Source organism: Mycobacterium sp. 94-17 (genome assembly GCF_035617725.1).
Classification (GTDB): domain Bacteria; phylum Actinomycetota; class Actinomycetes; order Mycobacteriales; family Mycobacteriaceae; genus Mycobacterium.
Genome location: NZ_JAPIYN010000006.1, coordinates 169,244 through 226,914 on the forward strand (window position 1 = coordinate 169,244; position 57,671 = coordinate 226,914).

The window sequence follows — 57,671 nt, forward strand, 5'->3', positions numbered from 1 at the left end:
CGCCTCGTTGATGGAGCCGTGGGACGGCCCGGCGTCGATCACGTTCACCGACGGCACCATCATCGGCGCCGTGCTGGACCGTAATGGCCTGCGCCCCTCGCGAATCTGGGTCACCGAGGACGGCCTGGTGGTGATGGCCTCCGAAGCCGGCGTGCTGGAGCTTGACCCGGCCAAGGTGGTGCGCCGGATGCGGTTGCAGCCGGGACGCATGTTCCTGGTGGACACAGCACAGGGCCGCATCGTCTCCGACGAGGAGATCAAGGCGGAGCTGGCCGCCGAGCACCCCTACCAGGAATGGTTGGACAGGAACCTGGTCCCGCTCGATGACCTGCCGCAGGGCAACTACAAGCGGATGCCGCACGACCGGTTGGTCAAGCGCCAGCAGATATTCGGCTACACCTACGAGGAACTCAACCTGTTGGTCGCGCCGATGGTCCGCAGCGGTGCCGAGCCGATCGGGTCGATGGGCACCGACACCCCGGTCGCGGTGCTCTCGCAGCGGCCCCGGTTGCTCTACGACTACTTCCAGCAGCTTTTCGCGCAGGTGACCAACCCGCCGCTGGACGCTATCCGCGAGGAGGTGGTGACCAGTCTGCAGGGCACCACCGGCGGCGAGCGCGACCTGCTCACGCCGACCGAGCGCTCATGCCATCAGATCGCGCTGTCCCAGCCGATCCTGCGCAACCGTGACCTGGCGAAGCTGATCAACCTCGACCCGGACGCCGAGGTGAACGGCCGACCGCATGGCATGCGCTCCAAGGTGATTCGCTGTCTGTACCCGGTGGCCGAGGGCGGCGCCGGACTGGCCACCGCGCTCGAGGAGATACGCGCGCAGGCGTCGGCGGCGATCGCCGACGGCGCGCGGGTGATCATCCTGTCCGACCGGGAGTCCGACGAGGACATGGCGCCCATCCCGTCGCTGCTCGCGGTGGCGGGCGTGCACCACCACCTGGTGCGCGACCGGACTCGCACCCACGTCGGGCTGGTGGTGGAGACGGGTGACGCCCGCGAGGTTCACCACATGGCCACGCTGATCAGCTTCGGTGCCGCCGCGATCAACCCGTACATGGCGTTCGAGTCCATTGAGGACATGCTCGACAGGGGCATTTTCGACGGCGTCGACGGCGGCATCGACCGCAAGAAGGCGCTGAGCAACTACATCAAGGCCGCCGGCAAGGGCGTGCTGAAAGTCATGTCCAAGATGGGCATTTCGACGCTGGCGTCCTACACCGGTGCGCAGCTGTTCCAGGCGGTCGGCATTTCCGAGGACGTGCTGAGCGAATACTTCGCCGGGTTGAGCTGTCCCATCGGCGGTATCACCCTGGACGACATCGCGGCCGACGTCGCCGCCCGGCACGCGCTGGCCTACCTGGACCGCCCGGACGAACGCGCCCACCGCGTGCTCGAGGTGGGCGGCGAATACCAGTGGCGCCGCGAGGGCGAGTACCACCTGTTCAACCCCGAGACCGTCTTCAAGCTGCAGCACGCCACGCGCACCGGCCAGTACAAGGTGTTCAAGGACTACACCCGCCTGGTCGACGACCAAAGCGAGCGGATGGCGTCGCTGCGCGGCCTGCTCAAGTTCCGGGCCGGGATCAATCCCCCGATCCCCCTGGGCGAAGTCGAGCCCGCCAGCGAAATCGTCAAGCGCTTCTCGACCGGGGCGATGAGCTACGGCTCGATCTCCGCCGAGGCGCACGAGACGCTGGCCATCGCGATGAACCGGCTGGGCGGGCGGTCCAACAGCGGCGAGGGCGGCGAGGACGTCAAGCGCTTCGACCGCGACCCCAACGGCGATTGGCGGCGTAGCGCGATCAAACAGGTCGCCTCCGGGCGCTTCGGCGTCACGTCGCACTACCTGACCAACTGCACCGACATCCAGATCAAGATGGCGCAGGGCGCGAAACCCGGTGAGGGAGGGCAGCTTCCGGGGCACAAGGTGTACCCGTGGGTCGCCGAGGTCCGCCACTCCACCCCCGGTGTGGGCCTGATCTCGCCCCCGCCGCACCACGACATCTATTCGATCGAGGATCTGGCGCAGCTGATCCATGACCTCAAGAACGCCAACCCGTCCGCGCGGGTGCACGTGAAGCTGGTGTCCGAGAACGGCGTCGGCACGGTGGCCGCGGGCGTGTCCAAGGCCCACGCCGACGTGGTGCTGATCTCCGGGCACGACGGCGGCACCGGTGCCACACCGCTGACCTCGATGAAGCACGCCGGGGCTCCATGGGAGCTGGGGCTGGCCGAGACGCAGCAGACGTTGCTGCTGAACGGATTACGGGACCGGATCGTGGTTCAGGTCGACGGCCAGCTCAAGACGGGCCGCGACGTGATGATCGCGGCGCTGCTCGGCGGCGAGGAATTCGGCTTCGCCACCGCACCGCTGGTGGTCTCCGGCTGCATCATGATGCGGGTCTGCCACCTGGACACCTGCCCCGTCGGGGTGGCCACCCAGAACCCGGTGCTGCGCGAACGCTTCAATGGCAAGCCCGAATTCGTGGAGAACTTCTTCATGTTCATCGCCGAAGAGGTCCGCGAATACATGGCGCAGTTGGGATTCCGCACGCTCAACGAGGCCGTCGGCCAGGTGAAGTCGTTGGACATGACGCTGGCGCGGGCCCACTGGAAGGCGCACCGGCTGGACCTGGCACCGGTGCTGCACGAGCCGGAATCGGCGTTCATGAACCAGGACCTGTACTGCAGCTCGCGCCAGGACCACGGGCTGGACAAGGCTCTCGACCAGCAGTTGATCGTGATGAGCCGCGAGGCGCTGGACTCCGGGAAGCCGGTGCGGTTCTCCACGACCATCAGCAACGTGAACCGCACGGTGGGCACCATGCTCGGCCATGAGGTCACCAAAGCCTATGGTGGACAAGGGCTTCCGGATGGAACCATCGACATCACCTTCGACGGCTCGGCGGGCAACAGCTTCGGTGCCTTCGTGCCGCGGGGTATCACTCTGCGCGTCTACGGCGACGCCAACGACTACGTCGGCAAGGGCCTGTCCGGTGGCCGCATCGTGGTTCGCCCGTCGGACCACGCGCCGGCGGACTACGTCGCCGAGGACAACATCATCGGCGGCAACGTGATCCTGTTCGGTGCCACCAGCGGCGAGGCATACCTGCGCGGCGTCGTCGGCGAGCGGTTCGCGGTACGTAACTCCGGGGCGCACGCCGTCGTCGAGGGCGTCGGCGACCACGGCTGTGAATACATGACCGGCGGCAAGGTCGTCGTCCTCGGTCGCACCGGCCGCAACTTCGCGGCGGGCATGTCCGGCGGCGTGGCTTACGTTTACGATCCGCAGGGCGAATTCCCAGGCAATCTCAACGCGGAGATGGTCGAGCTCGAGAGCTTGGACGAAGATGACTACGAATGGTTGCACGGCATGATCCAGGCACACGTTGATGCCACCGATTCCGCTGTCGGCCAGCGCATTCTGGCGGACTGGCCGCAACAGCAGCGGCACTTCGCCAAGGTGATGCCGCGCGACTACAAGCGGGTGCTGCAGGCCATCGCCGAAGCGGAACGAGACGGCGTGGATGTCGACAAGGCGATCATGGCGGCCGCGCATGGCTGATCCGAGCGGCTTCCTGAAATACACGCATCGGGAACTGCCGAAGCGCAGGCCTGTCCCGCTGCGGCTGCGCGACTGGCGCGAGGTCTACGAGGAATTCGACAACGAGACATTGCGCGAACAGGCGACCCGCTGCATGGACTGCGGCATTCCGTTCTGTCACAACGGTTGTCCGCTGGGTAACCTGATTCCGGAATGGAACGACCTGGTGCGCAGGGACCGGTGGCGCGACGCCATCGAACGGCTGCACGCCACCAACAACTTTCCGGACTTCACCGGGCGGCTGTGCCCGGCGCCCTGCGAGCCGGCCTGCGTGCTCGGCATCAACCAGGATCCGGTGACGATCAAGCAGATCGAGCTGGAGATCATCGACAAGGCCTTCGACGAAGGCTGGGTGCGGCCGTTGCCGCCGGACGCCAAGACCGGGAAAACGGTCGCCGTGGTCGGTTCCGGGCCGGCCGGTTTGGCCGCCGCCCAACAGCTCACCCGCGCCGGCCACACGGTCACCGTCTTCGAGCGGGCGGATCGGATCGGCGGACTGCTGCGCTACGGCATCCCGGAATTCAAGATGGAAAAGCGCGTCCTCGACCGCCGGCTGGACCAAATGCGGGCCGAGGGAACCGAGTTCCGGGCCGGGGTCAATGTCGGAGTCGACATCACCGCCGAGCAGCTGCGAGCCGACTTCGATGCCGTGGTGCTGGCCGGCGGTGCCACCGCGGGGCGTGATCTGCCGATCCCCGGCCGGGAGCTGGACGGCATCCACCAGGCGATGGAATACCTGCCGTGGGGCAACCGCGTCCAAGAGGGTGACGACGTGCTGGGCCCCGACGGGGAGCCGCCGATCACCGCCAGGGACAAGAGCGTCGTCATCATCGGGGGTGGGGACACCGGTGCCGACTGCCTGGGCACCGCGCACCGGCAGGGCGCGAAGGTCATCCACCAGTTCGAGATCATGCCGCGACCGCCGGAGACGCGTGCGGCGTCCACCCCGTGGCCGACCTACCCGTTGATGTACCGGGTGTCCTCGGCGCATGAAGAGGGCGGCGAGCGGGTGTTCTCGGTCAACACCGAGGAATTCGCGGGCGAAGACGGTCGCGTGACGGCGCTCAAGGCGCACGAGGTGACCATGGAAGACGGCAAGTTCGTCAAGGTGGAGGGTTCCGAATTCGAGCTCGAGGTCGACCTGGTGTTGCTGGCGATGGGCTTCGTCGGCCCTGAGAAGGAGGGCCTGCTCACCGACCTCGGGGTGAAATTCACCGAGCGCGGCAACGTCGCCCGCGGCGCCGACTTCGACACGTCGGTTCCGGGTGTCTTCGTTGCCGGTGACATGGGCCGCGGCCAGTCGCTGATCGTCTGGGCGATAGCTGAGGGGAGGGCCGCCGCGGCCGCGGCGGACCGATTCCTGATGGGGTCGACCGCGCTGCCGGCGCCGGTCAAGCCCACCGCGGTTCCGCTGACGTAACCACATCAGTCACAGCTGAAACATTTGATATTTGTTCGGCGTGTCGTCAACTGTTTGCTAACTGATAAGGCGTCTAATAGCTGCCTGTGGGCCCCGTCACACATCGGGCACGTGGGGCCCGGCCAAGTTAGCCGATCGCAGGAGTGATCACCGTGCGTGTAAAGCCGATAACTCATTCACGGATGGGGCGAATTGCCAGGTCATGGCTGCGTCACCCGGTTCGAAGCCACGAGTTCCCCGCCAAGCAGGAACGCCTGATCACCGCCGAAGAACTGCTGCTGTTCGGAGTCTGAGGGTACGCACGGCGCGCCCGCCGGCGCCGAAGGTTTTGCTCTACGCCGCTCTGGATGTCGCTGAGCGTTCTCTGCTCACCGGCTCGAGCGCTTTCAGAAGGCGATTCTGAAGTTTCTGCATGACGCGCTTGAGTGCGCCGGTAGGCCTCAAATCCATAGGCCCGAGTCGCGAACCGCCTCGGCGAGCGGTTCGAGCACCGCCGGGTCGTGCGGCGGCGGCAGGTAGACGATGCCCAGATCCAAACCTTCGGCGGCCAGCGCGGCGGCGTCCTCGATGACCTTTCCGTAGTTCAGCTCCGGCTCCAGCCGCAGGTGCGCCGAGAGTGTGATCTCCTTGGGGTCGCGACCGATGTCGGCGCAGTGCGATGCCAGCACGTCACGCTTGCGTGCGAAGACGTCCGGCGGGCCGCCCACGAAGTTCCAGTGCTGGGCGTAGCGGGCGGTGATCCGCAGCGTGCGCTTCTCCCCGCTGCCCCCGATGCAGATCGGCGGGTGCGGCCGCTGCGGCCCCTTGGGCTCGTTGCGTGCGCTTTTCAACTGGTAGAACCTGCCGTCAAAGTCGGTGGATTCCTGGCTGAGCAGGCTGGTCAACACCTCGCACGCCTCCTCGAACCGGTCGAAGCGTTCCTTGATGCTGCCCAGCTCGATGCCGTAGGCGCCGGACTCCTCTTCATTCCAGCCGGCGCCGATGCCCAGCTCGAGGCGCCCGCCCGAAATGATGTCGAGCGCCGCCGCCATGTTGGCCAGCACCGCGGGGTGGCGGTAGTGGATCCCGGTCACCAGGGTGCCCACCCGCAGCCGCCGGGTGGCCTGCGCGAGGGCGGTCAGCGTCGTCCATCCCTCCAGGCAGGGCCCGCTGCTGTCGGAGAAGATCGGGTAGAAGTGGTCGAACGTCCAGCCGGACTCGAAGACGTCGATGTCGTCGGCCGCTTGCCAGACGGCCAGCATCTGCGCCCAGGTGGTGTTCTGCGGAGAAGTCTTGAACGCGAATCGCATAGCACCGACGTTAGCCGTTGATTATGAAGGGCAACTAAACTCAGGCGCGCGATGACTTGTGCAGCCCTCGGAATGGACACCAAGATCACCCTGCTGGCGGCGGGCCTGATCTTTCTTCTCGCGCTCATCTTGGGCGTGTGGAAGTACCGCGAGATGATGGCGTCGGAAAATCACCTCGCGCACCCCTACGTCGACATCGCGCACCGGGCCGCGCTGCTGTATTCGTTCGCGACGCTGCTGCTCGCGGTGTTCGTGCAACTGAGCGCCTGGCCCGCGTGGGTGAACCTGGCCGCGGCGGGAGTGGTGGTCTTCTTCTTCGTGGCCGCCATCGCCGCCTACATCAGCCACGGGGCCCGGCGCGACACCGTCAACCAATTCGCAAACGCCGACCGGAGCACCGCGGTCGCGATGGCGCTGCTGATCGCCGGGGAGATCGGCGGGTTCAGCGTGCTGCTGGCCGGGTTCGTCGTCGGCCAATTCGCCTGATCGGGGCAGGCACACTGGAGCCATGGATCCGGTAGCGGCGTTACGCCAGATCGCCTACTTCAAGGACCGCAGCCGCCACGACCCCCGGCGTGTGATGGCCTACCGCAACGCGGCCGACATCATCGAGGCCCTCGACGACGCGACCCGGGAGCGCCACGGCCAGGCCAACAGCTGGCAGACGCTGCCGGGGATCGGGCCCAAGACCGCCAAGGTCATCGACCAGGCCTGGTCCGGCCACGAGCCCGACCTGCTGGTCGAACTCCGTTCCACCGCGGAGGATCTCGGGGGCGGCGATATTCGTGCCGCGCTGCGCGGTGACCTGCACCTGCACTCCAACTGGTCTGACGGGTCGGCGGATATCGAGGAGATGATGGCCGCCGCAAAAGCGCTGGGTCACGAATACTGCGCGCTGACCGACCACTCGCCGCGGCTGACGATCGCCAACGGGCTGTCCCCCGAGCGGCTACGCGCGCAGCTCGACGTGATCGACCGGCTGCGGGATAAGTTCGCGCCGATGCGCATCCTCACCGGGATCGAGGTGGACATCCTCGACGACGGCAGCCTCGACCAGGAGCCCGAGCTGCTCGAGCGCCTCGACGTGGTGGTGGCGAGCGTGCACTCCAAGTTGTCGATGGATGCCGCCGCGATGACCCGGCGCATGCTGCGCGCGGCCGAAAATCCACACGCCGATGTGCTCGGTCATTGCACCGGCCGGCTGGTGTCCGGAAACCGCGGCATCCGGCCGGAATCCACGTTCGACGCCGAGGCGGTTTTCACCGCGTGCCGCGATCACGGCACCGCGGTGGAGATCAACTCGCGCCCCGAGCGGCGGGACCCGCCGACCCGGCTGCTGAACCTGGCGCTCGAGATCGGGTGCGTGTTCACCATCGACACCGACGCGCACGCGCCCGGCCAGCTCGATTTCCTCGGCTACGGTGCCCAGCGCGCGCTGGACGCGGGCGTACCCGTCGAGCGGATCGTCAACACCTGGCCGGCCGAGCGGCTGCTGGCGTGGGCGGGCTCCCATTGACCGTTAGTTGGACTCCGGGTGATCACGTTGTCTCGCAAGGACTTTTGCAAGCACCTGCCGTGAGACGGCGAGCCTCGCAAGGCTTCCGACCGCGCCCAGCGATCCACCGATATACGCCTTGACCGTGTCGCGCGCCGACACGGTAGCGCCGGCCGGGAGCGACTCCAGCCAAGCGACTGCATCGTCCCGTTCCTCGTTGCCATATACCCGTAGCGGGCGCGGCATCCACGCACCGATGCCCCGGGACGCCGCACGAATCCATTCGATGTCGCTGACGACGGCGCAACCATCGAGCAGCGGCAAGTATTCCATTCCGATTCGGCTGTCTGCCCACAACGCACCCGGCGTGATCCGCTCGAAGCCTGGGCCGAATTGGTAGAGCAGCCGTAGCCGACTGCCGGTTCGTCGCGCTCGGGCGACCAGTGGCGCAAACACCCGGTCGTAATCGCCCGCCGTCACCGTCCCAACCGCCTCCAGGACCTGAATGCCGGCGGCAACACCCGTGAGTTCGTTAAGCACCATGCCTCCCTTCGCTGCATCGACAGGTCAAAAAGGACGCGCAATGCGTGTCCTAGAGAAACTATTGCATAGAGCTATGATAGCCGCGGCCCGCTGGCGGGATAGCACTCAACCGCGTCGGATCAGTCCGGCAGGTGCGGCATTTCGAAGCCCGGGTCGCGGCCCAGCAGCACCGCCGGCGTCAGCGCCGACTTGCCGTAGCGGCGGCGCACCCGGTCGATCGCAGCGTCGATGTCCTCGGCGCGAGTGGGGTGCGTCGGCTCGCCGAACGGCAGCATCAGCTGCTGGGAGCCGCTGTGGTCGATGCCCGACACCGCGAACCCGACCAACGTCAGGCCGCGCTGGGCGATGAGCGGGGCCGCGGCCGCGACCAGCCGGCGCGCGGCGGCCAGCAAGGGCACCGTGGACGAGGTGGCCCACGGCAGGGTATGCGATCGGGTCACCCGGGTGAAGTCGCCGAGACGCAGCCGCAGCACCAGCGTGCGACCGGTGCGGCCGGCCGCGCGCATGCGGCCGACGATCCGGTCGATCAGGTTGACCACCACGGCGTCGATCTCGTTGGCGGACAGACGGTTTCCGGCGGACCCCAGCGCCCGCTGCGCGCCGACGGACCGACGGCGTACCCCGGTGCTCACCCGGCGACGGTCGACGTTGCGGGACAGCGCGTATAGCTGGCGGCCCATCGCCCGGCCCACCATGGAGCCCAGCGTGGACTCGCTGAGCTCGGCGACGTCGGCGACGGTCAGGATGCCGTGCGCGCGCAGCTTCTCGGCGGTCACCGCGCCCACGCCCCAGAGCCGGCGCACCGGCAGCGGCCGCAGGAAGGTCAGCTCCCGGTCGGGCGGCACCAGCAGCAGCCCGTCGGGCTTCGCCTCCTGGCTGGCGACCTTGGCGAGGAATTTGGTGCGGGCGACGCCGACGGTGATCGGCAGCCCGACGCGCTCGCGCACGTCCGCGCGCAGCCGCTCGGCGATGGCCACCGGCGTGCCACTCACCCGGCGCAGCCCGCCGACGTCGAGGAAGGCCTCGTCCACCGACAGCGCCTCGACGATCGGGGAGCAGTCCCGGAACACCTCGAAGACGGCGTCGCTGGCGCGCGAATAGGCGCTCATCCGCGGCGGCACCACGACGGCGGGTGGGCACAGCCGTCGCGCCTGCGCCCCGCCCATGGCGGTGCGCACCCCGTAGGCCTTGGCCTCGTAGCTCGCGGCCAGCACGACTCCGCCGCCCACGATCACCGGGCGACCGCGCAACGTCGGGTCGTCGCGCTGTTCGACGGACGCGTAGAAGGAGTCGAGGTCCGCGTGCAGGATGGACGCATCGCACCGCACGAACACATGTTCGCACGGGGTGCCGACAGGTCAGCAGGCGTCGCCGTACACGCTGCTGACCCAGACGTGCACCAGCGTGTCGAGCAATTGCTCGCTGGGCACCGACGGGCGCGCGTCGGCAAAGGAGCTGAGCATGACCTTCTCGTTGAGCAGGTTCAACGCCGCGGACAGGTGGGCCGCCGGCAGCGTTGCGGGCGCCGCGCCGCGGGCGCGTTCGGCTTCGATCACGGTGGTGGTGTGCTCGACCCACTTCTGCATGAAGCGCGACCACAGCTCGTCGACGTCCTTGTTGGTGCGCGCGGCGTCGGCGGCCAGCGACACCGCGCGATGCGCGCCGAAGGTCTCGACGAACACGTTGATCCCGATGCGCCACAGCCCTTTCAGGTCGGCGGGCGGGTTGGCGACCATGGTCTCGAGCGCGGAATCGGCCTCCATGATCACGCGTTCGAAGAGGGTGAGCAGCACCGCGTCCTTGGACGGGAAATAGAAGTAGAACGTCGGCCGGGACAGCCCGGCACCCTTGGCCAGGTCGTCGACGGAGATGTCGGCGAGCGGGCGTTCCCGCAGCAGCGTTTCGGCGGTGGACAGAATGGCCAGTTCGCGGTCGTCGCCGGACGGGCGCGCCGAACGCCTGCCCCGGTGGGCGCGGGTGGAACCGACGGCAGTCACGGCCGCCACTTTACACGCTGTTGAAAGTTTCAACACAGCGTTGACTACATCGACACGCTGTTGATAGCGTGGCGCCCATGACTGAGCACCTCGACGTCCTCATCGTGGGCGCCGGCATCTCCGGCGTCAGCGCCGCCTGGCACCTGCAGGAACGCTGCCCGACGAAGAGCTACGCCATCCTGGAGCGCCGCGCCGACCTGGGCGGAACCTGGGACCTGTTCAAGTACCCCGGCATCCGGTCCGACTCGGACATGTTCACCCTGGGCTTCCGGTTCAAGCCGTGGCGCTCGGCGAAGTCGATCGCCGACGGGGCCTCGATCAAGGCCTACATCAAGGAGGCGGCGGTCGAGAACCGGATCGAGCCGAACATCCGCTACCGCCACCGGGTGGTGGCCGCCGACTGGTCCGACACCGACAACCGCTGGACCGTGACGGTCGAGAGCGACGGCCGCCAGAGCGAGATGACGTGCTCGTTCCTGTTCGCGTGCACCGGCTACTACAACTACGACGAGGGGTTCTCGCCCGTCTTCCCGGGTTCGGAGGACTTCGGGGGCAGCATCATCCACCCGCAGCACTGGCCGGAGGACCTCGACTACGCGGGCAAGCGGATCATCGTCATCGGATCCGGCGCCACCGCGATCACCCTGATTCCCGCCCTGGTGAACTCGGGCGCGGGGCATGTGACGATGCTGCAGCGCTCGCCGACCTACATCGGCTCGCTGCCCGGGGTCGATCCCTTCGCCGAGCGGGCCAACCGGCTGCTGCCCGACCACCTCGCCCACATGGCCAATCGCTGGAAAGCCATCGCGTTCAGCACCTTTCAGTACCAGCTCTCCCGCAAAGCCCCGGGCTACATGCGCAAGACGTTGATGACGATGGTGCGGCGGCGCCTGCCGGAGGGCTACGACATCGAAAAGCACTTCGGCCCGCGCTACAACGTGTGGGACGAGCGGTTGTGCCTGGCGCCCGATGGCGACTTCTTCCGGACCATCCGGCACGGCAAAGCCGACGTCGTCACCGACACCATCGACCGGTTCACCACGACCGGCATCCGGCTCACGTCGGGTGAGGAGCTGGCGGCCGACATCATCGTCACCGCAACGGGATTGAACATGCAGCTGCTCGGCGGGGTGAAGCCGACCCGCAACGGCGAGGACATCGACCTCACCTCGTTGATGACCTACAAGGGTCTGATGTTCTCCGGCGTGCCGAATTTCGCCATCACCTTCGGATACACCAACGCGTCCTGGACGCTGAAGGCCGACCTGGTCTCGGAGTTCGTGTGCCGGTTGCTGAACTACATGGACGCCAAGGGCTTCGACTTCGTGGAGCCGCAACATCCGGGCAACGACATCGACGAGTTGCCGTTCATGGACTTCACCCCCGGCTACTTCCGGCGCTCCATGCACCTGCTGCCCAAGTCGGGGTCACGGGAACCGTGGCGGCTCAAGCAGAACTACTTCTTCGACATGCGCACGATCCGGCGCGGCAAGGTCGACGACGAATGCTTGAAGTTCACGAAAAAGCCTGCCCCGGTGGGGGTTTAGCGCATCACTCGGCTGCAGCGACGACGACGATCCCGTCGTCGTCGCTGTAGGCGATCTCACCGGGCACGAACGTCACCCCGCCCAGGGACACCTCGACATCGCGCTCGCCGGCGCCGGTCTTAGCGCTCTTGCGGGGATTCGTGCCCAGCGCCTTGATGCCGATGTCCATGCCCCGCAACGTGGCCGAGTCGCGCACCGCACCGTTGACGATGAGCCCGGCCCAGCCGTTGGAGCGGGCCAGCTCGGCGATGATGTCGCCGACCAGCGCGGTGTGCAGGGAGCCGTCGCCGTCGACGACCAACACCCCGCCGCCGCCCGGCTCCGAGAGCACCGACTTCAGCAGCGCGTTGTCCTGAAAACACCGCACGGTGCTGATCGGCCCGGCGAACTCGGCCCGACCGCCCATCTGACGGAATTGCACGTCGCAGCTGCGCACGCCGGGACCGATGCTGTCGACCAGGTCGGCCGTCGGCCGGAATAACACCGTCACGTCTGACACGCTAGACGTTCGCCTCAGCGGCGACGCAGCTGGCGGATGAGCAGGATGGCCAGCAGGCTGATGGCCAGGGCAGCGATCAGCGGCACCGGCGACTGGCCCGCCGCCGGGCCGGCGACCGCCGGCGAGACCGGGTTGTTGGCGGCCTCCACCGTGGACTTCGCCTGTGCGGCAGCATCTTTGGCGGCAGCGGTCAGGTCGCCGTTGCTTTCGGCCCGTCGCTGCGCGTCAAGCGGCGGCTCGGGCGGCTTCGGGGGGGAGGGCTCGGTGTTATTGGCCGGCACCTTCTTGGCGGGTGCCTTCTTGGCCGGGGCTTTCTTGGCGGGCGCTTTCTTGGCGGGCGCCTTCTTGGCCGGCGCTTTCGCGGCCTTCTTCGCCGCCGTCGCCGGCGGTTTCTTCTCCGGCGAGCTACCTGCGCCGTCGGGTGCGCTGTTGGTTGAATCCTGCGGGTCTGCCATGCGGCCGCTCCTCGAGCTTCCTCTGTTGTCGTTCGTTCCCCTGGCCCACCGGGTCAAACCCCCATCATGCCAGGACGCATCGCGGCGCCACGGTCACCCGTCGCCGGGCGGCGCTCGCCGCCGGCTCCGGGCCGCCCACCACGCGCCGACGGCAACTAGCGCCACCGCGACCGCCACGAATGGCCAGACCGGGAGCGCACCGCCGCCGGTCGGGGCCGCCGGGGGCGGGCCGGGCGTGCCGGTGCCGGGCACGGTGAGCCGAAACGACCAGGACCCGGAGACCACGTGCCCATCAGCGGAGGTGACGCGGTAATTCACGGTGTACGTCCCGGCGGGCCCGAGCGCGCGCAGGGCGATGCTGACCACCGCGCCCTGCACGGCGGGCTCGCCGGCCGACCACACGTTGCCGTCGGGCCCGATGACCGTCATGGCGGCGAACGTGGTTTGCAGCTGCTCGTTGAAGGTGGCGCTCACCCGCGCCGGCCCGGCCGCCAGCGCCGCATCGACCGCGGGCTCCGTGGACACGCGCGCGGCGTGCGCCGACGCGACGGGCGCGGCCAGCGTGGCGATCACGAACATAACGCCGACGCAGGCGCCCACCGCCAAACGCCTCATGGCCGCCGGCGGACCAGTGCGATCGCGACGCCCGCGGCGGCGACCACCAGGGCCGCACCGCTTAGCAGCCGGGCCGTGTTGTCGGCCGCGGCCGGCCGCGCGGCGCCGGGCGCCCCGGGGTGTTGGTGCGCGCCCGCCGGGCCTGCGGCCAGGGTCAGCATCGGGGCGGGGTGCTCCGGCTCGCCGCCGTCGGGCAGCGGCGGCTGATCCCACTTCACGACGGTCCCGTCGGCGTAGGTCTGCGTCGCGGGAAAGCTGACGGTATCGGCGTCGGGCAACTTCACCGACAACCGGAAGAGCCCGAACTGATCCGGTCCGATCCCGCCGTTGAGGGTGGCCGTCCACGTCACCGAGCGCACGGTGCCGGACGCGGCGTCGCGGTCGAGCCTGGCCGCCCAGCCCGGCAGGCTCTCGGTGCGCGCCGACGCGACGTTGGGCAGCGTGACGGTCAGCGCGGTGGTGAGCGCCCCGGTGTTCGACTCGTTGGGCACCTGGAACGTGACGGTCGCCATGGCCCCCCGCACCGGGTTGTCGCTGCTGGCGTGCACGTGCGCCCAGGCGGCGGGGGTCAAGGCCGCCGAGCCGAGATACAGCGCGACGGCCGCGGCGATCGTGGTCAGGCTGCGTGCGATCCACCTGCTGCGGACTGACGTGCCGGGGCGCCGCCGTCCGCGGGTGATCACAGCCCGAGGCGGGCCATCAGGTCCGCCTCGATGCCGTCGAGCTGGTTCGAGATCGCGGAGTGGGCCGATCGGCGTCGCGCGGCCGGCATGTTCTCCGCGGCGGTGATCGCGGCCGACAGATCGGTGAGCCGTTCGGTGATTGCTGAGACGAACTGCTTGGTCTCGGCATCCTTGGGCTTCTTGTCCTGCACCATCCGCAGCGACTTCTCCGCCCCGGCGATGCGCGCCGACAGCTGGGCGCCCTGACCGGAGAACTGGCCGATCTGGGCCAACGGGACGCCGAGCTGGTCCGCCCGGCGCTGATCGATCAGCGCGCGGGCCGCGACGGCCGCCCGGTAGATGACCGGGGTGAGGATCGGCGCGAGCAGCCGAGAGACCGTCAGCACCCGGCGGATTCGCGTTGGTGAGAAGATCTTGCCCTCCCGCACGGCTTTGAGTTCGGCCTCAGCGACTTTCAGTGCGTTGCGGTCGCTGTCGCGTTGCGCCTTGAGGTGCGCTCGCAGCGCCTTGGTTTCCGACCGTTGCGTGGCTTTGGCGCGGCGAATCTCGTTTTTGGCGGCCAGCTTTGCCTCGAGCTTCGCGCGGGCCTTGATCGCGCGGGCTTCGGCGCGGCGCGTCGCCCGGCTCTTTCGCTTGCGGAACAGGCCCATTCCCGGCCGCCTCCCGGTCGTCTCGTGGATTCGCGCTCACGGTCGCGCGATCCGCTGAGCCAACCCTAATGGGAATCGGCGGGCGGCAGCCCGCCAGGTCGGGCCCGTGGCGGGTGACCGGGCGTGGACGTCAGACGTCTAAGTGCTCGGCCCGGCGCAACTCGGTGACCCGCTCCATGACCTCGCGCTGTGCCTCGGGAGATAGCTCGGATGTACGCACCGCGATGCGGCGGACATTCTCGTCGCGCGTCATGGACAGCCATGACAATTCGGTCTCGAGCTTCTCGAAGTACTCGTCGTCGGTGAAGTAGGCCGGCTTGATCCGGAAGAAGTTGGCCAGGGCGGCCATGGTCGCCGTCGACGGGTTGGTGCGGTTGCCGGAACGCAGCTGGGAGAGGTAGGGAGCCGACATCGTGATGCCCTCCGACTTCAGGGCCGCGATCACTTCCGCGGAGGTATGCGGACCACGTCCGGGGGGATACACCGTGTCGAACAGGCGGTTCAGGCGAGCAGCGAACGTCGTGCTCATTGATATGACCTCCACTGGACTGTAGAAGCGAACTATTACCTAGGTGTATTTGCTGATCATGGTAGCGAGGCTGGGTCACCGTCACCAGGTGCAAACCCCGTCGGGAGCCCGGCAGGCGTAGCTGACGCCCGCCAACTCCCCGCCTTACGAGAGTCTAACTAATTCGCTGAGGTGTCCACTAAATCCATGAAACTCACAGGTTATCCGCAGAATTGGACGTCCGTGCCGAAGTGGCGGGCGGATGCTCGTCTGCCGGGCGCGATGATGTGCCGAGCGGTGCTGAGCGATCGCACCGCAACGGGTCGGCGATTCGGTATGCCTGAGCGCACCCTTTGCTGCCGAGTGCGAAAACGGCCCAGTTGAGCGCCGCGCCGCGCGGCAGGCGGCGCCCCCCTCCCGTGGTGGAGGCGCTGTTGACTTAGCCGGGGCGCGGCACCGCCGTAGCGTCTGTATCGCCGCAAACGCGGAAGGGCCATCACTGCGGCGCGGTCGGATCACAGTTCGCGCCGCTGCGACGCCGCGGGCGCGAGAAAGGCGAGAGCCGCCGGCGACGCCGTCGGGCAATGCGTTACGCGGCGAGCAGCATCGCCAGTATCGCCGTGTCGGGGTGGGTGATCGGGTCGACACCGACCCGGCTCACCATCGAGGTGATGGTGCCGTCGGCTTCGGCTTCCACCCACGCCGCCCGATGCTCGAGCCCGAGATAGGGCAATCCGGGCAGCAATACGCATCCCGAGGCCGCCCCGGTACATTCGGGCAGCGACGGCGTCGTCTCCGAGGGTGGATGCAACATCAGCAGAGCCGGGGGCTGATGGTCTGCGAAATAGCCTGGCTGGATGGCCGATTCACCGAACACCGTGCCCTCGGCCAGCACCAGGCCCACCGTGCCCGGCTCGGGCTCGTCGGGCAATTCCTCGCGGGCTCCGAAGACCGTTGTGGTGGAAAGCAATCCGGGCAGCGACGCGATCCTGACCGCGACCATGAGCAGCTGGGCCCATTCCTTCGTCGAATCGGGCCACCGCCCGGAGATCACGAACCCCTTCAAGGCGCCACGAGAATGGAACGGGGAAACCCCGATTGATCCTTCCGACCCCGTCTCCATCTCGACCTCCGCGCGACGCCTCCGTTTGGAATAACCACACTGGTAAGCCCGAATGATTAAGCATGCCTGCGCCTTAAGCGCCGTGCAACACGACACGGTGGGGTCGGACAAACGACGGGGCGCCGCGCAAAACGCGCGACGCCCCGCCGGTCAAAACGAGAGTCAGCCGAAAATCAGGCCCTTGGTCTTCGAGGTCGCGGCCTCGTACCGCTTCTGCACGTCCGCCCAGTTGACGACGTTCCAGAACGCCTTGACGTAGTCAGCCTTGACGTTCTTGTACTGCAGGTAGAAGGCGTGCTCCCACATGTCGACTTGCAACAGGGGGATGATGCCGAGCGGAACGTTGGCCTGCTGGTCGTACAGCTGGAACGTCAGCAGCCGGCCGCCGAGGGTGTCATAGCCCAGCACGGCCCAGCCCGAGCCCTGCAGGCCGTTGGCTGCGGCGCTGAACTGCGCGCGGAACCGGTCGAAGGAACCGAACGCGTCATCGATCGCGGCGGCGAGATCGCCCGTCGGCTTGTCGCCGCCGTCCGGCGACAGGTTCTTCCACCAGATCGAGTGGTTGACGTGGCCGCCCAGGTGGAAGGCGAGGTTCTTTTCGTTCAAGAAGATCGCGGCGTGGTCCTCGTTGGCGCGAGCCTCCTCGAGCTTGGACAGAGCGTCGTTCACGCCTTTGACGTACGTGGCGTGGTGCTTGGTGTGATGGATCTCGTTGATCTGCCCGGAGATGTGCGGTTCCAACGCTGCATAGTCCCAGTCCAAGTCGGGCAGAGTGTATTCAGCCACGGCATTCCTTTCTTCGATTATCGTCTCGACGCTCAGTCACGCGGGGCCGCCTGGCGGCCGCCGGCCGTTATCAACCCTGCTCCATGACCGCACGCTCCGCAAGAACGACCCCTTGAGCGCCGGAACGCGAATACCCGCTGCGGGACAATTCAAGACAAGACGATGAGCGCGAGGACCGCGAGCAGCGCCAGCGCGATCAACCCGGCGCGCAGCGCGGCGACGCTGTAACTCTGATTCCACGCAGGCGAGCCGCAGTACGACTTCGACGGGCCCGGGGATCCCGGACCAAACGAGTGCGTGGCCATCAATCGCCTTTCACTTCGCGGTCACCTCGCGTCAGTGAGGTGAGTCACAAACACCATTCGCGAACGCGATCATAGCGCTTTGCGGCGGCCTTGCGAAATGGCGGCCTGAACTGTGGGTTGACGGCAACTGCGGTGGCGGACAACGACATGCCCCGACGCGCGGGGGACGGGAATTTAGTAAGGCAACACATTTCGCTCGGCGGCCGAATTCACGCCGCCATACCGAACGTATGAAATCGCGGTGTTATCCACAACGACACCGCGCGCGCCTGCCAGAGGCTGTACCGATGCGTTCTATACCCGCCGCGGGTGTGTGGATAACCCTGTGGAAACTGTGGATAGCCCGCGGCGGCCCAGTCGGTTGCCGTGCCCGCCCGAACGGACGCCGACGCGGGTTGCGCGCACCCCCGGCCTTGTCCCTCGGCTCGCGCGGGGACGGCGCTAGTCTGGTCCGGTGATCCAGGTGTGCTCCCAGTGCGGCACCCGCTGGAACGTGCGCGACCGACAGCGCGAATGGTGTCCCCGCTGCCGCGGGGCCCTGCTGGCGCCGGCACCGGACGCCCCGCCGGCCGACCCGCGCTGGAGTGCGCCGGGCGCGCCGACGCCGGCGCGCCCGTCGGGGTTGCAGCGCACACCGCCGCGGCTGCCGCCCGGTTACCGCTGGATAGCGGTCCGGCCCGGTGCCGCGCCGCGGCCGCGGCGCGGCCGCCGTCCACTGGGGCCTACGCCGCGCTACCCCGTCATGCCGCGCTGGAGTCTGGCCGACCGCGTCGAGCAGACGTCCGAGTCGGTCGCGGCCAACGCGCAGCCAGGGCCGTCGCCGCAGAGCGTCCGGACCGTGTCGTTCGTCGGCGTCCTGGTGCTCAGCATCGCCGCGTTGGTCTACGTGGTGCGGTACGTGCTGCTGGTGATCAACCGGAACACCCTGCTGAACTCGTGGGTGGCGCTCGCGGCCGACTGGCTCGGCGTATTGGCCAGCGTGGGCGCCGTTGCGGCGGTGATCGCCTCGGGCGTGCTGCTGATCGGCTGGATGATCGCCCGCCGCGCCGCCGTGTTCGCCTATCACGGGCTGCCCGAGCCGCGGTCCGCCCGGGCGCTGTGGGCAGGCTGCGTGGTGCCGTTCGCCAACCTGTTGTGGGCACCGGTGTACGTGATCGAACTGGCACACCTCGAAGAGCACTACGCGCGGCTGCGCGGCGGCATCCTGCAGTGGTGGGGAGCGTGGACATGCAGCTACGCCGTGTCCGTCGCCGCCATCGCCACCAGCTTTGCCACCGACGCCCAGGGCATCGCCAACAACACCGTTCTGATGGTCTTCGCCTACCTGTTCGCGGCCGCCGTGCTGGCCACCGCCACCCGCGTCTTCGAGGGATTCCAGCGCAAACCCGTGGCGCGGCCCGCGCATCGCTGGATCGCGGTTCCCGATCAGCGGCCCGCCGCTTCGCCGTCGGCCGGTCCGGTTGAGTTGGAGGGGCAAGACCCGGCAGCATAGGGGGCATGACGTGGGCCGACGAGGTGCTCGCCGGGCACCCCTATGTCGTCGCTCACCGCGGCGCCTCGGCCGCGCGCCCCGAACACACCCTGGCCGCGTACGACTTGGCGCTCAAGGAGGGCGCCGACGGCGTCGAATGCGACGTGCGACTGACCCGCGATGGCCATCTGGTGTGCGTGCACGACCGCCGGCTGGACCGGACCTCGACCGGGGCGGGCCTGGTCAGCACCATGACCCTGGCCGAGCTGCGCGAGCTCGAGTACGGGGCGTGGCACGACAGCTGGCGCGAAGACGGCACGCACGGCGACACCAGTTTGCTGACGCTGGACGCGCTGGTATCGCTGGTGCTCGACTGGCACCGGCCGGTGAAGCTGTTCGTCGAAACCAAACACCCGGTCCGGTACGGCTCACTGGTGGAGACCAAGCTGCTGGCGGCGCTGCATCGGTTCGGCATCGCCGCCCCCGCCTCGGCGGACCGGTCCCGCGCGGTGGTGATGTCCTTCTCGGCGTCCGCGGTCTGGCGGATCCGGCGGGCCGCGCCGCTGCTGCCCACGGTGTTGCTCGGCAAGACCGCCCGATACCTGACCAGCGGCGCGCCCACCGCCATCGGCGCCACCGCCGTCGGGCCGTCGCTGACGACGCTCAAGGAATACCCGCAGCTCGCCGACCGCGCCATCGCCCAGGGCAGGGCGGTCTACTGCTGGAACGTCGACGACTACGAAGATATCGATTTCTGCCGCGACGTCGGGGTGGCCTGGCTGGCCACCCACCACCCAGGCCGCACCAAGGCGTGGCTGCAGGGCAACCGCGCGGGCGAGGGCGACGGTTAGACCGGCGCGTCGGACGCCAACTCCTGGAACAACCGCGCCGCCTCGTCGTGATTCCACACCACCACCGAACCGGCGTCGCCGCTGGTGAACTCGCCAATGGGGACGGTCATGGTGGTCATCGGCCCGTGCAGCGACCAGCCGAGCCGGACGAGATCCCAGACGTGGTCACCCTGGTCGACGGTGAGGGCGTCGGCGGCCGCGCGTGGCACCGAATACCAGCGCCAGGGATTGAGCCAGACGGCGGGGCTGGAGGCCCGATGCAGCAGCGCCGCCACGAACTGCCGTTGGTTGACCATCCGGTCCAGGTCGGCCCGCGGGGTGTCGCGCGACCTGACGTAACCCAGCGCGTCGCGGCCGGTCAGGGTCTGGCAGCCGGCCGGTAGGTCGATGCCGGCCAGGGGGTCGTCGAGGGCCGCTTTCGGGCACACGGTCACCCCGCCCAGCGCGTCGACCAGCGCGGCGAACCCGCCGAACCCGATCTCGGCGTAATGGTCGAGGCGCAACCCGGTGACCCTCTCCACCGTCTGGACCAGCAGCGGCGCGCCGCCTGTCGCGAACGCGGCGTTGATCTTGTCCCTGCCGTGGCCCGGGATGGGCACGTAGGAGTCCCGCGGTATCGACACCATGATCGTCGGCGATCCGGATGAGGCGTCCGGCAGGTGGACCAGCAGCATCGTGTCGGTACGGCCGTTACCCAAGTCACCGCCGGTGGCCAGGTCGTTCTGTTGCTCGGCGCTGAGGCCCTGGCGGCTGTCGGACCCGACGATCAGCCAGTTGGTGCCCCGGCCGGCCGCGGGGCGGTCGGGATAGTCGGCCAGCACCTGCTCGCGGTGCAGCTTTCCGTCGAACCAGACTGCCCCGGCGATGACGCCCGCGCCGAGCAGCAGCGCACCCACCAGCAAGACGGACACCGCCGTGCGGACCCAGCGGAGTCGGCGACGCGGGCGGGGGGCGCGTGGGGCCCGCGGCCGGGGCGGCGGCGCCGGGGGTGGCGCCGAGGCGGCGGGCGGCGGCGGCCGGTGCAGCGGCTCGGTCGGGGCGGTGGGCGAGACCGGACGGCGGGTCACCGGCGGCGGCTCGGCGCCGGCCGGCGCGGCAGGGGGTCGCGCGCGTGGGCGCCATCCTGGGGGCCGCCCGCGGTGCGGTGATCGGTCGCCGGTCACGTGGTCAACGTACGTGCCCGGCGCCGCGCCGGCGCCGTTAAGTCGCGATTCCGGCTAGCCGCGCGCCCGCAGCCCATTGATGAACGGGCACCCCATCAGCACCCGGATGGCCTGGCCCAGACCGGTCATGTCGTCAACCGGTTTGTGGAACGGCAGGCGGATGTCGTGGTCGCGGTCGTCGCTCTCGACGCGGAACCGGACGCCGTAGCGGTCCAGGCCCAGGGGTCGCACGTGGCCCCGCCGCAGCGGCGCCGGGAGCCGGGAGACCAGTCGCGCCAGGACGTCGCCGTGGGCGGTGTCGAGGTGCCACAGCAAGTTCGACTCGAGCGCGCAGAACGGGTCGGGCCGCGCGTCCAGCAGGTCGGTCACGCTGACCGGCTCGGCGCCGGTGGCGTCGGTGACGACCACCGAGGCGATCTCGAGGCGCAGCAGCGTGTAGCGCGGCTCGTCGACGCCGGTGGGGGTGCGGCGCGGGGTGTCGACACCCAGCAGGGCCGGGTTCGGGCACTCGGCGGCGATCAGGTCGAGCGTGTCGAGGACCTCGCTTTGGTGCACCTCCTGGAGCTGCCCGCGCACCCAGACCAGCGAACGGACCGGTTCGCGCAGCGGCAGCGGCGCGTAGTCGGTCAGCTCCAGCAGCGCCTGGGATCCCGAGACGGGGTGCGCGAGCTCGCCGGCCCGTTGGGCGGGAATGGCCAGCGCGACGGAGCCGTCGTCCATCAGGTGATGCACCGGGGTGGGGACCGGCTCGTCGTGCTCGATGGCCAGCAGTGCCCCGCTGGCGCGCACACACGCGCTGCGAATCCGTTCGGCGGTGGTGGGCGCGGGGCAGCTCAACGGTAATACCATTCTCATCCTCCGATTAGGTAAGCCTAACTTAACCGAGCCGGCGCAGCGTCGCAAGAGTCTTCTGGTGCGCACGCCGCTAGGGTTGGGACGTGGCCCGCATCGCTTACCTCGGTCCGGAGGGGACGTTCACCGAGGCGGCGTTGCGGCAGATCGCCGCCGCCGGGCTGATCCCCGGACGCGCCGCGGGCGACGTCGCGCCCTCGCCCGTCGACAGCAGCTCCGCGGCCCTGGACTCGGTGCGCGACGGCGCCGCCGACTACGCCTGCGTCCCGATCGAGAACTCGATCGAGGGGTCCGTGACGCCCACCCTGGATAGCCTGGCCACCGGCTCGCCCCTGCAGGTGTTCGCCGAAACCACGCTGGACATCGCGTTCAGCATCGCGATCAAACCCGGCCGCAGCCCTGCGGACGTCCGGACGCTGGCCGCCTTCGGCGTGGCGGCGGCGCAGGTGCGGCAGTGGGTGGCCGCGAATCTGGCCGGCGCCACGCTGCGGCCCGCGTACTCCAATGCCGACGCCGCCCAGCAGGTGGCCGAGGGATGCGTCGACGCCGCGGTGACCTCGCCGCTGGCGGTCGCCCGCTGGGGGCTGGCCACCCTGGCCGACGGCGTCGTCGACGAATCCAACGCCCGCACCCGCTTCCTCCTGGTCGGGCCGCCGGGACCGCCCCCGCCCCGCACCGGGGCCGACCGCACCTCGGTGGTGCTGCGCATCGACAACGCGCCCGGCGCCCTGCTGGCCGCACTCGCCGAGTTCGCCGTTCGTGGCATAGACCTGACCCGCATCGAATCCCGGCCCACCAGAACCGGACTCGGCACCTACCGCTTTTTCGCCGACTGTGCCGGCCATATCGACGACGACGCCGTCGCCGAGGCACTCAAAGCCCTGCACCGCCGTTGTGCTGATGTGCGATACCTGGGATCCTGGCCCACCGGCACACCCGCCGGAGCGTTGCCGCCGCCCGCCGAGGAGGCCGGGCGCTGGCTCAGCCGGCTGCGCGACGGAAAGCCCGACCGGCAGGAACCGCAGCGGTGAGCGGCCGACTGATCCTGGTGCGACACGGCCAGTCCGCCGCCAATGTCGAGCGCCGGCTCGACACCCGCCCGCCGGGCGCGGAGCTGACCCTGCTGGGCCGCGACCAGGCCCGCGCGTTTGCCCACCGTTCCGGGCGGCCGGCCATCCTCGCGCACTCGGTGGCCACCCGGGCCTTGCAGACCGCCGCGGTGATTGGGGGCCAGGTCGAGATGGCGCCCGTCGAGGTGACTGGCGTGCACGAGGTGCAGGTCGGCAGGCTGGAAAACCGCAACGACGACGACGCGGTCGCCGAGTTCAACGCGATCTACGAGCGCTGGCACCACGGCGAGCTCGACGTCGCGCTGCCCGGCGGCGAAACCGGCAGCGACGTGCTGGACCGCTACCTGCCTGCGCTCACCGACCTGCGCCTGCGCTACCTGGACGACCGCGACTTCCACGGCGACATCGTGGTCGTCAGCCACGGCGCGGCGATCCGGCTGGCCGCCGCGGTGCTGGCCGGCGTGGACGCCGACTTCGCGCTGGACAAGCACCTGGACAACGCCGAATCGGTGGCGCTGACCCCGATCACCGACGGGCGGTGGAGTTGCGTGCGCTGGGGCAGCTCAGCGCCGCCGTTCTTCCCGACGGAAGAGGCCAGCCCGGTCGTGGACGCGGTGCGGTCAAGCACCGACCCGATGGGCTGACCTCACGGTCAGATGGCCACCGCGATGACGTCGGCGCATGCGCAGCCCACGGCGTCGCAGTCGACGACGAACGCGTGCGGCAACAGCTCCGGAGTGAAGCAGTCCGGCTCCGTGCACTCCGACCGGTGCAGTGCGTGGCGAATGATGGTGCCGTGACAGTGATCCAAGCCTGCCCGGCAGTCGCGGCAGTCGATGCTCATAGGTGCGTTCATAGCACCCGGGGCGGACAGATCCGCGGTGCCGCGCCCGGGAATCCGCGGCCGTGCCGGGTTCTCAGGCCCAGCCCAGCTCGTGCAGCCGGTCGTCGTCGATGCCGAAGTGGTGCGCGATTTCATGGATCACCGTGATCGCCACCTCCTCGACGACCTCCTCCTCGGACTCGCACACGTCCAGCAGGGCCCCGCGGTAGATGGTGATGGCGTCCGGCAGCGTGCCGAAGTAGTCGGAGTCGCGTTCGGTCAGCGCCACCCCCTCGTACAGCCCGAGCAGTTCGGCGTCTTCGGGGTGCCGGTCTTCGACCAGGACGACGACGTTGTCCATGGCGGCCGCCAAGTCGGGCGGGATCAGGTCGAGTGCGTCGGAAACCAATTCGTCGAAGCGCTGGGCGTCCATCCGCACGGACATTCGACTAGCCCCCCGGCGCGGGTGCGGCGGCCGGTGGCTCCGGTGCGGGGTTCGGCGGTGGCGGGGGCGCCGGCTCCGGCGCGGGGGCCGGGTTGGCCGGCGGGGCGCCGTTGTTGGCCGGCGGGGCGCCGTTATCCGCCGGCGGCGGGGCCTGCTGGTCGGGGGCCTGCTGTTGCGGCGCCTGCTGCGCCGGCTGCTGGCCGGGCAGGTGCTGGTTGTTCGGCGGCATCTCGGGGGCCGAGCCGCCGCCCGATGAGGACTGGCTGGGCGGCTGCTGCGCCGGGGCCTGCAGCGGAATCGGCGGCATGGTGAGCCGCTCTTCGGGGATGTCGGGCGGGGGCACCGGCGGTTGGCCGTTGATCAGCAGCTGACCCCGGGCGCTGTTCAGCAGCGTGGCCCAGCCGCCGTTGCCCAGCGTGGCGCCGATGCTGCAGGCCACCTCGCGGCTGCCCGCCGTCCAGCTGGCCAGCGGCACCGTCGGGTAGATCAGCGTCAGGGTGGTGGTGCGCAGCTTGACCGGGGCCAGGTACGCGTCGGTCATCTTGGTGCACGAATCCTTGATGAAGCCGTCCTGGTCGGGCTCGGCGGGCAGGCCGCCCGGGAACTTCTCGGCCAGGTTGACGGTGCCGGTGACCTCCATCGCGTGCGGCGCCGCGCACTCGACCGGCGCATCGGTCGGCTGGTTGGTCGCCGAGTCGATGCCCAGGCACGTGCCGGCCGGCCACACCTTGGATTGGTCGACGTCGGCGACCTTGCCCTTGAAGGGCTGCTGCTGGTTGCCCGAGCCGGGCAGCTGCAGGCCGCACAGCATCCGGCGGTCGCCGGACTGGCGCCACGCCCGGTCGCCGGGCCACAGCAGGCTGACGATGAACTTGCTGTTCGGATCGAACTTGGGGCCGAGGTAATTACGGACGGCCGCCTCGCACTGCTCCTGGGTGATCTGCTGAATGCGGGCGGGTGACGGCGGAGCGGCGGTGGGCCCGTATTCGGAACCCGGGAAGGTCCGCATGTCTATGGACTCGGCGACCTCGAACTTGTGCTCCTCGCCGCAGCCGACGATCTTCGCGGACTCCGGGGTGGCGTCGGGCCACATCAGGCACTCCCCGGTACCGGCGCGGTTGAAGGCGGCCTCGCTTTTGGTGCCGGTGCTGCGCACCGGGCTGCTGTCGAGGAACCGTCCCGAGCCGGGACCCCCGACCGGGATCGCGGTGGCCAGCCCGGCGATCAACAGGCCACCGAGCGCGGTCAGCAGCAGCGCGCGCCGGGTCGCCCGGGCCTGCAGGCTGCGCGGCCACCGAGAGGCGGACGGCCCATCATCGGAGGACTCATCCGCCGGGCCGACGGGCGACTCGACCGCTTGGCCTGCGGGGCCTTCCTCAACATGTTTCTCGGGCGCTTGCGACATCCGCTCCATTCTGACAGCAGCGCCTGAGGCGCGTGACAAAAGTTACTGATGTGAGTCCTGCGGACATCGCGGGATGCGCCGACGGTCGGCCGGTGTCGATGAAAGTAGTCTCAGGGCCGTGATCGACCTGAAGCAGCTCCGGGAAGACCCCGACGCCGTGCGGCGCTCCCAACTCAGCCGAGGCGAGGACCCGGCGCTGGTAGACGCCCTAGTGGCGGCCGATGCCGCCCGCCGCGCCGCGATCTCGTCGGCGGACTCGTTGCGGGCCGACCAGAAGGCCGTCAGCAAGAGCGTGGGCAAGGCGTCGCCCGACGAGCGGCCGGCGCTGTTGGCGCGGGCCAAGGAGCTGGCCGAGCAGGTGAAGGCTGCCGAAACCGCCCAGGTCGATGCCGAGGCGCGGTTCACCGCGGCGCACATGGCGATCTCCAACGTCATCATCGACGGGGTGCCCGCCGGCGGGGAGGCCGACTTCGCCGTCCTCGACGTGGCCGGCGAGCCCGCCGCGCTCGACAACCCGAAGGACCACCTGGAGCTCGGGGAGTCGCTCGGGCTCATCGACATGCAACGCGGGGCCAAGGTCTCCGGGTCGCGGTTCTACTTCCTGACCGGCAAGGGCGCGCTGCTGCAGCTGGGCCTGCTGCAGCTGGCGCTGCGGCTGGCCGTCGAGAACGGCTTCGTCCCGATGATCCCGCCGGTTCTGGTGCGCCCCGAGGTGATGGCCGGCACCGGGTTCCTCGGTGCGCACGCCGACGAGGTCTACCGGGTCGAGGCCGACGACCTCTACCTGGTGGGCACCTCGGAGGTGCCGCTTGCCGGCTATCACTCCGGCGAGATCCTGGACCTGTCCGGCGGGCCGCTGCGGTATGCGGGATGGTCGTCGTGCTTTCGCCGCGAGGCCGGCAGCTACGGCAAGGACACCCGCGGCATCATCCGGGTGCATCAGTTCGACAAGGTCGAGGGCTTCGTCTACTGCACGCCCGCCGACGCCGCGGCCGAACACCAGCGGCTGCTGGGCTGGCAGCGCGAGATGCTGGCCCGCATCGAGGTGCCGTATCGGGTGATCGACGTCGCCGCGGGCGATCTCGGCTCGTCGGCCGCCCGCAAATTCGACTGTGAGGCCTGGGTTCCGACGCAGGGCGCCTACCGCGAGCTGACGTCGACGTCCAACTGCACCACCTTCCAGGCCCGCCGGCTGGCCACCCGGTATCGCGACGACAACGGCAAGCCGCAGACGGCGGCCACGCTCAACGGCACCCTGGGTACCACCCGCTGGCTGGTCGCGATCCTGGAGAACCACCAGCGGCCCGACGGCAGCGTGCGGGTGCCCGCCGCGCTGGTGCCGTTCGTCGGCACCGAGGTGCTGGAGCCGCGGGGCGATCGCAAGCTCGGCGGAGCCGAGCGCGGCGGGTCGCCCCGATGAGCACGCGGGACGGGTCGCCTCGATGAGCACGCGCCCGATGACCACCATCGGCACCCCGCTGTCACCGGATGCGACCAAGGTCATGCTGCTCGGCTCCGGCGAACTGGGCCGCGAGGTGGTGATCGCGCTGCAGCGCCTCGGAGTGGAGACCATCGCCGTCGACCGCTACGACAACGCGCCCGGCCAGCAGGTCGCCCACCATGCGCGGACCATCTCGATGTCGGACCCGGACCAGCTCAAAGCCCTGATCGAGGCCGAACGGCCCGACGTGGTGGTTCCCGAGATCGAGGCCATCGCGACCGCCGCGCTCGAGGAACTGGAAGCGGCCGGCGTGGTGCGGGTGATCCCCACCGCGCGGGCGGCGCGGCTGACCATGGACCGCGCGGGCATCCGGCGCCTGGCCGCCGAAACCCTCGACCTGCCCACCAGCCCGTATGAGTTCTGCGATTCGCTGGCCGAAGTGCAGGCGGCCGCGGACGCCATCGGCTACCCGTGCGTCGTCAAACCGGTGATGAGCAGCTCGGGCAAGGGCCAGAGCAGGCTCGACGGGCCGGGCGACGTGGAGGCGGCGTGGAGCTATGCGATGGCAGGCGGCCGGGTCAGCCGCGGCCGCGTCATCGTTGAGGGGTTCGTCGACTTCGATTACGAGATAACGCTATTGACGGTCCGCGCGCGCGACGACGACGGCGCGGTGGGCACCCACTTCTGCCCGCCGATCGGCCACCGGCAGGTCAACGGCGACTACGTCGAGAGCTGGCAGCCGCACCCGATGCCGGCCGCCGCGCTGGCGAACGCGCAGCACATCGCCCGCACGGTCACCGAAAGCCTGGGCGGGCAAGGGATTTTCGGCGTCGAGCTGTTCGGCAAGGGCGACCAGGTGTGGTTCAACGAGGTCAGCCCGCGGCCGCACGATACCGGCATGGTCACGATGATCACCCAGTGGCAGAACGAGTTCGAGCTGCATGCCCGCGCCATCCTCGGGCTTCCGGTCGACACCGCTTGCCGGACACCGGGCGCCAGCGCGGTGATCTACGGCGGGGTGGACGCCAAGGGCGTGGTCTTCGACGGCGTGGACGAGGCGCTTCGGGTGCCCCGCACGGACCTGCGGCTGTTCGGGAAGCCGGAGAGCTTCGTCAAGCGGCGCATGGGTGTCGCGCTGGCCTACGACGACGACCTGGACACCGCGCGGCGCAACGCGGCCGAGGCGGCGAGCCGGGTCAGGCCGCGACCGGTGTGACCGCGGTGCGTTCGTGGCGGCGCTGCCGTTCGATGGTGGCGAAGTAGAACGCGAACGGGAACGCGAAGCTGGTGAAGAAGCTGGACAGGAAGAACAGCCAGGGGCGCTTGATGCCGCGGCGCAGGCCGTCGACGATGGTGAAGGCCGGCATCAGAATGACATTGGCGATCATGTAGTCCTGGTTGCCCGAGCCGCAGGCCGGGGTGGCGAACTGCCCTTTGATGAATTCCGGGTAGCTGGCCGGGCCGGAGATCAAGTTGCCCTGCCCGTGCGCCGCCATCACGAAGTGGATGTTGAACCAGTAGCCGAACGCGATCGAGGCGATGCCGGCGACGTAGTAGACGCATTCCAACGGCGAAAGCCAAGGCCCGCCTTCGGGTTTGGCGTAGATTTTGCGGTTGGACGCGACGATCGCCGCGATGCAGGCAAGCCCGAGCAGAAAGTGGATGATGATGGAGGCCATGGGCGAAGTGTCGCCCGCGACCGAAAGTTTTGTCAATATTGACACAACAAGGCGGTAGGCCGCCGGATCGGCTTGGTACCTTCGTCTGATGGTCAGGCCCGCTCAGACGGCGCGCAGCGAGCGCACCCGCGAGGCGTTGCGGCAGGCCGCCGTGGTGCGTTTCCTGGCGCAGGGCGTGGAGGACACGTCGGCCGAGCAGATCGCCGCCGACGCCGGGGTGTCGCTGCGGACCTTCTACCGCCACTTCGGTTCCAAGCACGACCTGCTGTTCGCCGATTACACCGGGCTGCACTGGTTTCGCTCCGCCCTGGATGCCCGGCCGGCTGACGAGCCCATCATCGATTCGGTGCAGGCGGCCATCTTCTCGTTCCCCTACGACGTCGACGCGGTGACCAAGATCGCCACCCTGCGCCAGGACGAGCTCGATCCCGGCCGCATCGTGCGCCACATCCGCGACGTGCAGGCTGATTTCGCCGACGCCATCGGCGCGCAACTGCAACGGCGTGGCGGTGGGGCGAACGGCGGCGCGGACTCGACGACGGACCAGCGGGTGCGAGCCGCGGTCGCCGCCAGATGCATAGCGGCCGCGGTATTCGGCGCGATGGAGGTCTGGATGGTGAGCGACGAACGGTCTTTGGGCGAACTCGCGCGGCTGTGTCATGCGGCGCTGGAGTCGCTGCGCGCCGGGATCACCGACTCCTGGGTCACGGCGGCCCGCCCCTGAAGTTTCGTCATAATTGACAAAACTTTGCCGCCGTGCGAGCCTCCACCCGGAGGGCAGGACATGACTGATTACGACGCGATAGTTATCGGCGCCGGCCATAACGGGCTCACCGCGGCCGTGCTGCTGCAGAAGGCCGGATTACGGACCGTGTGCCTGGACGCCAAGCGCTACGCGGGCGGCATGGCCTCCACCGTCGAGCTTTTCGACGGCTACCAGTTCGAGATCGCCGGCTCGGTGCAGTTCCCGACCTCCCAGGTGGTGGTCGACGAGCTGGGCCTGGACACTATCCCCACGATCGACCTGGACGTGATGTCGGTGGCGGTCCGCGGCGTCGGGGACGATCCACTGGTGCAGTACAGCGACCCTGTCAAGCTGTTCACCCATCTCAACGAGGTGCACGGGGCGGACGCGGTCAACGGCATGGTGGGACTGATGGCCTGGAGCCAAGGCCCCACCCGCGCGCTGGGGCGGTTCGAAGCCGGAACGCGACCCAAGAGCATCGACGAGATGTACGCCTGTGCCACAAACGAATTCGAACGATCCGCCATCGACGACATGCTGTTCGGGTCGGCCACAGACGTCCTGGACCGCTACCTGCCCGACCGCGAGAAGCACGGGGCGCTGCGCGGCTCGATGACCGTGCTCGCGGTGAACACGCTCTACCGGGGTCCGTCCACGCCGGGCAGCGCGGCCGCGCTCGCGTTCGGCCTGGGCGTTCCCGACGGCGACAGCATGCAGATGAAGAAGCTGCGCGGCGGCATCGGCGCGCTCACCTCGCACCTGTGCGACGTGCTGGCCGGTCACGGCGGCGAACTTCGGTTGCGCACCAGGGTGACCGAGATTCTCACCGCCGACGGGCGGGTGACCGGGGTGCGTACCGAGGCGGGGGAGACGTTGAACGCGCCCGTCGTGGTCTCGGGCATCGCGCCGGACGTGACGCTCAACGAGATGATCGATCCCGCCGCGCTGCCCACCGACATCCGGGATCGCTATGCGCGCATCGACCACCGCGGCAGCTACCTGCAGATGCACTTCGCGCTCGAGGAGGCCCCCGTCTTCGCCGCGCCCTACGAGGCCCTCAACGAGCCGGCCATGCAGGCATCGATCGGCCTGTTCTGCACGCCGGAGGAGGTCCAGCGGCAATGGGAGGACGCGCGGCGCGGAATCGTGCCCGCCGACCCGACGGTCGTGCTGCAGATCCCGTCGCAGAACGACCCGGGCCTGGCGCCGGAGGGGAAGCATGCCGCGTCGGCCTTTGCGCTGTTCTTCCCGATCGAGGGTGACCCCAACAAGGCAAGTTACGGACAGGCCAAGGTCGAAATGGGCCAGCGGGTGATCGACAAGATCACCAGGCTCGCACCGAATTTCGAGCGCAGCATCATCCGGCACACCACCTTCACGCCGAGGCACATGGGCGTGATGTTCGGCGCCCCCGGCGGCGACTACTGCCACGGGCTGTTGAACGCCAACCAGATCGGCCCCAACCGGCCCGGGCCGCGCGGATACCTCGGCCAGCCGATCCCGATCGACGGGCTGTATCTGGGCAGCGCCGGCTGCCACGGCGGGCCGGGGATCACCTTCATCCCCGGCTACAACGCGGCGCGCCAGGCGCTCGCCGACCGCGACGCGGCGGACGCGTCTTAGCCGCGCCGCCTCAGCAACTCGTCCAACAGGGCGGTGAACTCGTCGGGGCGCGCGGGAGTGAACGCCGGGGCGGGCCGCGCGCCCGGCACGTCCAGTGTGATCAGCGTCGACTTGAACGGCCGCCCGATGTCCAGCGGCAGCCACCGGCGGAAATCCGACGTGCCCCAGACGCGGAAGCGATGCCAGAACAGGTCCAGCCGCTCGGCCCGATACCCGCGGATGGCGTCGAGCGCGATCACCTTCGATGTGCCCGACGGAAAGTGGTAGCGGCGCAACGTGATCGCCGCGCCGTCCAGCTGGACCAGGCCGTCGTCGTAGGATTCGTTCACGCCCGCGAACTCCGCAACTGGTGGCCCTTGGCGGTCAGGCAGCGCCCGTCGTCCAGTCGCCATTGCCAGCCATGCAGGTTGCAGGTCAACGTGTTTCCCTCGACCACGCCGAATTTCGACAGGTCCGCCTTGAGGTGGGGGCACCGGCGCTGAATCTCCCAGCCGTCCAGCGTGACCGAGGCGGTGTCGTCGTGGGTCTCGGCGAACCAGCCGTCGGCGTAGGCGATCCGTTCGCCGGTCAGGCACTTGAAGAACGTGTAGAGGTACTCGTTGTAGCCGCCGACCCGCCAGGCCCGGAAACGCGTCGACAGGAATATGGTGTTGACCCAGTCCGGCTCGCGGTCGCGGAGCACGGTGCGGACCAGCTCGGGTGCTATCGCGAACCCGTAGCGCACCTTCTCGTCTGGAATCTTTTCCCGCACAGCCCTTTTCGGGAAATCCAAGATCACTGTCTCGGGCCCCAGCACCAGTTCGACGGGATAGCCGATGCCGTCGCAGATCTCGTCGCTCTGCGACATGATCGGCTCGAACAGGGCGCGCAGCGGCTCCAGCAGCGGCTCCCCGGTGGCCGGCGCCCAACTCGCCCGCTCCGCGGCGATGACCGGTGCCATCCGCTCGGCATACCCGGCGATGTAGTCGGCCTTGCCGGTGGTGAAGATGGCCTCGACCTGGTCGGTGGGCAGCGGATGGGTCAGCGAGTTCAGGGCCGCGCCGGTGAAGTCGGCGGTCGACCCGGGGATCATCAACAGCCCGCCGTCGTTGCCGTGCCTGCGCATCTGGTCGAGGAAGACCATCTGGTCGGGAAAGATGTTGGCCGGGTCCCCGTGGTCGTCGTTGAGGTCGCGCAGCCCGGGATCCAAAAAGCACGGCGGGCCCGCGGACGGCACCACCCACGTCGCCCCGACCTGGGCGAGGTACTGGCGGGCGCGGTCCATCTGGCGTTGCCGCTTCTGGACGCCGAACGATTCCTTGGCGCGCGCCGGCATGTCGTAGACCATCGGATACCAGATGGCCCCGGAGTACTGCAGCAGGTGCACGTCGATGTGCCCGAACTCCGACGCCAGCACGTCGAGGTCCACCGGCCGGGCGTCGTTCATGTTGAAAACCGTTGTCGCACCGTCGGATACGAGCAGTGCCGAGTCACCGATCGGGCCGTCGGCCGGCGCCCGCAGGGCGATGATCATGACGTCGAGGTCGCCGCCCGCGCCGCCGATCCGGTGCCGAACCGAGTCGGTGGTCTCGAAGAAGCGGTGAAAACCCAACTTCTGCAACTCATTTCGAAGATCGGGCACCGGGAAGTCCGGCAGCAGCACCACTGCGTCCTTGTTGACGTGCTCGGCCAGGTTCTTGGCGTCGAAGTGGTCCTTGTGCAGGTGCGACACGTACAGGTAGTCGCAGTCCCCCAGCTCGTCCCAGTCCAGCGCGCTGTTGTCCGGGAACGGGAACCAGGACGCGAAGTACGCGGGGTTGACCCACGGGTCGCAAAGGATGCTGCCCGCTCGGGTCTGGATCCGAAGTCCGGCGTGGCCGACGCTGGTGACCTGCACTGATACCTTCCTGGGGCCGGGAGACGGCCTTCGAAGGGCTTCGGCGGCCTCGGGCCTGGGTGACGGCTTTTCAGCCCCCGAGCTTAGCGCGGGCGCAGGGCGTCGGCCCGCCGCCGGTGCCCGGGCACCGGGAGGATTTCCGGCTGTCGGGACGGCGTTCGGCGGGGAGCATTAGGCTGAAGTGCTGTGGAACCGGTTTACGGGACTGTCATTGCGCTCGCCCGCCTGGTGTGGCGCGTCCAGGGTCTGAAAATCACGATCGCGGGCGTGGAGAACTTGCCGACCAGCGGCGGCGCGGTGATCGCCATCAACCACACCGGCTATCTGGACTTCACCTTCGCGGGGTTGCCGGCCTACAAGCAGGGCCTGGGCCGCAAGGTGCGGTTCATGGCCAAGCAGGAGGTTTTCGACCACAAGGTCACCGGGCCGCTCATGCGCAGCCTGCGGCACATCTCGGTGAATCGGCAGGACGGTGCCGCCTCCTTCGAGGCCGCCGTGCGCAACCTCAAGGACGGCGAGCTGGTCGGCGTCTACCCCGAAGCCACCATCAGCCGAAGCTTCGAGATCAAAGAATTCAAGTCGGGGGCCGCGCGCATGGCGGTCGAGGCCGGGGTGCCGATCGTTCCGCACATCGTGTGGGGCGCCCAGCGGATCTGGACCAAGGACCACCCGAAGAAGCTGTGGCGTCCGAAGGTTCCGATCATGGTGCTGGTCGGCGAGCCGATCGAGCCCACGCTGGCCATCGAGGAGCTCAAGGGGCTGCTGCATTCGCGCATGCAGCATCTGCTGGAGCGCGCGCAGGAAATGTACGGGCCGCACCCGGCCGGCGAGTTCTGGGTGCCCCGCAGGCTGGGCGGGGGCGCCCCGTCCCTGGCGGAGGCGGCCCGGCTGGAGGCCGAGGAGACGGCCGCCCGCGCGGCTCGCCGGGCCCGGCCCGCAGGGGCGCCGGAGTAGCGATCGATGGTGGAGCCGACGTTCCGCACGTTGGAAATTCTGGCTCAACTGGCGGTCAAGGTGACCGGCACCAGGATCACCTACCTCGGTGAGGAGCACGTCCCCGCGACCGGCGGCGCCGTGGTGGCCATCAACCACACCGGCTACGTCGACTTCTTGCCCGCAGCCCTGGCCGTACACCGCCGGGGCCGCCGGCTGAGGTTCATGATCAAGGCCGAGATGCAGCAGGTCAAGCCCGTCAACTTTCTGATCAAGCACACCCGCAGCATCCCGGTGGACCGCGGCGCCGGGGCGGGCGCCTACGCGGTGGCGGTGCAGCGGCTGCGCGAAGGTGAGCTGGTGGGGGTGTATCCGGAGGCCACGATCAGCCGCAGCTTCGAGCTCAAGGAGTTCAAGACCGGCGCCGCGCGGATGGCGATGGAAGCCGACGTCCCGATCGTGCCGGTGATCGTCTGGGGCGCGCAGCGAATCTGGACCAAAGATCACCCGCGTAACGGGGGTCGCGCCAAAACACCGATTACTGTGCAGGTAGGCGCGCCATTGCGGGCACGTGCTGATGTCGCGCAGACCAACGCCGCCCTGCGCGACTCGATGGTCGCGTTGCTGCACGGGGCGCAGGAGCGCTATCCCGGCGAGCCGGGGGCGTACTGGATGCCGCGTCGGCTGGGCGGTGGCGCGCCCACGCCGGCGGAGGCAGCCCGGATGGAGGCCACCGAGGCGGCGGCCCGATCGGCCAGGCGGGGCGAGGACCCGTCGCGGTAGGCGAAGGAGAAGACATGCCCGAGGGGTTCTACCGGCTGGGGGAATGGATCGTCCCGCCGCTGGTCGCGATGCAGGGGACCAGGTTCACCTATCACGGCCTGGACAACATCCCCGCCCGCGGCGGCGCGCTGCTGGCGCAGAACCACACCAGCTACCTGGACTGGCTGCCGACGCTCATGGCCGTGCGGGAGCGCCGGCGGCGCGCGTACTTCATGATCAAGGCGGAAATGGCCGATGTGAAGGCCGTCAACTACGTGATCAAGCACGCCCGGCTCATTCCGGTGGATCGCAGGTCGGGGCACGACGCCTTCGACCTGGCCGTACAGCGCATGCGCGAGGGTGAGCTGATCGGGATGCATCCCGAGGCCACCATCAGCCGCAGTTTCGAACTGCGGGAGTTCAAGAACGGCGCGGCACGCATGGCGCTCGAGGCCCGGGTGCCGATCGTCCCGATCGTCGTGTGGGGGGCGCACCGGATCTGGCCCAAGGATCATCCGAAAAAGGTGTTCCGCAACAAGGTTCCGATCACCGTGGCGGCCGGCCAACCGCTGCCGCCGCACGGCACGCCCCAGGAGCTCATCACGCTGTTGCGTTCGGCGATGAACGACCTGCTGTACCGGGTGCAGGAGCAATATCCGCACCCGGAAGACGAGTTCTGGGTGCCGCGGCGGTTGGGTGGCAGCGCGCCCAACCAGGAGGATTCCCGCGCCATGCGGCTCTCGGAGTTGCAGGAGCGGATGGAGAAATACGGAACCGACGGCGTGACGCGGCCGGGGCAGAACCAGAGCGGGCTGCATTGACCCTGCCCGCGCTCATCGCGTGCGACGTCGACGGCACCCTGTTCGACGACGACGAGAAGATCTCCCCGCGCACCCGTGACGCCATCGGCGCCGCGGTGGCGGGCGGCGCGCGGTTCGTCGTGGCGACCGGCCGTCCGCCCCGCTGGATCCGTCCCGTCGTCGACGCGCTGGGCTTTGCGCCGATCTCGGTGTGCGCCAACGGCGCCGTCATCTATGACGCCGCCACGGACCGGGTGATGTCCACCCGCACGCTGGCCGTCGACACCCTGGCCGAGCTGGCGGAGCTGGCCACGCGCGTCATCCCAGGCGCCGGGCTGGCCGTCGAGCGCATCGGCGAAAGCGCCCACGACACTGCCACCCCCCAGTTCGTCAGCTCGCCCGGCTACGAGCATGCCTGGCTGAACCCGGACAACACCGAGGTGTCGATCCAGGATCTGCTCAGCGCTCCGGCGATCAAGCTGCTCATTCGCCGCTCCGGAGCCCGCAGCGACGACATGGCGGCCGCGCTGGCCAAGCACGTCGGCATCGGGGGCGACATCACGTATTCCACCAACAACGGCCTGATCGAGATCGTGCCGCTGGGGACCAGCAAGGCCACCGGCATCGAGGAGATCGCCCGGCCGCTGGAGATCGCCGGCGAGGAGGTGGTGGCGTTCGGCGACATGCCCAACGACCTGCCGATGCTGCGGTGGGCGGGACACGGCGTGGCGATGGGCAATGCCCATCCCGACGTGCGGGCGGCGGCCGACGAGGTCACCACCGCCAACAACGACGACGGGGTGGGCCGGGTGCTGGAACGCTGGTGGCTTTAGCGGCCGGTCAGGTCGGCGTCGGGTGCGACGGCAGCGAGAAGTGCTCGGCCGGTACCGTTGGGCCGCTTGGTGATTCGGTCGCCAGCGGGGCCGTGATGCCGTCCACCACCTCGGTGACGTTTCCGGTCAGCCGCTCGAAGTTCAGCGTGCCATGCTGGAAGTTCTGGGTAATCTGAAGCGGCTCATGGATTTCCGCGCTGGTCGGCAATCCGAGCGGGCCACGCTCGTAGCTCTGCGAGCCCCAGGCGTCGTAGATGGCGCCGGTGACCGGCTGGGCGCCCGTCTCGGGTGACCAGTACATCGCGCCGCGGGCGAAGGTGACGAAACGGGCATCGCCATCCGCGCTGTCCTCCGGCGAGGTCGGGGCGCCCAGCACGCTGTTCATCCCGCCGATCGCCAGCCAATGGTCATAGATCGCGCCCCCCTGCAACGCCTTGAGCAGTTCTTCCGGCGGATCGTTGACATGTGTTGCGATATCCCGCATTTCGTCCATCAGCGCGTAGGCGGCGTTGCCGGGGCAGTCGGTGTTCCCGACGTCGCGGTGGGTGAAGATGGTCGGCAGCGTCGCGATGGAGCCGGCCGGATACGTGGTGTAGTGGCTGCCGGCCGACTCCAGTTGCACGGTGCCCTTGGGGTCGACGCCGTCCAGCCCCAGCCGCCAGCCGAGCAGCCGGCCCATGGTTCTGAGCTGGATCGGGGTGGGGGGTACGTCGTCGAAGTTGCCGATCATCGCCACACCCCAGGTGTTGCGGTTGAATCCGCCGGTGTGGAAAGCCTCGACCGCCTTGGTGAGGCCGCCCGCGCTGCCTTCGAACACCTGGCCGTACTTGTCGACCAGTGCGTTGTAGGCGATGTCGCACCAGCCCAGCGTCTTGCTGTGGTAGGTGTAAATGGCCTTGACGATCCCGGCCGATTCGAGCGGCGAATAGTCATTGCTGCCAGCGGTGTGATGCACCACCGCGGCGCGAATCCCGTTGTCGTACTGGGGTGCGCCGCACCGCAGCGACTCGTCGGCGCCCCATTGCGCCCGGCTGATGATGGGGGGAGCCTGGCCGGGCATCAAGACGCCGGCCGGGGGTGTCCAATGCTTGTCGGCCGGCGCCTGCGGTGGGGAGATGAGGACGGCCGAGATGTTCTGCCCGAACGGCTGTTCCCTGGAGGCCGGCTTGTAGCCCAGGTCGGTCTTCTGCCGCGGCGGCGGCTGGGTCGCCGTCGCGTCGAGGGGGCGAGTGACCGCGACCTCGACGGTGGTGGTGGTGCCGACGAACACCGGATCGGTGCCGCGCGGCCCCTCGAGCGAGCCGGCGGCCGTCGCCGGGTCGGGCGCCGCCGTCTCGTATTCGGTCTGATACCAGGGCCCCCACGACCCGTCGGTGTGTTTCGCACGCACCCGGGTTGAGGTGCCTGCCAGGTCACCGGTGAGGGCGATCAGGGAAAACGGGCTGGCCTGGCTGATTTCGCGGACCGTGACGCCCGCGCCCAGCCCGACCAGCGGCTGCTCGACGAGTTGGGTGCCGCGAGGCGGCGGCGGCCCGGCGGTGCCGCGATCGCGGGTCGTGTCCGCCAGCCAGGAGACGAGGACGACGGTCGCCGCCACGGCGGTGAGCAGCATCGTCGGCGCGCGACTGCGAGACACCAGCTGATGTTACGTGTGATTCCAATGTTATCTATGAGACGACACGAGCCAAGCGCCGGCGAATCTCCCCAAAATCGACGGCACCGCAGCCCATGCTGCGGTGCCGTCTTGTTGGAGGGTTTGTGCGGGACTAGACCGGGGGCAGTGCCGGCACCGCGCCGGCGGCCGCCGGCAACGCGCCGGCCGCACCCGCGGCGGCGGGCAGGGCACCCGGCAGGGCACCCGCGGCGCCCGGTAGCGCACCCGCGGCACCAGGCAGGGCACCCGCGGCGCCCGGCAGGGCACCCGCGGCACCCGCGCCACCGTGCATGCCCTGCGTGATGGCCGGCATGACCAGGCCCTTGAGCAGATCGATCGCCTGGCCGGCGCCCAACTGGTTGGCGGCTTGCATCACGTCGTTGACCAGGCCGCCACTGGCGCCCCCGGTGCCCGAACCGCCGCCCAGGCCGGTGCCGCCGCCGATCGGCGAGGCGTTACCGAAGGTGGACGGGTCGCCCAGGATCGGGTAGGTGCCACCGACGCCCGGGTCCAAACCGGCCCCGGAGTCGATCGGCACCTCGCTCGGCGACATCGCCGCGCCACCCAGGCCCGGCGTGACTCCGGCCGGGCTGGTCAGCCCGGGGTTGGACAGCGCCGGGTTGAGCCCGGCGCCCGGGGTCGCGACGCCGCCACCGGGGGTGGCAGGCAGCGCGCCGGGCGCGGTGAGTCCGGGCGTCAAGGGCGCCGCACCAGGGCTGGTCAGGCCCGGATTGGTCAGGCCCGTCGTGCCCGGGGTCGCAGTTCCCAGACCCGGCGTGCCCAGACCGGGCGTGCCCAGGCCCGGGGTCGCCGTTCCGAGACCCGGCGTGCCCAGACCCGGGGTGCCCAGGCCGGGGCTGGTGAGACCCGTTGTGGTGGCACCCCCGTTGAGGGCGGGTATCGGGGGCATGTTGATCCCGAATTGCGACAGACCCTGCGACAGGGCGCCCATCAGCTCACCGGGCAGGTCGCTCATCACCGCGGCCTGCTTGAATTCGTGATGCTCGGGCGCCTTGGTGCCGGCGGTCGATTCGTAGACAAGGAAGTATGCGCACGGACTCGCCACTGCCAGGGCGGCTACCGCGCTCATGGCTGTCGAGAGCTTGCGTCGGCGTCGGTTCGGCACGGAAGTCTCCTCTATCTGACTATGTGTTCTTCTCGGCGCGTCCCACGCTGCTAAGTCCGTGGGAATCACACAAAGTCGATGGTACGAGTGGGAAGACTGTTACTAGAGTGGTGATATTGAATCGTGAGGCAATTGCGACCCGCACTGTGATCGCCGATCCCGGCCCCCAGCAACACCGTCATCGCGGCGCGGGGGCCGCGCCATGGCCTCGCCAAATGGGTTAGGGCCCCGCGGTCGGATACCCTAAGCAACCGATGACCGCTCGTTTCGATCTTTTCGTCGTCGGCTCTGGATTCTTCGGACTGACCATTGCCGAGCGCGTGGCTACCCAGCTCGGGAAGCGCGTCCTCGTGGTGGACCGCCGGCCGCACATCGGTGGCAACGCCTACTCGGAAGCCGAGCCGAACACCGGTATCGAGGTGCACAAGTACGGTGCCCACCTGTTCCACACCTCCAACAAGAGGGTCTGGGACTACGTGCGGCAGTTCACCGACTTCACCGACTACCGTCACCGCGTCTTCGCGATGCACAACGGGCAGGCCTACCAGTTCCCGATGGGGCTGGGCCTGGTGTCGCAGTTCTTCGGCAAGTACTTCAGCCCGGACGAGGCCCGCAAGCTCATCGCCGAACAGGCCGCCGAGATCGACACGGCCGACGCGCAGAACCTCGAGGAGAAGGCGATCTCGCTGATCGGCCGGCCTCTCTACGAGGCCTTCGTCAAGGGGTACACCGCCAAGCAGTGGCAGACCGACCCCAAGGAGCTGCCCGCCGCGAACATCACCCGGCTGCCGGTGCGCTACACCTTCGACAACCGCTACTTCAGCGACACCTATGAGGGCCTGCCCGTCGACGGCTACACCGCCTGGCTGCGCAACATGGCCGCCGACGAGCGCATCGAGGTGCGGCTGGACACGGACTGGTTCGACGTGCGCGACCAACTGCGCGCCGACAGCCTCGGCGCGCCGGTCGTCTACACCGGGCCGCTGGACCGCTACTTCGACTACGCCGAGGGCCGACTCGGCTGGCGCACCCTGGACTTCGAGCTGGAAGTGCTGCCCATCGGGGATTTCCAGGGCACGCCGGTGATGAACTACAACGACCCCGACGTGCCCTACACCCGCATCCACGAGTTCCGTCACTTCCACACCGAGCGTGACTACCCCACGGACAGGACCGTGATCATGCGGGAGTACTCGCGCTTCGCCGCCGACGACGACGAGCCCTACTATCCGATCAACACCGAGGCCGACCGCGCGCTGCTGGCCGCCTACCGGGCCCGGGCGAAGGCCGAGACCGCATCGTCGAAGGTATTGTTCGGCGGCCGGCTGGGCACCTACCAATACCTGGACATGCACATGGCCATCGCCAGCGCCCTGAACATGTACGACAACGTTCTCGCGCCGCACCTGCGTGACGGCGCGCCGCTAGTTGAGGAAACCGTCTGATGACTCGTGCCGTGAGCCTGCTGTCCCGGATCATCTTGCCGCGTCCCGGCGAGCCGCTCGACGTGCGCAAGCTCTATCTCGAGGAGTCGACGACCAACGCCCGGCGTGCCCATGCCACCAGTCGCACCTCGCTGGAGATCGGCAAAGAGTCCGAGGTGTCGTTCGCCACCTACTTCAACGCGTTCCCGGCCAGCTACTGGCGGCGGTGGTCGATCTGTGAGTCGGTGGTGTTGCGAGTCGAGCTGACCGGTACCGGGCGTGTCGACGTGTACCGGACCAAGGCCACCGGGGTGCGGATCTCGGTGCAGGGCCGCCAGTTCGTCGGCACCGACGAGCAACCCGCCGTCGTCGAGATCGAGGTACCGCTGCGGCCGTTCGAGGACGGCGGCTGGATCTGGTTCGACATCACCACCGACACCGCGGTCAACCTCGTCAGCGGCGGCTGGTACGCCACCGAGCCCGCCCCCGGCACCGCCAACATCGCCATCGGCATCCCCACGTTCAACCGCCCCGCCGACTGCGTCAACGCGCTGGCCGACCTCACGGCGGATCCATTGGTGGACAAGGTGATCGGTGCGGTGATCGTGCCGGATCAGGGCACCCGCAAGGTGCGCGACCATCCGGACTTCGCGGCCGCGTCCGCCGGACTGGGCAGCCGGCTGTCCATCCACGACCAGCCCAACCTCGGTGGCTCCGGCGGCTACAGCCGGGTGATGTACGAAGCGCTGAAAAACACCGATTGCCAACAGATTCTGTTCATGGACGACGACATCCGCATCGAGCCGGACACGATCCTGCGGGTGCTGGCGCTGAGCCGCTTCGCCAAGACGCCGACGCTGATCGGCGGGCAGATGCTCAACCTGCAGGAGCCGTCGCACCTGCACATCATGGGCGAGGTCGTCAACCAGGCGAACTTCATGTGGACGGCCGCGCCGCACGCCGAGTACGACCACGACTTCGCCGCATTTCCGTTGAACGACAAGAACGATCGCAGCGCGCTGCTGCACCGGCGCATCGACGTCGACTTCAACGGCTGGTGGACGTGCATGATCCCGCGGCAGGTCGCCGAGGAACTGGGCCAGCCGCTGCCGCTGTTCATCAAATGGGACGACGCCGAATACGGTCTGCGCGCCGGCGAGCACGGCTACCCGACGGTCACGCTGCCCGGCGCCGCAATCTGGCACATGGCGTGGAGCGACAAGGACGACGCGATCGACTGGCAGGCCTACTTCCACCTGCGCAACCGGCTGGTGGTGGCGGCGCTGCACTGGGGCGGCGACATCACCGGCCTGGTCCGCAGCCACCTCAAGGCCACCCTGAAACACCTTGCCTGCCTTGAATATTCGACTGTCGCGATCCAGAACAGGGCGATCGACGACTTCCTCGCCGGCCCGGAGCACATCTTCTCGATCCTGGAATCGGGGCTGCCCGAGGTGCATCGGCTGCGCAAGGAATACCCGGACGCCGTGGCGCTGCCCGCGGCCAGCGAATTGCCGTCGCCCGCGCACAAGACCAAGGCGATGAAGCCGCCGGTGAACCCGGTGTCGGTCGGCTACCGGCTGATCCGCGGCGTCCTGCACAACATGACCAAGGCGGACACGGCGGCCCACACGCGGCCCGAATTCAATGTGCCGACCCAGGACGCGCGCTGGTTCCGGCTGTGCACGGTCGACGGCGTGACGGTTACCACGGCCGACGGCTGCGGCGTGGTCTACCGCCAGCGGGACCGGCGAAAGATGTTCTCGCTGTTGTTCGCATCGGTGCGCCGTCAGCGTCAGCTGCTCAGCCGGTTCGACGAGATGCGCCGGGTGTATCGCGACGCGCTGCCCGTGTTGTCCAGCAAGCAGAAGTGGGAGACGGCGTTGCTGCCCGCTGCCGAACATGCATGAGGCCGCCGCCGCACAGGCGCCCCGCGGCGAGGTGGCCGCGCTGGTCGCAGTCCAGGCGGCACTGGGCGATCGGCCTGGGGCGCTGCCCGTGGCGCGCGCGCTGTCGTACTTCGGCGAGCACAGCATCGGCTGGGTGGCCGTCGCCGCGCTCGGCGCGGCGCTGTCGCCGCAGCGGCGCCGGGACTGGCTGGTGGCCGGGGCGGGCGCGTTCGCTGCGCACGTCACCGCCGTCGTCGTCAAGCGGATCGTGCGCCGCAAGCGGCCGCACGACCCCGCCGTCGTGGTCAACGTCGGCACCCCCAGCCAACTGAGTTTCCCGTCCGCACATGCCACTTCGACCACCGCCGCAGCGATCCTGATGGCCCGGGCCACCGGCCTGCCGCTGCCCGCGGTCCTGGTGCCGCCGATGGCGTTGTCGCGGATGCTGCTGGGGGTGCACTACCCCAGCGACGTGGCCTTCGGCATCGCGCTGGGTGCCGTCGTTGCGGCCGTCGCGCGCCGCGCACAAGAGGTCGCAAGGGGTGAAGCCGAATGACTGAGGACGTGGTGACCCGACCGTCGGGCAACCTGGTCACCGGGTTGATCAAGGCGATACGCCCGCGGCAGTGGGTGAAGAACGTGTTGGTGCTCGCCGCGCCCGTGGCCGGGCTGGGCAGCGGTAATCGGTACCACTACGGCCAGATGCTCACGCAGGTGGGGTTGGCGTTCGTGGTGTTCAGCCTGGCGGCGTCGGCGGTGTATCTGGTCAATGACGTGCGCGATGTCGAGGCCGATCGCGAGCACCCGACCAAGAGGTTCCGCCCGATCGCGGCGGGCGTCGTGCCCGAGTGGCTGGCCTACTTCCTGGCGGTGCTGCTGGGCGCGGCCTCGCTGGGCATCGCGTGGCTGGTGACGCCGAACCTGGCGCTGGTGATGGCCGTCTACCTCGTCATGCAGCTGGCGTACTGTTTCGGCCTCAAACATCAAGCGGTGCTTGACATCTGCATCGTGTCGTCGGCATACCTGCTGAGGGCCATCGCCGGCGGTGTGGCCACCAATATCCCGCTGTCGCAGTGGTTTTTGCTGTCGGCCGCGTTCGCTTCGCTGTTCATGGTGGCCGGCAAGCGCTACGCCGAACTGCAGCTCGCCGAGCGCACCGGCGCGGCGATCCGCAAGTCGCTGGAGAGCTACACCAGCACCTATCTGCGGTTCGTCTGGACGCTGTCGGCCACCGCGGTGGTGATCTGCTACGGCCTGTGGGCCTTCGAGCGTGACCACCACTCGGGGTCCTGGTACGCGGTGTCCATGGTGCCGTTCACCATCGCGATCCTGCGCTACGCGGTGGACGTGGACGGCGGCCTGGCCGGCGAACCCGAAGACATCGCGCTGCGCGACCGGGTGCTGCAGCTGCTGTTCCTGGCGTGGGTCGCAACAGTCGGAGCCGCCGTTGCCTTCGGTTAGCCCCGAACTGCAGGCACTCAAGGCGCGCATGATGCGCAGCCGGCCGGTGATCAGGCGGCCCGGCTGGCCGGTGTTTCCGTACACCACCATGGTCCGGGCCAGCCTGTGGACCAGCGTGGCGGTGGTCGCCGTCCTGTTCGCGTGGGGAAGTTGGCAGCGCCGCTGGATCGCCGACGACGGCCTGATCGTGCTGCGCACGGTGCGCAACCTGCTGGCGGGCAACGGCCCGGTGTTCAACCAGGGCGAGCGGGTGGAGGCCAACACCTCCACCGCCTGGACCTATCTGATGTACGCGGGGAGCTGGGTGGGCGGCCCGATGCGCATGGAATACGTCGCGCTGGCGCTGGCGCTGGTGCTCTCGGTGCTGGGCGTGGCGCTGCTGATGGTGGGCGCCGCGCGGTTGTACGCGCCCAGCCTGCGGGGCCGCAAGGCCGTCATGGTGCCGGCCGGCGCGCTGGTGTATGTCGCGCTGCCCCCGGCGCGCGACTTCGCCACGTCCGGCCTGGAGAGCGGTTTGGCGCTGGCCTACCTCGGGCTGCTGTGGTGGATGATGGTCTGCTGGGCGCAGCCGGTGCGCAACCGCGCCGACCGCAGGGTGTTCGCGGGGCTGCTGGCGTTCGTGGCCGGGTTCAGCGTGCTGGTGCGGCCGGAGCTGGCGCTGATGGGTGGCCTGGCGCTGATCATGATGCTCGTCGCGGCCCGGACCTGGCGCCGCCGCGCGCTGATCTTGGTGGCCGGGGGTCTCGTCCCGGTCGCCTACCAGATCTTCCGGATGGGGTACTACGGCCTGCTGGTGCCCGGCACCGCCCTGGCCAAGGACGCAGCCGGGGACAAGTGGTCCCAGGGCATGATCTACCTCTCGAACTTCGACGCGCCGTACGCGGTGTGGATACCCCTGGTGCTGCTCGTTCTGCTGGGCGTGCTGCTGTTCGCCGCGCGCCGGCGGCCGTCGTTCCTGCGCCCCGCGCTGGCGCCCGACTACGGCCGGTTCGCCCGCGCCGTGCACAGCCCGCCCGCGGTGGTGGCGTGGGTGCTGGTCAGCGGTCTGGTGCAGGCCCTCTACTGGATCCGGCAGGGCGGCGACTTCATGCACGCCCGGGTGCTGCTGGCGCCGCTGTTCTGTCTGCTGGCCCCGGTGGCCGTCGTCCCCGTCGCCATCCCCGACGGCCAAGACTATTCGCGGGAGACCGGAAACTGGGTGGCCGGCGCGGCCGGAGCCTTGTGGCTGGGGCTGGCCGGCTGGTCGCTCTGGGCGGCGAACTCACCCGGGATGGGCGACGACGCGACCCACGTCACCTACACCGGGATCGTCGACGAACGCCGCTTCTACGCCCAGGCCACCGGTCACGCGCACCCGCTGACGGCCGCGGACTACCTGGGCTATCCGCGGATGGCCGCCATCCTGACCGCGCTCGACAACACCCCGGGCGGGGCGCTGCTGCTGCCGTCGGGCAACTACATTCAGTGGGACCTGGTGCCGATGCTGCAGCCGCCGCCCGGAAGCCCACCGCAACCGCCGCAGCACACGGTGTTTTTCACCAACCTCGGCATGGTCGGCATGAACGTCGGGCTCGACGTCAGGGTGATCGACCAGATCGGTTTGGCGAATCCTCTTGCGCAACACACGGAACGGCTCAAGCACGGCCGCATCGGGCACGACAAGAACCTCTTTCCTGACTGGGTGATCGCCGACGGGCCGTGGGTGAAGCTGCCCCCGGGGATTCCGGGCTACCTGGACCAGCAATGGGTCGCCGAGGCCGTCGCGGCGCTGCAGTGCCCCGAGACGAAGGCGGTGCTCAGTTCGGTGCGTGCGCCGATGACGCCGCACCGATTCCTGTCCAACCTGGTGAATTCCTTCGAGTTCACCACCTACCGGATCGACCGGGTGCCGCGCTACGAGCTGGCCCGATGTGGGCTGCCCGTGCCCGACGAGGCCCCGCGGCCACCTCGCGAGTAAGCGTCGCGCAGAAGAATTTTCGGCGCACGCCGAACAAATCACACCGCACCGGCGCTGAAAAGATGGCAGCAACATCACAATTGGCCCCTCACCAGCGGCCAATGGCGCGCAGGCACAAGTCGAAGCGACGACTCTTAGACACATGTTTGACGTGAAAACCGCTGGGTAGGAGGGGTGCTCGACGGCTGATGCGCACGCCTCGATGCGACCGAATGGCGCAACGTATGGTTGACTACACGAGCACTGCTGCGCTTGGCGCGGCGACGATGCGGGCCACGACGGCCCGACCAGGAGCCGTGTGTTCGGGTCCGCGCAGACAGTTTGACCAATCAAGAATGTGACCGATCGGTGAAATGCGCCGAAAGGCTGCAAGAAGGATGAGGAAGCAAGGATGACGCTTGTCGACAGATTGCGGGGCGCCGTGGCGAGTATGCCGCGCCGGCTCGTCGTGGCGGCCGCGGGTGCGACGTTGCTCTCGGGCCTCATTGGCGCCGTCGGAGGCTCGGCGACCGCCGGGGCGTTCTCGCCCCCGGGTCTGCCGGTGGAATACCTGCAGGTTCCGTCCGCCGGAATGGGCCGCGACATCAAGGTTCAATTCCAAAGCGGCGGCGACAACTCGCCCGCGCTGTACCTGCTCGACGGTATGCGCGCGCAAGACGACTTCAACGGCTGGGACATCAACACCCCGGCGTTCCAGTGGTACAACCAGTCCGGCATCTCGGTCGCCATGCCCGTCGGTGGCCAGTCCAGCTTCTACTCCGACTGGTACAAGCCCGCCTGCGGTAAGGCCGGCTGCACCACCTACAAGTGGGAAACCTTCCTGACCAGCGAGCTGCCTGCCTACCTGCAGAGCCAGAAGCAGGTCAAGCCGACCGGCAGCGCGGTCGTCGGTCTGTCGATGGCCGGTTCGTCGGCGCTGATCCTGGCCGCCTACCACCCGCAGCAGTTCATCTACGCCGGCTCGCTGTCGGCGCTGCTGGACCCGTCACAGGGCATGGGCCCGTCGCTGATCGGCCTGTCCATGGGCGACGCCGGTGGCTACAAGGCCGCCGACATGTGGGGTCCCAAGGACGACCCGGCCTGGGCGCGCAACGACCCGACGCTGCAGGTCGGCAAGCTGGTCGCCAACAACACCCGCATCTGGGTGTACTGCGGCAACGGCAAGCCATCGGACCTCGGTGGCGACAACCTGCCCGCCAAGTTCCTCGAGGGCTTCGTGCGGACCAGCAACCTGAAGTTCCAGGACGCCTACAACGGCGCCGGTGGCCACAACGCGGTGTGGAACTTCGACGCCAACGGCACCCACGACTGGCCCTACTGGGGCGCGCAGCTGCAGGCGATGAAGCCTGACCTGCAGTCGACGCTGGGCGCCACCCCGGGCGCGGGCCCGGGTCCGGGTGCGGCCCCAGGTGCCGCCAACGCCGGTAACGGCCAGGGCACCTAAAACACGCCAAGCAGTACGACGAGCGGCGGGAACCCTTCGGGGTTTCCGCCGCTCGTTGTTTACCGAGTGTGTGACTTGTTTCACTACCCGGCGACCGGGGGAACTAAGGCGCTGGCTAATGTGCATGCAGCGACTACACGATGGAGGGTGGACATGGCGGTCATGCGGGGTGTGTCGGCGCTTTTCCGGGTGTTCTGCGTGGCCGTACTGGCGGTCGGCCTGGCCTTCGCGCTGCAGAACGCCGCGACCGTCGGCAAAGCCAGGGCGGCGGGCTACGAAAGCCTGATGGTTCCGTCGGCGGCCATGGGCCGCGACATTCCGGTGGCCTTCCTGGCCGGCGGCCCGCACGCCGTCTACCTGCTAGACGCCTTCAACGCGGCCCCGGACGTGAGCAACTGGGTCACCGCCGGTAACGGCATGAACACGCTCGGCGGCAAGGGCATCTCGGTGGTGGCCCCGGCCGGCGGCGCCTGGAGCATGTACACCAACTGGGAGCAGGACGGCAGCAAGCAGTGGGACACCTTCCTGTCCAGCGAGCTGCCCGACTGGCTGGCCGCCAACAAGGGCTTGGCGCCCGGCGGCCACGGCGCCGTCGGCGCCTCGCAGGGCGGCTACGCGGCGATGGCGCTGGCCGCCTTCCACCCCGACCGGTTCGGCTTCGCCGGGTCGCTGTCCGGGTTCCTCTACCCGTCGAGCACCAACTACAACGGCGCGATCCTGGCCGGCCTGCAGCAGTTCGGCGGCGTCGACGGCAACGGCATGTGGGGCGCCCCGCAGCTGGGCCGGTGGAAGTGGCATGACCCGTACGTGCACGCCTCGCTGCTGGCGCAGAACAACACCCGCGTCTGGGTGTGGAGTCCCACCAACATGGGCGGCGACGACGCCGCGATGATCGGCCAGGCCGGCGCGGCGATGGGCAGTTCGCGCGAGTTCTATCAGCAGTACCGCAGCAACGGCGGGCACAACGGCCACTTCGACTTCCCCGGTGGCGGCGACAACGGCTGGGGCTCCTGGTCGGGGCAGCTGGGGGCGATGTCGGGCGACATCGTCGGCGCCATTAGGTAGGCCGCTGCCCGGACAGGGCTGTCCTCCCAGCCGGTAGCGTGTAGAGGGCGCAGCGGAGTTCGCAAGGACCGCATGGCTGCGATCCACTGACTCTGCCGGCAGGAGAACATGGCTACAAACGCGCGGCGTAAGCGCCGCCGCACCCTCGCGTGGATCGCGGCACTGTCGGTCGCGGCCGTCGTCTTCCTGGGCATCCTGGCCGCAGTGACCTTGCTGCGCGGCCACGAGTCGGAGCCCAGCGCGGTGCCGCCCGGGGTGCTGCCGCCATCGTCGACGACGACGCACCCGCACAAGCCGCGGCCCGCCTCCCAGGACGCGTCGTGCCCCGACGTGATGCTGGTCGACGTTCCCGGCACCTGGGAGTCCTCCGTGCAGGACGACCCGGCCAACCCGCTGCAGTTCCCCAACGCGCTGCTGCACAAGGCGACCGCGACCCTGACCCAGCAGTTCCCGTCGTCGCGGCTGCAGGCCTACACCACGCCGTACACCGCGCAGTTTCACAACCCGCTCAGCGGCGACCCGCAGATGTCGTACAACGCCAGCCGGGCCGAGGGCACCCGCGCCACGGTTCAGGCGATGACCGACATGAACGCCAAGTGCCCGCTGACCAGCTATGTGCTGATGGGCTTTTCGCAGGGCGCGGTGATCGCGGGCGACATCGCCAGCGACATCGGCAACGGCCGCGGACCCGTGGACGACGACCTGGTGCTCGGTGTGACGTTGATCGCGGACGGCCGTCGTCAGATGGGGGTCGGCAACGACGTCGGGCCCAACCCGCCGGGGCAGGGCGCCGAGGTCACGTTGCACGAGGTGCCCATCCTGTCCGGGATGGGGCTGACGATGACGGGCGCGCGCCCGGGCGGTTTCGGCGACCTCAACGGCAAGACGAACGAGATCTGCGCGCCGGGCGACCTGATCTGCGCCGCCCCGGAGGAGGCGTTCAGCATCGCCAACCTGCCTGCCACGCTGAACACCCTGGCCGGCGGGGCCGGCCAGCCCGTCCACGCCCTGTACGCGACGACGCAGTGCTGGAGCATCGACGGGGCGCCGGCGACCGACTGGACGCTCAACTGGGCTCACGGTCTGATCGCGAAGGCGCCACAACCGAAACACGGATGATCGCGGCGGTGGACACAAGCCTCAGGTGGCGGTTACCGGTGGCGATCAGCGGTACCTTGTGATTTGGTCTGCCGTGGCCAGCCCCGTAACATTAAGAGGAATTTAAGAGCAATCGGACCTCTGTCGCGCGCCCGGCCGGGCTCGATGCCGGCGGGTGGTGTGCGAGGTCCGGTGTGCGCGTAAACATGTAACCGTCGGCGGAGCCGACCACAGAACCACGTGTCGGCGGAGCCGGCCGAAAACAGGTGCGACAGGAGAGCGGCATGGTGTACCACAACCCGTTCATCGTGAATGGAAAGATCAAGTTTCCGGACAACACCAACTTGGTCAAGCACGTTGAGAAGTGGGCGAAGGTTCGCGGCGACAAGCTCGCCTACCGGTTCCTGGACTTCTCCACCGAGCGCGACGGCGTCGCCTGCGACATCTCCTGGTCGGAGTTCAGCGCCCGCAACCGCGCCGTGGGCGCCCGCCTGCAGCAGGTCACACAGCCCGACGACCGCATCGCCGTACTCTGCCCGCAGAACCTGAATTACCTCGTCGCACTCTTCGGCGCGCTGTACGCCGGCCGGATCGCGGTGCCGCTGTTCGATCCGAGCGAGCCGGGCCACGTCGGCCGCCTGCACGCCGTGCTCGATGACTGCACCCCGTCGACGATCCTGACCACCACCGAGGCCGCGGAGGGCGTCCGCAAGTTCATCCGCGCCCGTTCGGCCAAGGAGCGCCCCCGCGTCATCGCCGTCGACGCCGTACCCAACGAGGTCGCATCCACCTGGGAGCCGCCCGAGGCCACCGAGAACACCGTCGCCTACCTGCAGTACACCTCCGGTTCCACCCGCACCCCGACCGGCGTGCAGATCACCCACCTGAACCTGCCCACCAACGTGCTGCAGGTGCTCAACGGCCTGGAAGGCAAGGAGGCCGACCGCGGCCTGTGCTGGCTGCCGTTCTTCCACGACATGGGCCTGATCACGGCGCTGTTGTCGCCGGTGATCGGTCACAACTTCACGTTCATGACCCCGGCGGCCTTCGTGCGCCGGCCCGGCCGGTGGATCCGCGAGATGGCGCGCAAGCCCGAGGACGCCCCGGACTGCGAGGTCATCACGGTCGCGCCGAACTTCGCGTTCGAGCACGCCGCCGTGCGCGGCGTGCCCAAGGACGGTGAGCCGCCGCTGGACCTGAGCAACGTCAAGGCGATCCTGAACGGCAGCGAGCCGGTGTCCCCGGCGTCGATGCGCAAGTTCTACGAGGCGTTCTCGCCCTACGGTCTGCGCGAGACCGCGATCAAGCCGTCCTACGGACTGGCCGAGGCGACGCTGTTCGTCTCCACCACACCGATGGACCAGGCCCCCACCGTCATCCACGTGGACCGCGACGAGCTGAACAAGCAGCGCTTCGTCGAGGTGCCCGCCGATTCGCCGAAGGCCGTTCCGCAGGTTTCCGCCGGCATCGTCGGCGTCGACGAGTGGGCCGTCATCGTCGACCCGGAGACCGCCAGCGAGCTGCCGGATGGTCAGATCGGCGAGATCTGGCTGCACGGAAACAACATGGGCATCGGCTACTGGGGCAAGGAAGAGGAGACCAACGACGTCTTCCGCAACATCCTCAAGTCGCGGATCACCCAGTCGCACGCCGAGGGCGCGCCCGACGACGGCATGTGGGTCAAGACCGGCGACTACGGCACCTATCACAACGGCCACCTCTACATCGCCGGCCGCATCAAGGACCTGGTCATCATCGACGGCCGCAACCATTACCCGCAGGACCTCGAGTACTCGGCGCAGGAGGCCAGCAAGGCGCTGCGCACCGGCTACGTGGCCGCCTTCTCGGTGCCGGCCAACCAGCTGCCGCAGGAAGTGTTCGACAACCCGCACGCCGGCATCAAGTACGACCCCGACGACGGCTCCGAGCAGCTGGTGATCGTCGCCGAGCGCGCCGCCGGCTCGCACAAGCTGGACTACCAGCCCATCGCCGACGACATCCGGGCCGCGATCGCCGTGCGCCACGGCGTGACCGTACGCGACCTGCTGCTGGTGCAGTCGGGCACGATTCCGCGTACCTCGAGCGGCAAGATCGGCCACCGTGCCTGCCGCGCCGCCTACCTGGACGGCAGCCTGCGAAGCGGTGTCGGCTCCCCGACCGCCTTCGCCAGCGAAACTGACTGAATCTCTTAGGACCATGGCTGAGACTGAGCACCCCGAAAACCACACCCCGGGCCAAGGCGGGGAGGTGCCCGCCAAAAAAGCCGACATGACCGTCCCCGAGATGCGCGAGTGGCTGCGCAACTGGGTGGGCAACGCCGTCGGCAGATCGCCCGACGACATCGACGAATCGGTGCCGATGGTCGAGCTGGGCCTGGCGTCGCGGGACGCCGTGGCGATGGCCGCCGACATCGAGGACATGACCGGTGTCACCCTGTCGGTCGCGGTGGCCTTCCAGCATCCGACGATCGAATCGCTGGCCACCCGCATCATCGAGGGCGAGCCCGAGGTGCCTGACGACGAGCTCGACGGCGCCGACTGGACCCGCACCGGCGCGGCCGAGCGCGTCGACATCGCGATCGTGGGCCTGTCCACCCGGCTGCCCGGCGACATGAACTCCCCCGACGAGACGTGGGCGGCACTGATGGAGGGCCGTGACGCCATCACCGATCTGCCCGAGGGCCGGTGGTCGGAATTCCTGGAAGAGCCGCGCATCGCCGCGCGGGTCGGCAGCGCCCGCACCCGCGGCGGTTACCTCAAGGACGTCAAGGGCTTCGACTCCGAGTTCTTCGCCGTCGCCAAGACCGAGGCCGACAACATCGACCCGCAGCAGCGGATGGCGCTGGAGCTCACCTGGGAGGCGCTCGAGCACGCCCGGATTCCGGCGTCGAGCCTGCGCGGCGAGTCCGTCGGCGTGTACGTCGGGTTCTCCAACAACGACTACCAGTTCCTGGCGGTGTCCGACCCGACGGTCGCGCACCCCTACGCGATCACCGGAACCGCCAGCTCGATCATCGCCAACCGGGTGTCCTACTTCTACGATTTCCGCGGCCCGTCGGTGGCGCTGGACACCGCCTGCTCGAGCTCGCTGGTGGCGACGCACCAGGCGGTGCAGGCACTGCGCAACGGCGAGTGTGACGTCGCGCTCGCCGGCGGCGTCAACGCGCTGCTCACCCCGTTGGTGACGCTCGGTTTCGACGAGATCGGCGCGGTGCTGGCCCCCGACGGCCGGATCAAGTCGTTCTCGTCGGACGCCGACGGCTACACCCGCTCCGAGGGCGGCGGCATGTTCGTGCTCAAGCGGGTCGACGACGCCCGCCGCGACGGTGACCAGATCCTGGCCGTCATCGCGGGCAGCGCGGTCAACCACGACGGCCGGTCCAACGGCCTGATCGCCCCCAACCAGGACGCCCAGGCCGAGGTGCTGCGCCGGGCCTACAAGGATGCCGGCATCGACCCGCGCACCGTCGACTACATCGAGGCGCACGGCACGGGCACGGTGCTGGGCGACCCCATCGAGGCCGAGGCGCTGGGCCGCGTCGTCGGGCGGGGCCGCCCCGCCGAACGACCGGCGCTGCTGGGCGCGGTGAAAACCAATGTGGGACACCTGGAGTCGGCCGCCGGTGCGGCGAGCCTGGCCAAGGTGGTGCTGGCGTTGCAGCACGACAAGCTGCCTCCGTCGATCAACTTCGCCGGGCCCAGCCCCTACATCGACTTCGATGGCATGCGCCTGAAAGTCGTTGACAGCGCCAGCGATTGGCCGCGGTACGGTGGTTACGCGCTGGCCGGGGTGTCCAGCTTCGGCTTCGGTGGCGCCAACGCGCACCTGGTGGTGCGCGAGGTGCTGCCCCGCGACGTGATCGAGAAGGAGCCCGAACCGCAGCCCGTCGCCGCGGCGCCGGCCGCCGAAGCGGCCGAGACGCCCACGCTGGAAAGCCACTCGCTGCGGTTCGACGACTTCGGCAACATCATCCCCGACGCCACCGAGGTGCAGGAGGAAGCCTACGAGCTTCCCGGTGTGACCGACGAGGCGCTGCGCCTCAAAGAGGTTGCGCTGCAAGAGCTTGCCGCACAAGAAGAGGCGGAGCCCACCAAACCCCTTATCCCGCTTGCCGTTTCCGCGTTCTTGACGTCACGAAAGAAGTCCGCGGCCGCCGAGCTGGCGGACTGGATGGAAAGCCCGGAGGGGCAGGCGTCGTCGCTGGAGTCGATCGGGCGGGCGCTGTCGCGGCGCAACCACGGCCGCTCGCGCGCGGTGGTGCTGGCCCACGACCACGAGGAGGCCGTCAAGGGCCTGCGTGCGATCGCCGAGGGCAAGCAGCGGCCGAACGTGTTCAGCACCGACGGCCCGGTGACCAGCGGCCCGGTGTGGGCGATGGCGGGATTCGGTGCGCAGCACCGCAAGATGGGCAAGAGCCTGTACCTGCGCGACGAGGTCTTCGCCGAATGGATCGAGAGGGTCGACGCGCTGATCCAGGACGAGCGCGGCTACTCGGTGCTCGAGATGATCCTGGACGACTCGGTCGACTACGGCATCGAGACTTCCAACGTCGTCATCTTCGCGATCCAGATCGCGCTGGGCGAGTTGCTCAAGCACCACGGCGCCAGACCCGCCGCGGTGATCGGCCAGTCGCTGGGTGAGCCCGCGTCGGCCTACTTCGCCGGCGGGCTCTCGCTCGCCGACGCGGCCCGGGTGATCTGCTCGCGCTCCCACCTGATGGGCGAGGGCGAGTCGATGCTGTTCGGCGAGTACATCCGATTCATGGCGCTCGTCGAGTACTCCGCCGACGAGCTCAAGACGGTGTTCGCCGACTTCCCCGGCCTCGAGGTGTGCGTCTACGCCGCGCCCAGCCAGACCGTGATCGGCGGTCCGCCCGACGAGATCGACGCGATCGTCGCCCGCGCCGAGGCGGAGGGCCGCTTCGCCCGCAAGCTGCAGACCAAGGGCGCCGGGCACACGTCTCAGATGGATCCGCTGCTCGGTGAGTTCTCCGCGGAGCTGCAGGGGATCGAGCCGATGAGCCCGACCACCGGCGTCTTCTCGACGGTGCACGAGGGCAGCTTCATCAAGCCCGGCGGCGAGCCGGTCCACGATGTCGCCTACTGGGTCAAGGGAATGCGGCACTCCGTCTACTTCACCCACGGCGTGCGCAACGCCGTCGACAGCGGCTACACCACCTTCCTGGAGCTCGCGCCGAACCCGGTGGCGCTGATGCAGATCGGGCTGACCACCGCCGCCGCGGGCCTGCATGACGCGCAGCTGATTGCGACGCTGGCCCGCAAGCAGGACGACGTCGAGTCGATGATCTCGGCCATGGCCCAGCTCTACGTGCACGGCCACGACCTGGACATCCGCACTTTGTTCAGCCGCGCAACTGGCCCCCAGGATTACGCGAACGTCCCGCCGACCCGGTTCAAGCGCAAAGAGCACTGGCTGGACGTGCACTTCTCCGGCGACGGCTCGGTGATCATGCCGGGCACCCACGTCGCGTTGCCGGACGGCCGTCACGTCTGGGAGTACGCGCCGCGTAACGGCGAGACGGACCTGGCCGCACTGGTGAGATCGGCTGCGACACAAGTGCTTTCGGACGCCCAGCTAGTGGCGTCCGAGCAGCGCGCGGTGCCCGCCGCGGGCGCCCGGCTGGTGACGACGATGACCCGGCACCCCGGCGGCGCCTCGGTGCAGGTGCACGCCCGCATCGACGAGTCCTTCACGCTGGTCTACGACGCGCTGGTGTCCCGGGCCGGTCAGAGCGTCGCGGCATTGCCCACCGCGGTCGGCGCCGGCGCGGCCATCGCCGCCCCGACCACGGCCGCCGCGGCCGCCCGGCCCGAGGCCGGCGCTGCCGACGAGCCCGACGCCGAGACGCTGTCCGACAGCCTGACCAACCGCTACCTGCCGTCCAACGTGGGCAGGTGGAGCCCCGACTCCGGCGAGACCATCGGCGAGCGGCTGGGCCTGATCGTCTCGGCGGCCATGGGTTACGAGCCCGAGGACCTGCCGTGGGAGGTGCCGCTGATCGAGCTGGGCCTGGACTCGCTGATGGCGGTGCGCATCAAGAACCGCGTCGAATACGACTTCGACATGCCGCCGATCCAATTGACGGCCGTGCGCGACGCCAACCTCTACGCGGTCGAGAAGCTGATCGAGTACGCGGTCGAGCACCGCGACGAGGTCGAGCAGCTGCACGCGCACCAGAAGACGATGACGCCCGAGGAGATCGCCAAGGAGCAGGCCCGGCTGCTCAGCGGCGCCACGCCGGCCGACCCGGCCCCCGAAGCCGCCGCGCCGGCGCCGGACCCGCAGGCCGAACCCGAGACGCAGGCGCCCGTCCCGCCGCCGCCGACCGATCCGTCCGGCCCGACGGGTGCGGCGGCCAACGGCGCGACGCCGGACCTGGCCACCGCACTCAGCCAGGAGGCGGTGGCCAAGGCGCTGAACTCCGACGTGCCGCCACGGGACGCCGCCGAGCGGGTCACCTTCGCCACCTGGGCGATCGTCACGGGCAAGTCGCCGGGCGGCATCTTCAACCCGCTGCCCAAGCTGGACGGGGACGCCGCGGCCAAGATGGCGCAGCGGCTCTCCGAGCGCGCCGACGGCGCTGTCACCGCCGAGGACGTGCTGGCGGCCGAGACCATCGAGGCGCTGGCCGAGAACGTCCGTCAGTACCTGGAGGCCGGCCAGATCGACGGCTTCGTCCGTACCCTGCGGGCCCCGCAGAACGAGTCGCAGGTTCCCGTGTTCGTGTTCCATCCCGCCGGCGGTTCGACCGTGGTCTACGAGCCGCTGCTGCAGCGGCTGCCCGCGGATACGCCGATGTACGGGTTCGAGCGCGTGGAGGGCACCGTCCAGGAGCGGGCCGCCCAGTACGTGCCGAAGCTGCTGCAGATGAACGAGGGCAAGCCGTTCATCCTGGTGGGGTGGTCGCTGGGCGGGGCGCTGGCCTACGCCTGCGCGATCGGGCTGAAACAGGCCGGCGCCGACGTGCGCTTCGTCGGGATGATCGACACCGTGCGCGCGGGCGAGGAGATCCCGCAGACGCGGGAGGAGACCCGCAAACGCTGGGACCGGTACGCCAAGTTCGCTGAGCGCACCTTCAACGTCGAGATCCCCGCCATCCCCTACGAGCAGCTCGAGGAGCTTGACGACGAGGGCCAGGTCAAGTTCGTGCTGGACATCGTCCAGCAGAGCGGCGTGCAGATCCCGGGCGGCATCGTCGAGCATCAGCGGACGTCCTACCTGGACAACCGGGCGCTCGAAACCGTCCGGATCGAGCCCTACGACGGCCACGTGACCCTGTACATGGCCGACCGCTACCACGACGATGTCATCGAGTTCGAGCCGCGGTATGCGATCCGCAAGCCCGACGGCGGCTGGGGCGAGTACGTGGCCGACCTCGAGGTGGTGCCGATCGGGGGCGAACACATCCAGGCCATCGACGAACCGATCATCGGCAAGGTCGGTGCTCACCTCTCCGACGTGCTGAATAAGGTGGAGGCGCAAACCAGTCAGACGAGTGAGGTGGGCAAGTAGTGACGGAGACAGCGCCAGCTTCGGGGCCGGCTTCGGGAGCAGCGCCCATTCAGCACACCACCGCTGAGAAGCTGGCCGAGCTCTACGCTCGCCTGGAACTGGCCAAGGAGCCCGGCGGCGAGAAGGCCGTCGCCAAGCGCGACAAGAAGGGCATCCCGAGCGCCCGCGCCCGCATCCACGGGCTGGTCGACCAGGGCACCTTCCTGGAGACCGGGGCACTGGCCAAGACGCCGAACGACCCGAACGCCCTCTACGGCGACGGGTGCGTCACCGGGCACGCCATGATCGACGGCCGCCCGGTCGGGGTGTTCTCCCACGACCAGACGGTGTTCCAGGGCACGGTCGGCGAGATGTTCGGCCGCAAGGTGGCCCGGCTGATGGAGTGGTGCGCGATGGTCGGCTGCCCGATCATCGGCATCCAGGACTCGGGCGGCGCCCGCATCCAGGACGCGGTCACCTCGCTGGCCTGGTACGCCGAGCTGGGCCGCCGCCACGAGGCGCTGTCCGGGCTGGTGCCGCAGATCTCCCTCATCTTCGGCAAATGCGCTGGGGGAGCGGTGTATTCGCCGATCCAGGACGACCTGCTGGTCTCGGTGCGCGACCAGGGTTACTTCTTCGTCACCGGCCCGGACGTGATCCGCGAGGTCACCGGCGAGGACGTCACGCTCGACGAGCTCGGTGGCTCCGACGCGCAGGCCCGCTACGGCAACATCCACC

50 protein-coding genes and 1 pseudogene (2 of these 51 running past the window's edge) are annotated in these 57,671 nt (G+C 69.1%); 28 read left to right on the forward strand and 23 right to left on the reverse strand.

The annotated features are described in order from the left end of the window. Together gltB and OQ789_RS09845 are read left to right on the forward strand one after the other, a co-directional pair. Nucleotides 1-3,577, forward strand: partial view of a glutamate synthase large subunit gene (gene gltB / locus OQ789_RS09840; RefSeq protein WP_324685319.1) — the 3' portion only. The gene continues 1,019 nt to the left of window position 1, outside the view; 3,577 of the gene's 4,596 nt are visible here — the last part of the coding sequence; its start codon lies beyond the left edge, outside the window; the stop codon is at nucleotides 3,575-3,577. Then, entirely contained in the window at nucleotides 3,570-5,036 is a 1,467-nt protein-coding gene (locus tag OQ789_RS09845) for a glutamate synthase subunit beta (RefSeq protein WP_324685321.1), read from the forward strand. The genes gltB and OQ789_RS09845 overlap by 8 nt, the downstream gene beginning before the upstream one ends. Before the next feature lie 440 nt (nucleotides 5,037-5,476). Here the strand turns inward: OQ789_RS09845 and OQ789_RS09850 are convergent, their stop codons facing one another. Further along, nucleotides 5,477-6,325 carry an LLM class F420-dependent oxidoreductase gene (locus OQ789_RS09850; RefSeq protein WP_324685323.1) on the reverse strand — a complete coding sequence of 283 codons (849 nt, stop codon included), beginning with the start codon at nucleotides 6,323-6,325 and terminating at the stop codon, nucleotides 5,477-5,479. 51 nt (nucleotides 6,326-6,376) lie between these two features. Here OQ789_RS09850 and OQ789_RS09855 point away from each other — a divergent pair, with 51 nt between their 5' ends. Both OQ789_RS09855 and OQ789_RS09860 read left to right on the forward strand, forming a co-directional pair. Continuing rightward, complete coding sequence (locus tag OQ789_RS09855; protein WP_324685325.1) at nucleotides 6,377-6,811, forward strand: hypothetical protein; 435 nt, start codon at nucleotides 6,377-6,379, stop codon at nucleotides 6,809-6,811. A 22-nt stretch (nucleotides 6,812-6,833) separates the two neighbouring features. Next, a complete protein-coding gene (locus tag OQ789_RS09860; RefSeq protein ID WP_324685326.1) occupies nucleotides 6,834-7,841 on the forward strand; it encodes a PHP domain-containing protein in 1,008 nt (335 codons plus the stop codon). A gap of 3 nt (nucleotides 7,842-7,844) precedes the next feature. Here the strand turns inward: OQ789_RS09860 and OQ789_RS09865 are convergent, their stop codons facing one another. From OQ789_RS09865 to OQ789_RS09875, 3 genes are all read right to left on the reverse strand, one after another. Beyond that, nucleotides 7,845-8,363 carry an STAS/SEC14 domain-containing protein gene (locus OQ789_RS09865; RefSeq protein ID WP_324685327.1) on the reverse strand — a complete coding sequence of 173 codons (519 nt, stop codon included), beginning with the start codon at nucleotides 8,361-8,363 and terminating at the stop codon, nucleotides 7,845-7,847. Between the two features lie 119 nt (nucleotides 8,364-8,482). Beyond that, nucleotides 8,483-9,697 (reverse strand): DNA polymerase IV, encoded by a 1,215-nt coding sequence (dinB, locus tag OQ789_RS09870; protein ID WP_324685328.1) that lies wholly within the window; start codon nucleotides 9,695-9,697, stop codon nucleotides 8,483-8,485. Between the two features lie 24 nt (nucleotides 9,698-9,721). Then, nucleotides 9,722-10,360 carry a TetR/AcrR family transcriptional regulator gene (locus OQ789_RS09875; RefSeq protein WP_324685330.1) on the reverse strand — a complete coding sequence of 213 codons (639 nt, stop codon included), beginning with the start codon at nucleotides 10,358-10,360 and terminating at the stop codon, nucleotides 9,722-9,724. Between the two features lie 77 nt (nucleotides 10,361-10,437). Here OQ789_RS09875 and OQ789_RS09880 point away from each other — a divergent pair, with 77 nt between their 5' ends. Continuing rightward, complete coding sequence (locus OQ789_RS09880; protein WP_324685332.1) at nucleotides 10,438-11,907, forward strand: NAD(P)/FAD-dependent oxidoreductase; 1,470 nt, start codon at nucleotides 10,438-10,440, stop codon at nucleotides 11,905-11,907. A 4-nt stretch (nucleotides 11,908-11,911) separates the two neighbouring features. Here OQ789_RS09880 and rraA read toward each other — a convergent pair whose 3' ends face one another. The 9 genes from rraA to OQ789_RS09925 form a co-directional block, all read right to left on the reverse strand. Further along, on the reverse strand, nucleotides 11,912-12,397 hold the full coding sequence (gene rraA, locus OQ789_RS09885; RefSeq protein WP_324685334.1) for a ribonuclease E activity regulator RraA: 486 nt from the start codon (nucleotides 12,395-12,397) through the stop codon (nucleotides 11,912-11,914). Between the two features lie 23 nt (nucleotides 12,398-12,420). Beyond that, nucleotides 12,421-12,861 carry a nucleoid-structuring protein H-NS gene (locus tag OQ789_RS09890; RefSeq protein ID WP_324685335.1) on the reverse strand — a complete coding sequence of 147 codons (441 nt, stop codon included), beginning with the start codon at nucleotides 12,859-12,861 and terminating at the stop codon, nucleotides 12,421-12,423. A gap of 93 nt (nucleotides 12,862-12,954) precedes the next feature. Beyond that, nucleotides 12,955-13,476, reverse strand: a complete 522-nt coding sequence (locus OQ789_RS09895; RefSeq protein WP_324685337.1) for a copper resistance CopC family protein — start codon at nucleotides 13,474-13,476, stop codon at nucleotides 12,955-12,957. Beyond that, nucleotides 13,473-14,108: a YcnI family protein gene (locus tag OQ789_RS09900; RefSeq protein ID WP_420716081.1), complete on the reverse strand. Its 636-nt coding sequence runs from the start codon at nucleotides 14,106-14,108 to the stop codon at nucleotides 13,473-13,475. The genes OQ789_RS09895 and OQ789_RS09900 overlap by 4 nt, the downstream gene beginning before the upstream one ends. A 47-nt stretch (nucleotides 14,109-14,155) precedes the next feature. Next, entirely contained in the window at nucleotides 14,156-14,809 is a 654-nt protein-coding gene (locus tag OQ789_RS09905; protein ID WP_324685338.1) for a DUF6474 family protein, read from the reverse strand. Nucleotides 14,810-14,939: 130 nt separating this feature from the next. Beyond that, on the reverse strand, nucleotides 14,940-15,338 hold the full coding sequence (locus OQ789_RS09910) for a transcriptional regulator (protein ID WP_324685339.1): 399 nt from the start codon (nucleotides 15,336-15,338) through the stop codon (nucleotides 14,940-14,942). A 568-nt stretch (nucleotides 15,339-15,906) separates the two neighbouring features. Then, nucleotides 15,907-16,440: a peptidase gene (locus OQ789_RS09915; protein WP_324685341.1), complete on the reverse strand. Its 534-nt coding sequence runs from the start codon at nucleotides 16,438-16,440 to the stop codon at nucleotides 15,907-15,909. A 162-nt stretch (nucleotides 16,441-16,602) separates the two neighbouring features. Then, nucleotides 16,603-17,226 (reverse strand): superoxide dismutase, encoded by a 624-nt coding sequence (locus tag OQ789_RS09920; RefSeq protein WP_324685343.1) that lies wholly within the window; start codon nucleotides 17,224-17,226, stop codon nucleotides 16,603-16,605. 149 nt (nucleotides 17,227-17,375) lie between these two features. Continuing rightward, nucleotides 17,376-17,531 carry a hypothetical protein gene (locus OQ789_RS09925; RefSeq protein WP_324685344.1) on the reverse strand — a complete coding sequence of 52 codons (156 nt, stop codon included), beginning with the start codon at nucleotides 17,529-17,531 and terminating at the stop codon, nucleotides 17,376-17,378. Between the two features lie 454 nt (nucleotides 17,532-17,985). Between OQ789_RS09925 and OQ789_RS09930 the strand changes: the two genes are divergently transcribed. Both OQ789_RS09930 and OQ789_RS09935 read left to right on the forward strand, forming a co-directional pair. Beyond that, the gene (locus OQ789_RS09930) at nucleotides 17,986-19,023 is read left to right on the forward strand and encodes a DUF4328 domain-containing protein (RefSeq protein WP_324685345.1); all 1,038 of its coding nucleotides are present in this window, start codon (nucleotides 17,986-17,988) and stop codon (nucleotides 19,021-19,023) included. A gap of 5 nt (nucleotides 19,024-19,028) precedes the next feature. Further along, a complete protein-coding gene (locus OQ789_RS09935; protein WP_324685347.1) occupies nucleotides 19,029-19,853 on the forward strand; it encodes a glycerophosphodiester phosphodiesterase in 825 nt (274 codons plus the stop codon). Here OQ789_RS09935 and OQ789_RS09940 read toward each other — a convergent pair. After that, complete coding sequence (locus OQ789_RS09940) at nucleotides 19,850-21,016, reverse strand: LCP family protein (RefSeq protein WP_420716076.1); 1,167 nt, start codon at nucleotides 21,014-21,016, stop codon at nucleotides 19,850-19,852. The two genes, OQ789_RS09935 and OQ789_RS09940, sit on opposite strands and share 4 nt — an antisense overlap. A 54-nt stretch (nucleotides 21,017-21,070) precedes the next feature. Then, complete coding sequence (locus OQ789_RS09945; protein WP_324685349.1) at nucleotides 21,071-21,865, reverse strand: DUF2470 domain-containing protein; 795 nt, start codon at nucleotides 21,863-21,865, stop codon at nucleotides 21,071-21,073. Nucleotides 21,866-21,954: 89 nt separating this feature from the next. Between OQ789_RS09945 and pheA the strand changes: the two genes are divergently transcribed. After that, nucleotides 21,955-22,899: a prephenate dehydratase gene (gene pheA, locus OQ789_RS09950; RefSeq protein ID WP_324685351.1), complete on the forward strand. Its 945-nt coding sequence runs from the start codon at nucleotides 21,955-21,957 to the stop codon at nucleotides 22,897-22,899. Next, nucleotides 22,896-23,582, forward strand: a complete 687-nt coding sequence (locus OQ789_RS09955; RefSeq protein WP_324685352.1) for a histidine phosphatase family protein — start codon at nucleotides 22,896-22,898, stop codon at nucleotides 23,580-23,582. Before pheA ends, OQ789_RS09955 begins: the two co-directional genes overlap by 4 nt. An 8-nt stretch (nucleotides 23,583-23,590) precedes the next feature. On the opposite strand, the gene OQ789_RS09960 is transcribed toward OQ789_RS09955, so the two are convergent. The 3 genes and pseudogenes from OQ789_RS09960 to OQ789_RS09970 all read right to left on the reverse strand — a co-directional run bounded on the left by OQ789_RS09960 (nucleotide 23,591) and on the right by OQ789_RS09970 (nucleotide 25,620). Then, the gene (locus OQ789_RS09960) at nucleotides 23,591-23,782 is read right to left on the reverse strand and encodes a hypothetical protein (protein WP_324685457.1); all 192 of its coding nucleotides are present in this window, start codon (nucleotides 23,780-23,782) and stop codon (nucleotides 23,591-23,593) included. Further along, nucleotides 23,783-24,206 (reverse strand): annotated as a pseudogene (locus OQ789_RS09965) (metallopeptidase family protein); the annotation flags it as partial. 4 nt (nucleotides 24,207-24,210) lie between these two features. Further along, a complete protein-coding gene (locus OQ789_RS09970) occupies nucleotides 24,211-25,620 on the reverse strand; it encodes a septum formation family protein (protein ID WP_324685353.1) in 1,410 nt (469 codons plus the stop codon). Nucleotides 25,621-25,729: 109 nt separating this feature from the next. On the opposite strand from OQ789_RS09970, the gene serS reads away from it, so the two are divergent. Then, entirely contained in the window at nucleotides 25,730-27,031 is a 1,302-nt protein-coding gene (gene serS, locus OQ789_RS09975; RefSeq protein ID WP_324685355.1) for a serine--tRNA ligase, read from the forward strand. A gap of 37 nt (nucleotides 27,032-27,068) precedes the next feature. Further along, nucleotides 27,069-28,268 (forward strand): formate-dependent phosphoribosylglycinamide formyltransferase, encoded by a 1,200-nt coding sequence (gene purT / locus OQ789_RS09980; protein WP_324685459.1) that lies wholly within the window; start codon nucleotides 27,069-27,071, stop codon nucleotides 28,266-28,268. Here purT and OQ789_RS09985 read toward each other — a convergent pair. Next, nucleotides 28,249-28,731 (reverse strand): DUF2834 domain-containing protein, encoded by a 483-nt coding sequence (locus OQ789_RS09985; protein ID WP_324685356.1) that lies wholly within the window; start codon nucleotides 28,729-28,731, stop codon nucleotides 28,249-28,251. The genes purT and OQ789_RS09985 overlap by 20 nt on opposite strands. Before the next feature lie 88 nt (nucleotides 28,732-28,819). Here OQ789_RS09985 and OQ789_RS09990 point away from each other — a divergent pair, with 88 nt between their 5' ends. Both OQ789_RS09990 and OQ789_RS09995 read left to right on the forward strand, forming a co-directional pair. After that, nucleotides 28,820-29,455, forward strand: a complete 636-nt coding sequence (locus OQ789_RS09990; RefSeq protein WP_324685358.1) for a TetR/AcrR family transcriptional regulator — start codon at nucleotides 28,820-28,822, stop codon at nucleotides 29,453-29,455. A gap of 60 nt (nucleotides 29,456-29,515) precedes the next feature. Then, nucleotides 29,516-31,099, forward strand: coding sequence for an NAD(P)/FAD-dependent oxidoreductase (locus OQ789_RS09995; RefSeq protein WP_324685360.1), 1,584 nt, complete (start codon nucleotides 29,516-29,518; stop codon nucleotides 31,097-31,099). Here the strand turns inward: OQ789_RS09995 and OQ789_RS10000 are convergent. Both OQ789_RS10000 and OQ789_RS10005 read right to left on the reverse strand, forming a co-directional pair. Further along, nucleotides 31,096-31,428, reverse strand: a complete 333-nt coding sequence (locus OQ789_RS10000; protein WP_324685362.1) for a hypothetical protein — start codon at nucleotides 31,426-31,428, stop codon at nucleotides 31,096-31,098. The two genes, OQ789_RS09995 and OQ789_RS10000, sit on opposite strands and share 4 nt — an antisense overlap. Then, nucleotides 31,425-32,975, reverse strand: coding sequence for an MBL fold metallo-hydrolase (locus OQ789_RS10005; RefSeq protein WP_324685364.1), 1,551 nt, complete (start codon nucleotides 32,973-32,975; stop codon nucleotides 31,425-31,427). Before OQ789_RS10005 ends, OQ789_RS10000 begins: the two co-directional genes overlap by 4 nt. A gap of 186 nt (nucleotides 32,976-33,161) precedes the next feature. On the opposite strand from OQ789_RS10005, the gene OQ789_RS10010 reads away from it, so the two are divergent. From OQ789_RS10010 to OQ789_RS10025, 4 genes are read left to right on the forward strand one after another with little or no spacing between them, the layout of a single operon-like run. Next, nucleotides 33,162-33,929, forward strand: coding sequence for a 1-acyl-sn-glycerol-3-phosphate acyltransferase (locus OQ789_RS10010; protein WP_324685366.1), 768 nt, complete (start codon nucleotides 33,162-33,164; stop codon nucleotides 33,927-33,929). A 6-nt stretch (nucleotides 33,930-33,935) separates the two neighbouring features. After that, on the forward strand, nucleotides 33,936-34,691 hold the full coding sequence (locus tag OQ789_RS10015) for a lysophospholipid acyltransferase family protein (protein WP_324685368.1): 756 nt from the start codon (nucleotides 33,936-33,938) through the stop codon (nucleotides 34,689-34,691). A 14-nt stretch (nucleotides 34,692-34,705) separates the two neighbouring features. Further along, the gene (locus tag OQ789_RS10020; protein WP_324685370.1) at nucleotides 34,706-35,491 is read left to right on the forward strand and encodes a lysophospholipid acyltransferase family protein; all 786 of its coding nucleotides are present in this window, start codon (nucleotides 34,706-34,708) and stop codon (nucleotides 35,489-35,491) included. Beyond that, entirely contained in the window at nucleotides 35,488-36,303 is an 816-nt protein-coding gene (locus OQ789_RS10025; protein ID WP_324685372.1) for an HAD family hydrolase, read from the forward strand. Before OQ789_RS10020 ends, OQ789_RS10025 begins: the two co-directional genes overlap by 4 nt. A gap of 7 nt (nucleotides 36,304-36,310) precedes the next feature. Here OQ789_RS10025 and OQ789_RS10030 read toward each other — a convergent pair whose 3' ends face one another. Both OQ789_RS10030 and OQ789_RS10035 read right to left on the reverse strand, forming a co-directional pair. Beyond that, entirely contained in the window at nucleotides 36,311-37,939 is a 1,629-nt protein-coding gene (locus OQ789_RS10030; RefSeq protein ID WP_420716077.1) for an N-acetylmuramoyl-L-alanine amidase, read from the reverse strand. Between the two features lie 130 nt (nucleotides 37,940-38,069). Then, nucleotides 38,070-39,083, reverse strand: coding sequence for a PirG (locus OQ789_RS10035; protein ID WP_324685374.1), 1,014 nt, complete (start codon nucleotides 39,081-39,083; stop codon nucleotides 38,070-38,072). A gap of 254 nt (nucleotides 39,084-39,337) precedes the next feature. Between OQ789_RS10035 and glf the strand changes: the two genes are divergently transcribed. The 11 genes from glf to OQ789_RS10090 all read left to right on the forward strand — a co-directional run. Beyond that, nucleotides 39,338-40,528, forward strand: coding sequence for a UDP-galactopyranose mutase (gene glf / locus OQ789_RS10040; RefSeq protein WP_324685376.1), 1,191 nt, complete (start codon nucleotides 39,338-39,340; stop codon nucleotides 40,526-40,528). Then, nucleotides 40,528-42,417, forward strand: a complete 1,890-nt coding sequence (locus OQ789_RS10045) for a glycosyltransferase (protein ID WP_324685378.1) — start codon at nucleotides 40,528-40,530, stop codon at nucleotides 42,415-42,417. Before glf ends, OQ789_RS10045 begins: the two co-directional genes overlap by 1 nt. Further along, nucleotides 42,410-42,952 carry a phosphatase PAP2 family protein gene (locus tag OQ789_RS10050; RefSeq protein ID WP_324685379.1) on the forward strand — a complete coding sequence of 181 codons (543 nt, stop codon included), beginning with the start codon at nucleotides 42,410-42,412 and terminating at the stop codon, nucleotides 42,950-42,952. The genes OQ789_RS10045 and OQ789_RS10050 overlap by 8 nt, the downstream gene beginning before the upstream one ends. Beyond that, nucleotides 42,949-43,857, forward strand: a complete 909-nt coding sequence (locus OQ789_RS10055; protein ID WP_324685380.1) for a decaprenyl-phosphate phosphoribosyltransferase — start codon at nucleotides 42,949-42,951, stop codon at nucleotides 43,855-43,857. Before OQ789_RS10050 ends, OQ789_RS10055 begins: the two co-directional genes overlap by 4 nt. Beyond that, entirely contained in the window at nucleotides 43,844-45,814 is a 1,971-nt protein-coding gene (gene aftB, locus OQ789_RS10060; protein ID WP_324685381.1) for a terminal beta-(1->2)-arabinofuranosyltransferase, read from the forward strand. The genes OQ789_RS10055 and aftB overlap by 14 nt, the downstream gene beginning before the upstream one ends. A gap of 391 nt (nucleotides 45,815-46,205) precedes the next feature. Next, nucleotides 46,206-47,258, forward strand: a complete 1,053-nt coding sequence (locus OQ789_RS10065; RefSeq protein ID WP_324685383.1) for an alpha/beta hydrolase family protein — start codon at nucleotides 46,206-46,208, stop codon at nucleotides 47,256-47,258. 162 nt (nucleotides 47,259-47,420) lie between these two features. Further along, nucleotides 47,421-48,323 (forward strand): alpha/beta hydrolase family protein, encoded by a 903-nt coding sequence (locus tag OQ789_RS10070; RefSeq protein WP_324685463.1) that lies wholly within the window; start codon nucleotides 47,421-47,423, stop codon nucleotides 48,321-48,323. A 108-nt stretch (nucleotides 48,324-48,431) separates the two neighbouring features. Beyond that, a complete protein-coding gene (locus OQ789_RS10075) occupies nucleotides 48,432-49,442 on the forward strand; it encodes a cutinase family protein (protein ID WP_324685385.1) in 1,011 nt (336 codons plus the stop codon). A 263-nt stretch (nucleotides 49,443-49,705) separates the two neighbouring features. After that, on the forward strand, nucleotides 49,706-51,604 hold the full coding sequence (fadD32, locus tag OQ789_RS10080; protein WP_324685387.1) for a long-chain-fatty-acid--AMP ligase FadD32: 1,899 nt from the start codon (nucleotides 49,706-49,708) through the stop codon (nucleotides 51,602-51,604). Between the two features lie 13 nt (nucleotides 51,605-51,617). Next, nucleotides 51,618-56,954, forward strand: a complete 5,337-nt coding sequence (pks13, locus tag OQ789_RS10085) for a polyketide synthase Pks13 (RefSeq protein WP_324685389.1) — start codon at nucleotides 51,618-51,620, stop codon at nucleotides 56,952-56,954. Then, nucleotides 56,954-57,671 carry the 5' portion of an acyl-CoA carboxylase subunit beta gene (locus tag OQ789_RS10090; RefSeq protein WP_324685390.1) on the forward strand. The gene runs 881 nt beyond the window's last position, so the window shows 718 of its 1,599 coding nt (coding positions 1-718); its start codon is at nucleotides 56,954-56,956; the stop codon falls past the right edge of the window. The genes pks13 and OQ789_RS10090 overlap by 1 nt, the downstream gene beginning before the upstream one ends.

Bases quoted from the DNA above. Each gene is read 5' to 3' on its own strand.
- OQ789_RS09845 (WP_324685321.1), top strand. From the start codon at position 3,570: ATGGCTGATCCGAGCGGCTTCCTGAAATACACGCATCGGGAACTGCCG.
- OQ789_RS09850 (WP_324685323.1), bottom strand. From the start codon at position 6,325: ATGCGATTCGCGTTCAAGACTTCTCCGCAGAACACCACCTGGGCGCAG.
- OQ789_RS09855 (WP_324685325.1), top strand. From the start codon at position 6,377: ATGACTTGTGCAGCCCTCGGAATGGACACCAAGATCACCCTGCTGGCG.
- OQ789_RS09860 (WP_324685326.1), top strand. From the start codon at position 6,834: ATGGATCCGGTAGCGGCGTTACGCCAGATCGCCTACTTCAAGGACCGC.
- OQ789_RS09865 (WP_324685327.1), bottom strand. From the start codon at position 8,363: ATGGTGCTTAACGAACTCACGGGTGTTGCCGCCGGCATTCAGGTCCTG.
- OQ789_RS09880 (WP_324685332.1), top strand. From the start codon at position 10,438: ATGACTGAGCACCTCGACGTCCTCATCGTGGGCGCCGGCATCTCCGGC.
- OQ789_RS09890 (WP_324685335.1), bottom strand. From the start codon at position 12,861: ATGGCAGACCCGCAGGATTCAACCAACAGCGCACCCGACGGCGCAGGT.
- OQ789_RS09895 (WP_324685337.1), bottom strand. From the start codon at position 13,476: ATGAGGCGTTTGGCGGTGGGCGCCTGCGTCGGCGTTATGTTCGTGATC.
- OQ789_RS09905 (WP_324685338.1), bottom strand. From the start codon at position 14,809: ATGGGCCTGTTCCGCAAGCGAAAGAGCCGGGCGACGCGCCGCGCCGAA.
- OQ789_RS09910 (WP_324685339.1), bottom strand. From the start codon at position 15,338: ATGAGCACGACGTTCGCTGCTCGCCTGAACCGCCTGTTCGACACGGTG.
- OQ789_RS09915 (WP_324685341.1), bottom strand. From the start codon at position 16,440: ATGGAGACGGGGTCGGAAGGATCAATCGGGGTTTCCCCGTTCCATTCT.
- OQ789_RS09925 (WP_324685344.1), bottom strand. From the start codon at position 17,531: ATGGCCACGCACTCGTTTGGTCCGGGATCCCCGGGCCCGTCGAAGTCG.
- OQ789_RS09935 (WP_324685347.1), top strand. From the start codon at position 19,029: ATGACGTGGGCCGACGAGGTGCTCGCCGGGCACCCCTATGTCGTCGCT.
- OQ789_RS09945 (WP_324685349.1), bottom strand. From the start codon at position 21,865: ATGGTATTACCGTTGAGCTGCCCCGCGCCCACCACCGCCGAACGGATT.
- OQ789_RS09960 (WP_324685457.1), bottom strand. From the start codon at position 23,782: ATGAGCATCGACTGCCGCGACTGCCGGGCAGGCTTGGATCACTGTCAC.
- OQ789_RS09970 (WP_324685353.1), bottom strand. From the start codon at position 25,620: ATGGAGCGGATGTCGCAAGCGCCCGAGAAACATGTTGAGGAAGGCCCC.
- purT (WP_324685459.1), top strand. From the start codon at position 27,069: ATGACCACCATCGGCACCCCGCTGTCACCGGATGCGACCAAGGTCATG.
- OQ789_RS09985 (WP_324685356.1), bottom strand. From the start codon at position 28,731: ATGGCCTCCATCATCATCCACTTTCTGCTCGGGCTTGCCTGCATCGCG.
- OQ789_RS09990 (WP_324685358.1), top strand. From the start codon at position 28,820: ATGGTCAGGCCCGCTCAGACGGCGCGCAGCGAGCGCACCCGCGAGGCG.
- OQ789_RS09995 (WP_324685360.1), top strand. From the start codon at position 29,516: ATGACTGATTACGACGCGATAGTTATCGGCGCCGGCCATAACGGGCTC.
- OQ789_RS10015 (WP_324685368.1), top strand. From the start codon at position 33,936: ATGGTGGAGCCGACGTTCCGCACGTTGGAAATTCTGGCTCAACTGGCG.
- OQ789_RS10020 (WP_324685370.1), top strand. From the start codon at position 34,706: ATGCCCGAGGGGTTCTACCGGCTGGGGGAATGGATCGTCCCGCCGCTG.
- glf (WP_324685376.1), top strand. From the start codon at position 39,338: ATGACCGCTCGTTTCGATCTTTTCGTCGTCGGCTCTGGATTCTTCGGA.
- OQ789_RS10045 (WP_324685378.1), top strand. From the start codon at position 40,528: ATGACTCGTGCCGTGAGCCTGCTGTCCCGGATCATCTTGCCGCGTCCC.
- OQ789_RS10050 (WP_324685379.1), top strand. From the start codon at position 42,410: ATGCATGAGGCCGCCGCCGCACAGGCGCCCCGCGGCGAGGTGGCCGCG.
- OQ789_RS10055 (WP_324685380.1), top strand. From the start codon at position 42,949: ATGACTGAGGACGTGGTGACCCGACCGTCGGGCAACCTGGTCACCGGG.
- OQ789_RS10065 (WP_324685383.1), top strand. From the start codon at position 46,206: ATGACGCTTGTCGACAGATTGCGGGGCGCCGTGGCGAGTATGCCGCGC.
- OQ789_RS10070 (WP_324685463.1), top strand. From the start codon at position 47,421: ATGCGGGGTGTGTCGGCGCTTTTCCGGGTGTTCTGCGTGGCCGTACTG.
- OQ789_RS10075 (WP_324685385.1), top strand. From the start codon at position 48,432: ATGGCTACAAACGCGCGGCGTAAGCGCCGCCGCACCCTCGCGTGGATC.
- fadD32 (WP_324685387.1), top strand. From the start codon at position 49,706: ATGGTGTACCACAACCCGTTCATCGTGAATGGAAAGATCAAGTTTCCG.
- pks13 (WP_324685389.1), top strand. From the start codon at position 51,618: ATGGCTGAGACTGAGCACCCCGAAAACCACACCCCGGGCCAAGGCGGG.